At 43.0% G+C, this 57,671-nt stretch carries 48 protein-coding genes, 4 tRNA genes and 2 pseudogenes (1 of these 54 only partly in view); 26 read left to right on the forward strand and 28 right to left on the reverse strand.

The window, feature by feature from the left end:
- Positions 1-78 precede the first annotated feature (78 nt).
- The 8 genes and pseudogenes from EAE90_RS13410 to EAE90_RS13445 form a co-directional block, all read left to right on the forward strand.
- Positions 79-1,047 carry a hypothetical protein gene (locus EAE90_RS13410; protein WP_214053913.1) on the forward strand — a complete coding sequence of 323 codons (969 nt, stop codon included), beginning with the start codon at positions 79-81 and terminating at the stop codon, positions 1,045-1,047.
- A complete protein-coding gene (locus EAE90_RS13415; protein ID WP_214053914.1) occupies positions 1,044-2,012 on the forward strand; it encodes a hypothetical protein in 969 nt (322 codons plus the stop codon). Before EAE90_RS13410 ends, EAE90_RS13415 begins: the two co-directional genes overlap by 4 nt.
- Positions 2,009-2,977, forward strand: coding sequence for a hypothetical protein (locus tag EAE90_RS13420; protein WP_214053915.1), 969 nt, complete (start codon positions 2,009-2,011; stop codon positions 2,975-2,977). Before EAE90_RS13415 ends, EAE90_RS13420 begins: the two co-directional genes overlap by 4 nt.
- Positions 2,974-3,942 (forward strand): hypothetical protein, encoded by a 969-nt coding sequence (locus tag EAE90_RS13425; protein WP_214053916.1) that lies wholly within the window; start codon positions 2,974-2,976, stop codon positions 3,940-3,942. Before EAE90_RS13420 ends, EAE90_RS13425 begins: the two co-directional genes overlap by 4 nt.
- Entirely contained in the window at positions 3,939-4,907 is a 969-nt protein-coding gene (locus EAE90_RS13430; protein ID WP_214053917.1) for a hypothetical protein, read from the forward strand. Before EAE90_RS13425 ends, EAE90_RS13430 begins: the two co-directional genes overlap by 4 nt.
- A complete protein-coding gene (locus EAE90_RS13435) occupies positions 4,904-5,872 on the forward strand; it encodes a hypothetical protein (protein WP_214053918.1) in 969 nt (322 codons plus the stop codon). The genes EAE90_RS13430 and EAE90_RS13435 overlap by 4 nt, the downstream gene beginning before the upstream one ends.
- Positions 5,869-6,060, forward strand: coding sequence for a hypothetical protein (locus EAE90_RS13440; RefSeq protein ID WP_214053919.1), 192 nt, complete (start codon positions 5,869-5,871; stop codon positions 6,058-6,060). The genes EAE90_RS13435 and EAE90_RS13440 overlap by 4 nt, the downstream gene beginning before the upstream one ends.
- Positions 6,047-6,753: pseudogene (locus tag EAE90_RS13445) on the forward strand (mechanosensitive ion channel domain-containing protein); the annotation flags it as partial. The gene EAE90_RS13440 and the pseudogene EAE90_RS13445, both read left to right, overlap by 14 nt.
- A gap of 147 nt (positions 6,754-6,900) precedes the next feature.
- Here EAE90_RS13445 and EAE90_RS13450 read toward each other — a convergent pair.
- The 5 genes from EAE90_RS13450 to recQ all read right to left on the reverse strand — a co-directional run bounded on the left by EAE90_RS13450 (position 6,901) and on the right by recQ (position 13,127).
- Positions 6,901-8,214: a sodium-dependent transporter gene (locus tag EAE90_RS13450; protein WP_214053920.1), complete on the reverse strand. Its 1,314-nt coding sequence runs from the start codon at positions 8,212-8,214 to the stop codon at positions 6,901-6,903.
- Between the two features lies 1 nt (position 8,215).
- On the reverse strand, positions 8,216-8,368 hold the full coding sequence (locus EAE90_RS24705; protein ID WP_214053921.1) for a branched-chain amino acid transport system II carrier protein: 153 nt from the start codon (positions 8,366-8,368) through the stop codon (positions 8,216-8,218).
- A gap of 1,096 nt (positions 8,369-9,464) precedes the next feature.
- Positions 9,465-10,265: a sugar/pyridoxal phosphate phosphatase YigL gene (gene yigL, locus EAE90_RS13460; protein WP_214053922.1), complete on the reverse strand. Its 801-nt coding sequence runs from the start codon at positions 10,263-10,265 to the stop codon at positions 9,465-9,467.
- Positions 10,266-10,287: 22 nt separating this feature from the next.
- On the reverse strand, positions 10,288-11,286 hold the full coding sequence (gene pldB / locus EAE90_RS13465) for a lysophospholipase L2 (protein ID WP_214053923.1): 999 nt from the start codon (positions 11,284-11,286) through the stop codon (positions 10,288-10,290).
- Positions 11,287-11,300: 14 nt separating this feature from the next.
- Positions 11,301-13,127: an ATP-dependent DNA helicase RecQ gene (gene recQ / locus EAE90_RS13470; protein WP_214053924.1), complete on the reverse strand. Its 1,827-nt coding sequence runs from the start codon at positions 13,125-13,127 to the stop codon at positions 11,301-11,303.
- A 447-nt stretch (positions 13,128-13,574) separates the two neighbouring features.
- On the opposite strand from recQ, the pseudogene EAE90_RS13475 reads away from it, so the two are divergent.
- From EAE90_RS13475 to EAE90_RS13535, 13 genes and pseudogenes are all read left to right on the forward strand, one after another.
- Positions 13,575-15,399 (forward strand): annotated as a pseudogene (locus tag EAE90_RS13475) (IucA/IucC family protein).
- Between the two features lie 50 nt (positions 15,400-15,449).
- Positions 15,450-17,687, forward strand: a complete 2,238-nt coding sequence (locus EAE90_RS13480) for a TonB-dependent siderophore receptor (protein WP_422615996.1) — start codon at positions 15,450-15,452, stop codon at positions 17,685-17,687.
- 68 nt (positions 17,688-17,755) lie between these two features.
- Complete coding sequence (locus EAE90_RS13485) at positions 17,756-18,772, forward strand: iron-siderophore ABC transporter substrate-binding protein (protein WP_214053925.1); 1,017 nt, start codon at positions 17,756-17,758, stop codon at positions 18,770-18,772.
- The gene (locus tag EAE90_RS13490; RefSeq protein WP_214053926.1) at positions 18,769-19,782 is read left to right on the forward strand and encodes a FecCD family ABC transporter permease; all 1,014 of its coding nucleotides are present in this window, start codon (positions 18,769-18,771) and stop codon (positions 19,780-19,782) included. The genes EAE90_RS13485 and EAE90_RS13490 overlap by 4 nt, the downstream gene beginning before the upstream one ends.
- Complete coding sequence (locus EAE90_RS13495; RefSeq protein WP_214053927.1) at positions 19,769-20,812, forward strand: FecCD family ABC transporter permease; 1,044 nt, start codon at positions 19,769-19,771, stop codon at positions 20,810-20,812. Before EAE90_RS13490 ends, EAE90_RS13495 begins: the two co-directional genes overlap by 14 nt.
- Positions 20,812-21,624 (forward strand): ABC transporter ATP-binding protein, encoded by an 813-nt coding sequence (locus EAE90_RS13500; RefSeq protein WP_214053928.1) that lies wholly within the window; start codon positions 20,812-20,814, stop codon positions 21,622-21,624. The genes EAE90_RS13495 and EAE90_RS13500 overlap by 1 nt, the downstream gene beginning before the upstream one ends.
- Positions 21,625-21,803: 179 nt before the next feature.
- A complete protein-coding gene (gene fhuF / locus EAE90_RS13505; protein ID WP_214053929.1) occupies positions 21,804-22,580 on the forward strand; it encodes a siderophore-iron reductase FhuF in 777 nt (258 codons plus the stop codon).
- Positions 22,581-22,756: 176 nt separating this feature from the next.
- Entirely contained in the window at positions 22,757-24,301 is a 1,545-nt protein-coding gene (locus tag EAE90_RS13510; RefSeq protein WP_214053930.1) for a pyridoxal phosphate-dependent decarboxylase family protein, read from the forward strand.
- Between the two features lie 30 nt (positions 24,302-24,331).
- Complete coding sequence (locus tag EAE90_RS13515) at positions 24,332-25,633, forward strand: lysine N(6)-hydroxylase/L-ornithine N(5)-oxygenase family protein (RefSeq protein WP_214053931.1); 1,302 nt, start codon at positions 24,332-24,334, stop codon at positions 25,631-25,633.
- Positions 25,633-28,035 (forward strand): GNAT family N-acetyltransferase, encoded by a 2,403-nt coding sequence (locus EAE90_RS13520; RefSeq protein WP_214053932.1) that lies wholly within the window; start codon positions 25,633-25,635, stop codon positions 28,033-28,035. The genes EAE90_RS13515 and EAE90_RS13520 overlap by 1 nt, the downstream gene beginning before the upstream one ends.
- Positions 28,036-28,360: 325 nt before the next feature.
- Positions 28,361-28,831, forward strand: coding sequence for a thioesterase family protein (locus tag EAE90_RS13525; protein WP_214053933.1), 471 nt, complete (start codon positions 28,361-28,363; stop codon positions 28,829-28,831).
- 111 nt (positions 28,832-28,942) lie between these two features.
- Entirely contained in the window at positions 28,943-29,833 is an 891-nt protein-coding gene (gene rarD, locus EAE90_RS13530) for an EamA family transporter RarD (protein WP_214053934.1), read from the forward strand.
- Between the two features lie 7 nt (positions 29,834-29,840).
- Positions 29,841-30,293, forward strand: coding sequence for a GNAT family N-acetyltransferase (locus EAE90_RS13535; RefSeq protein WP_214053935.1), 453 nt, complete (start codon positions 29,841-29,843; stop codon positions 30,291-30,293).
- Between the two features lie 315 nt (positions 30,294-30,608).
- Here EAE90_RS13535 and corA read toward each other — a convergent pair whose 3' ends face one another.
- The 7 genes from corA to lptM all read right to left on the reverse strand — a co-directional run bounded on the left by corA (position 30,609) and on the right by lptM (position 37,303).
- Positions 30,609-31,559: a magnesium/cobalt transporter CorA gene (gene corA, locus EAE90_RS13540; protein ID WP_049585403.1), complete on the reverse strand. Its 951-nt coding sequence runs from the start codon at positions 31,557-31,559 to the stop codon at positions 30,609-30,611.
- A 95-nt stretch (positions 31,560-31,654) separates the two neighbouring features.
- Positions 31,655-33,817: a DNA helicase II gene (uvrD, locus tag EAE90_RS13545; protein ID WP_479687643.1), complete on the reverse strand. Its 2,163-nt coding sequence runs from the start codon at positions 33,815-33,817 to the stop codon at positions 31,655-31,657.
- Between the two features lie 66 nt (positions 33,818-33,883).
- Entirely contained in the window at positions 33,884-34,600 is a 717-nt protein-coding gene (gene yigB, locus EAE90_RS13550; RefSeq protein ID WP_214053936.1) for a 5-amino-6-(5-phospho-D-ribitylamino)uracil phosphatase YigB, read from the reverse strand.
- Positions 34,600-35,511, reverse strand: a complete 912-nt coding sequence (xerC, locus tag EAE90_RS13555) for a tyrosine recombinase XerC (protein ID WP_214053937.1) — start codon at positions 35,509-35,511, stop codon at positions 34,600-34,602. The genes yigB and xerC overlap by 1 nt, the downstream gene beginning before the upstream one ends.
- Positions 35,508-36,212 (reverse strand): DUF484 domain-containing protein, encoded by a 705-nt coding sequence (locus EAE90_RS13560; protein ID WP_214053938.1) that lies wholly within the window; start codon positions 36,210-36,212, stop codon positions 35,508-35,510. The genes xerC and EAE90_RS13560 overlap by 4 nt, the downstream gene beginning before the upstream one ends.
- 32 nt (positions 36,213-36,244) lie before the next feature.
- Positions 36,245-37,069, reverse strand: a complete 825-nt coding sequence (gene dapF, locus EAE90_RS13565) for a diaminopimelate epimerase (RefSeq protein ID WP_214053939.1) — start codon at positions 37,067-37,069, stop codon at positions 36,245-36,247.
- Between the two features lie 48 nt (positions 37,070-37,117).
- The gene (gene lptM / locus EAE90_RS13570; RefSeq protein WP_214053940.1) at positions 37,118-37,303 is read right to left on the reverse strand and encodes an LPS translocon maturation chaperone LptM; all 186 of its coding nucleotides are present in this window, start codon (positions 37,301-37,303) and stop codon (positions 37,118-37,120) included.
- Between the two features lie 78 nt (positions 37,304-37,381).
- On the opposite strand from lptM, the gene cyaY reads away from it, so the two are divergent.
- Entirely contained in the window at positions 37,382-37,702 is a 321-nt protein-coding gene (gene cyaY, locus EAE90_RS13575) for an iron donor protein CyaY (protein ID WP_214053941.1), read from the forward strand.
- 28 nt (positions 37,703-37,730) lie between these two features.
- Here cyaY and EAE90_RS13580 read toward each other — a convergent pair whose 3' ends face one another.
- On the reverse strand, positions 37,731-40,307 hold the full coding sequence (locus EAE90_RS13580) for a class I adenylate cyclase (RefSeq protein ID WP_214053942.1): 2,577 nt from the start codon (positions 40,305-40,307) through the stop codon (positions 37,731-37,733).
- A 599-nt stretch (positions 40,308-40,906) separates the two neighbouring features.
- On the opposite strand from EAE90_RS13580, the gene hemC reads away from it, so the two are divergent.
- From hemC to hemY, 4 genes are read left to right on the forward strand one after another with little or no spacing between them, the layout of a single operon-like run.
- On the forward strand, positions 40,907-41,848 hold the full coding sequence (gene hemC / locus EAE90_RS13585; protein WP_214053943.1) for a hydroxymethylbilane synthase: 942 nt from the start codon (positions 40,907-40,909) through the stop codon (positions 41,846-41,848).
- Positions 41,845-42,585, forward strand: a complete 741-nt coding sequence (gene hemD, locus EAE90_RS13590; protein ID WP_214053944.1) for a uroporphyrinogen-III synthase — start codon at positions 41,845-41,847, stop codon at positions 42,583-42,585. Before hemC ends, hemD begins: the two co-directional genes overlap by 4 nt.
- A 20-nt stretch (positions 42,586-42,605) precedes the next feature.
- Complete coding sequence (hemX, locus tag EAE90_RS13595) at positions 42,606-43,730, forward strand: uroporphyrinogen-III C-methyltransferase (RefSeq protein ID WP_214053945.1); 1,125 nt, start codon at positions 42,606-42,608, stop codon at positions 43,728-43,730.
- Between the two features lie 3 nt (positions 43,731-43,733).
- Positions 43,734-44,966, forward strand: a complete 1,233-nt coding sequence (hemY, locus tag EAE90_RS13600; RefSeq protein ID WP_214053946.1) for a protoheme IX biogenesis protein HemY — start codon at positions 43,734-43,736, stop codon at positions 44,964-44,966.
- A 91-nt stretch (positions 44,967-45,057) separates the two neighbouring features.
- Here the strand turns inward: hemY and EAE90_RS13605 are convergent, their stop codons facing one another.
- From EAE90_RS13605 to wecC, 15 genes are all read right to left on the reverse strand, one after another.
- Positions 45,058-45,360 carry a TM2 domain-containing protein gene (locus tag EAE90_RS13605; protein ID WP_036779700.1) on the reverse strand — a complete coding sequence of 101 codons (303 nt, stop codon included), beginning with the start codon at positions 45,358-45,360 and terminating at the stop codon, positions 45,058-45,060.
- A gap of 770 nt (positions 45,361-46,130) precedes the next feature.
- A tRNA-Pro gene (locus tag EAE90_RS13610) sits at positions 46,131-46,207 on the reverse strand.
- Positions 46,208-46,236: 29 nt separating this feature from the next.
- Positions 46,237-46,323 (reverse strand) — tRNA-Leu (locus EAE90_RS13615).
- Between the two features lie 15 nt (positions 46,324-46,338).
- A tRNA-His gene (locus tag EAE90_RS13620) sits at positions 46,339-46,414 on the reverse strand.
- Positions 46,415-46,489: 75 nt separating this feature from the next.
- Positions 46,490-46,566 (reverse strand) — tRNA-Arg (locus EAE90_RS13625).
- Positions 46,567-46,723: 157 nt separating this feature from the next.
- Complete coding sequence (gene thrP / locus EAE90_RS13630; protein ID WP_214053947.1) at positions 46,724-48,100, reverse strand: bifunctional threonine/serine APC transporter ThrP; 1,377 nt, start codon at positions 48,098-48,100, stop codon at positions 46,724-46,726.
- A gap of 259 nt (positions 48,101-48,359) precedes the next feature.
- A complete protein-coding gene (wecG, locus tag EAE90_RS13635; RefSeq protein WP_214053948.1) occupies positions 48,360-49,097 on the reverse strand; it encodes a lipopolysaccharide N-acetylmannosaminouronosyltransferase in 738 nt (245 codons plus the stop codon).
- A complete protein-coding gene (gene wzyE / locus EAE90_RS13640) occupies positions 49,088-50,467 on the reverse strand; it encodes an ECA oligosaccharide polymerase (protein WP_214053949.1) in 1,380 nt (459 codons plus the stop codon). The genes wecG and wzyE overlap by 10 nt, the downstream gene beginning before the upstream one ends.
- Positions 50,467-51,549, reverse strand: coding sequence for a TDP-N-acetylfucosamine:lipid II N-acetylfucosaminyltransferase (locus EAE90_RS13645; protein ID WP_214053950.1), 1,083 nt, complete (start codon positions 51,547-51,549; stop codon positions 50,467-50,469). The genes wzyE and EAE90_RS13645 overlap by 1 nt, the downstream gene beginning before the upstream one ends.
- Entirely contained in the window at positions 51,546-52,796 is a 1,251-nt protein-coding gene (gene wzxE, locus EAE90_RS13650) for a lipid III flippase WzxE (protein WP_214053951.1), read from the reverse strand. Before wzxE ends, EAE90_RS13645 begins: the two co-directional genes overlap by 4 nt.
- Position 52,797: 1 nt before the next feature.
- Positions 52,798-53,928 (reverse strand): dTDP-4-amino-4,6-dideoxygalactose transaminase, encoded by a 1,131-nt coding sequence (rffA, locus tag EAE90_RS13655; RefSeq protein WP_214053952.1) that lies wholly within the window; start codon positions 53,926-53,928, stop codon positions 52,798-52,800.
- A 1-nt stretch (position 53,929) separates the two neighbouring features.
- A complete protein-coding gene (gene rffC / locus EAE90_RS13660) occupies positions 53,930-54,640 on the reverse strand; it encodes a dTDP-4-amino-4,6-dideoxy-D-galactose acyltransferase (RefSeq protein WP_214053953.1) in 711 nt (236 codons plus the stop codon).
- Complete coding sequence (rfbA, locus tag EAE90_RS13665; protein WP_214053954.1) at positions 54,618-55,499, reverse strand: glucose-1-phosphate thymidylyltransferase RfbA; 882 nt, start codon at positions 55,497-55,499, stop codon at positions 54,618-54,620. The genes rffC and rfbA overlap by 23 nt, the downstream gene beginning before the upstream one ends.
- A gap of 21 nt (positions 55,500-55,520) precedes the next feature.
- Positions 55,521-56,591 carry a dTDP-glucose 4,6-dehydratase gene (gene rffG, locus EAE90_RS13670; protein ID WP_214053955.1) on the reverse strand — a complete coding sequence of 357 codons (1,071 nt, stop codon included), beginning with the start codon at positions 56,589-56,591 and terminating at the stop codon, positions 55,521-55,523.
- A protein-coding gene (gene wecC, locus EAE90_RS13675; RefSeq protein WP_214053982.1) for a UDP-N-acetyl-D-mannosamine dehydrogenase crosses the window boundary here: on the reverse strand, positions 56,588-57,671 show its 3' portion. Its footprint extends 179 nt past the window's final position; the window shows 1,084 of its 1,263 coding nt (coding positions 180-1,263); its start codon lies beyond the right edge, outside the window; the stop codon is at positions 56,588-56,590. Before wecC ends, rffG begins: the two co-directional genes overlap by 4 nt.

Raw genomic sequence — 57,671 nt, forward strand, 5'->3', positions numbered from 1 at the left:
TGCCGATTTAGAAGCTCAAATTCCTTTGATTTTGGCAGAATTGGATCGCCTAGGTCCCCCTGATGAAGATCTTTCCAAATGAAACAACGATTAAAAAACTTACTCAAAAAATGGTTTCCTACTATTCATCCACTGCCAACCAAACGGCTAGCTCGCTGGGAAAAAGAACTTCTGTCAGCACCACCAGATATTAAGGATGAGGAAACAATTAAGCATGTAGAAATATTGGACTACCTTGATAATAAGGAATGCCATATCCGTAACACTCAACGCCGCGCCCGGAGTATTACCCTAATCCCGGTTACATTAGGGATCATTAGTAGCCTTATTCTAAATATTAATGGATTTATCAAAGATCGTAAAAATGATGAGAGGGGTATTCATCAGTGGGTCAATTTAGTAAAAGAGGAATATGGTGACGAATTTTATCTACGCAATGATCTACCCAGCTATATGGAAAATGCCCGTTATATTGGTAACGATAAAGAGATATCTCTGAGAAAATATCTTCACTATCGCTATACCTTTTATCCTAGTAGTTCAAGGATTATCAAAATTGATATAGGTTTCCTGCTTCTTTACCTAATAATTATTCCACCGTTTGTTTGGGGAGTATTCTTTTCCCAGAGACAAGCTCCATTAATTATCGACCGTGAACGGCAAATTTTTTACACCTGGTACAAAGGTAAAGCTTATGCCGCTCGTTATCCACAAGTAGGCATGGCAGAAAAAACTAACATTCTTTTCCTCAAAGTCTACGGCCTGGACGAGAACAATCAACTTATCGGGCGTGGTTTTATCCCTAACGTCAGCAGTTATACTTTTGCCTTCTTAAGTAGTGGCAATGATAAAGGTTTGGCGCTGGCTTTTATGGTGAAATTTTTATTAAACGGTAAAGAGGTGGTCAGTAAAGTAGATTATAAACGCCGTGAGCCGCTTATTTGGTGGAGTAAAGATAAAAGACCTGCCAATTTAGACGCTCAAATTCCATTGATTCTGGCAGAATTGGATCGCTTAGGTCCCCCTGATGAAGATCTTTCCGAATGAAACAACGATTAAAAAACTTACTCAAAAAATGGTTTCCCACTATTCATCCATTGCCAGCCCAACGGCTGGCACGCTGGGAAAAAGAAATTCTGTCAGTACCTCCAGATATTAAGGATGCAGAAACCATCAAACATGTGGAAATATTGGACTATCTTGATAATAAAGAATGTCATATTCGCAATACCCAACGCCGTGCTCGGAGTATTGCCTTGATCCCGGTCACACTGGGGATTATTAGTAGCCTAGTGTTAAACGTTAACGATTTTATGGAATCGCGAAAAAAGAATGAAGCGTGGATACATAGTTGGGTAAATTTAGCTAAAAAAAAATATGGTGAAGAATTTTATCTGCGCAATGATTTGCCTGATTATATGGAAGATGCTCGTTATATTGGTAACGATAAAAAGATCTCCCTGAAAAAATATCTGTACTACCGCTATACCTTTTACCCAAGTAGTTCCCGGCTTCTCAAAATTGATATAAGTTTCCTATTGCTCTATCTACTGATTATTCCACCTTTCTTATGGGCCATATTTTTTTTACGCCGTCAAGCACCATTAATTATCGATCGCGAACGACAAATCTTTTACACCTGGTACAAAGGTAAAGCTTATGCAGCTCGTTATCCACAAGTCGGCATGGGGGAAAAAACTAATATTCTGTTCCTCAAAGTCTACGGCCTGGATGAGAACAATCAACTTATCGGGCGTGGCTTTATCCCTAACGTCAGCAGTTATTCTTTTGCTTTTTTAAGCAGTGGCAATGATAAAGCTCTGGCAGTCGCTTTTATGGTGAAATTCTTATTAAACGGTAAAGAGGCGGTCAGTAAAGTGGATTATAAACGCCGCGAGCCGCTTATCTGGTGGAGTAAAGATAAAAGACCCGCCGATTTAGAAGCTCAAATTCCTTTGATTTTGGCAGAATTGGATCGCCTAGGTCCCCCTGATGAAGATCTTTCCAAATGAAACAACGATTAAAAAACTTACTCAAAAAATGGTTTCCTACTATTCATCCTTTGCCAGCCCAACGGCTGGCCCGTTGGGAAAAAGAAATTCTGTCAGTACCGCCAGATATTAAGGATGCAGAAACCATCAAACATGTGGAAATATTGGACTATCTTGATGATAAGGAGTGCTATATTCGCAACACCCAACGTCGCGCCCGGAGTATTACTTTGATCCCTGTAACACTGGGATTAATTACCAGTATGTTATTAACAGTAAATGATTTCATAGAAGAACGAAAGAGTAATGAATCAGAAATTTATCATTGGGTTGATGTAGCTAAAAAAGAATATGGGGATAAGTTCTACCTACGTGATGACCTACCTGACTATTTAAACGGTATGAACTATATTGGTGATGATAAAAATCTGTCCCTGAAAAAGTACTTACATTATCGATATAATTATTATCGATATAGCGACTACCTTTTTAAAGTCGATATAGGTTTTCTTCTACTCTATTTGTTGATTATTCCTCCTTTTGTCTGGACCATCTTTTTCTTACGCCGCCAGGCACCATTAATTATCGATCGCGAAAGGCAGATCTTTTATACTTGGTATAAAGGCAAAGCTTATGCCGCCCGCTATCCACAAATAGGCATGGCAGAAAAAACTAATATTCTGTTCCTCAAAGTCTACGGTCTGGACGAGAACAATCAACTTATCGGGCGTGGTTTTATCCCTAACGTCAGCAGTTATTCTTTTGCTTTTTTAAGCAGTGGCAATGATAAAGGTTTGGCGCTGGCTTTTATGGTGAAATTCTTATTAAACGGCAAAGAGGCGGTCAGTAAGGTGGATTATAAACGCCGTGAACCGCTTATCTGGTGGAGTAAAGATAAAAGACCCACCGATTTAGATGCTCAAATTCCATTGATTTTGGCAGAATTGGATCGCTTAGGTCCCCCTGATGAAGATCTTTCCGAATGAAACAACGATTAAAAAACTTACTCAAAAAATGGTTTCCCACTATCCATCCATTGCCAGCCCAACGGCTGGCACGCTGGGAAAAAGAAATTCTGTCAGTACCGCCAGATATTAAGGATGCAGAAACCATCAAACATGTGGAAATATTGGACTATCTTGATGATAAAGAGTGTCATATCCGCAATCCTCAACGCCGTTTTAGGAGTATTAATCTAATCCCAGTTACATTAGGGATTATTAGTAGTCTTATTTTGAATATTAACGGATTTATCGAAGACCGTAAAAATGATGAAAAAGCTATCCATCGATGGGTTAATTTAGTAAAAAAAGAATATGGTGATGCGTTTTATCTACGTAATGATCTGCCAGATTACATGGAAAATGCCCGTTATATTGGTAATGATAAAGAAATCTCTCTGAAAAAATATTTACACTATCGTTATACTTTTTACCCAAGCAGCACCCGATTGCTCATAATTGATATAAGTTTCCTTCTGCTCTATCTATTGATTATTCCACCCTTTGTATATTGTATATTTTTTTGGCAGAGTCAGGCACCATTAATTATCGACCGTGAACGACAGATTTTCTATACCTGGTACAAAGGTAAAGCCTATGCCGCCCGTTATCCACAATTAGGCATGGTGGAAAAAGCTAATATTTTATATTTCAAAGTCTACGGCCTAGATGAAAATAATCAACTTATCGGACGCGGCTTTATTCCTAATGTCAGTAGTTATACTTTTGCTTTCTTAAGTAGTGGCAATGATAAAGCGCTGGCAGTCGCCTTTATGGTGAAATTCTTATTAAACGGCAAAGAGGCAGTCAGTAAGGTGGATTATAAACGCCGTGAGTCGCTTATCTGGTGGAGTAAAGATAAAAGACCCGCCGATTTAGAAGCTCAAATTCCTTTAATTTTGGCCGAATTGGATCGCTTAGGTCCCCCTGATGAAGATCTTTCCGAATGAAACAACGATTAAAAAACTTACTCAAAAAATGGTTTCCCACTATCCATCCACTGCCAGCCCAACGGCTGGTTCGTTGGGAAAAAGAAATTCTGGCGGCACCACCGGATATTAAGGATGCAGAAACCATCAAACATGTGGAAATATTGGACTATCTTGATGATAAGGAGTGTCATATCCGCAATCCTCAACGCCGTTTTAGGAGTATTAATCTAATCCCTGTTACATTAGGGATTATTAGTAGTCTTATTCTGAATATTAACGGATTTATCGAAGACCGTAAAAATGATGAAGCAGGGATCCATCAGTGGGTAGCATTGGTAAAGAAGAAATATGGTGAAGAATTTTATCTGCGTAACGATTTACCAGACTATATGGAAGATGCCCGTTATATTGGTAATGATAAAGAAATTTCACTAAGAAAATATTTACATTACCGTTATAATTATTATCTGCATAGCGACTCTTTTTTGAAGATTGATATAGGCTTCCTACTACTCTATCTACTGGTTATTCCACCTTTTGTTTATTGCATATTTTTCTGGAGCCGTCAGGCACCATTAATTATCGACCGTGAACGACAGATTTTCTACACCTGGCATAAAGGTAAAGCCTATGCTGCCCGTTATCCACAATTAGGTATGCTGGAAAAAACCAATATTCTGTATCTCAAAGTCTACGGATTGGATGAAAATAATAACCTTATCGAACGTGTCTTTATCCCTAATGTCAGCAGTTATACTTTTGCTTTTTTAAGCAGTGGCAATGATAAAGCGCTGGCAGTCGCCTTTATGGTGAAGTTTTTATTAAACGGAAAAGAAGCAGTCAGTAAGGTGGATTATAAACGCCGTGAACCGCTTATTTGGTGGAGTAAAGATAAAAGACCCGCCGATTTAGACGCTCAAATTCCGTTGATTCTGGCAGAATTGGATCGCTTAGGTCCCCCTGATGAAGATCTTTCCGAATGAAGCAACGATTAAAAAACTTACTCAAAAAATGGTTTCCTACTATTCATCCCTTGCCAGCCCAACGGCTGGTTCGTTGGGAAAAAGAGATTCTGGCGGCACCACCAGATATTAGGGATGCAGAAACCATCAAACATGTGGAAATACTGGACTATCTTGATGATAAGGAGTGCTGTATTCGCAACACCCAACGTCGCGCCCGGAGTATTACTTTGATCCCTGTAACACTGGGATTAATTACCAGTATGTTATTAACAGTAAATGATTTCATAGAAGAACGAAAGAGTAATGAATCAGAAATTTATCATTGGGTTGATGTAGCTAAAAAAGAATATGGGGATAAGTTCTACCTACGTGATGACCTACCTGACTATTTGAACGGTATGAACTATATTGGTAATGATAAAGATCTGTCCCTGAGAAAATACTTGTATTACCGCTATAATTATTATGAATATAGTGACTATTATTTTAAAGTTGATATAGGTTTCCTGCTGCTCTACCTACTGATTATTCCACCTTTCGTATGGGCTGTGTTTTTTTCACGGCGACAAGCACCATTAATTATCAATCGTGAACGACAGATCTTTTACACCTGGTATAAAGGCAAAGCTTATGCCGCTCGTTATCCACAAGTAGGCATGGCAGAAAAAACTAATATTCTGTTCCTCAAAGTCTACGGCCTGGACGAGAACAATCAACTTATCGGACGTGGTTTTATCCCTAACGTCAGCAGTTATTCTTTTGCCTTCTTAAGTAGTGGCAATGATAAAGGTTTGGCGCTGGCTTTTATGGTGAAGTTTTTATTAAACGGCAAAGAGGCAGTCAGTAAAGTGGATTATAAACGCCGTGAGCCGCTTATCTGGTGGAGTAAAGATAAAAGACCCGCTGATCTAGAGGCACAAATTCCGTTGATTCTGGCCGAATTGGATCGCCTGGGTCCCCCTGATGAAGATCTTTCCGAATGAAACAACGATTAAAAAACTTACTCAAAAAATGGTTTCCCACTATCCATCCATTGCCAGCCCAACGGCTGGCACGCTGGGAAAAAGAGATTCTGGCACCACCGGATATTAAGGATGCAGAAACCATCAAACATGTGGAGATATTGGACTATCTTGATGATAAGGAATGCCATGTTCATAATACTGATTGATGGTCTGGTAGGTTTCTCTCTGATTGGTATTGAATAGCCAAAATTACAATGGCTTGTTGCTGCGTTAGGGGCTGGATTAGGTTTTGGCTTACAGGAAATCTTCGCCAATATTGTTTCTGGCCTGATGATACTGTTTGAAAAACCGATCCGTATCGGCAATACCGTAACTATCCGTAACCTGACCGGCAACATTACCAAGATCAATACACGAGCAACCCCCCTTTCAGACTGGAACAGAAAAGAGATCATTGTTCCAAACAAAGCCTTTATTATTGAACAGCTTATTAACTGGTCATTATCTGACACCATCACTCGTGTTGTACTGACAATTCCTGCACCGCAGAAGCTAACAGTGAAGAGGTCACGCAAATCCTGTTAACTGCCGCTAAACACAGCGCTATGATCCTTGATAACCCAGCACCTGAAGCTTATCTGGTTGATCTTCAACATAGTATTCAGATATTTGAATGACGTATTTATGCCGCTGAAATGGGGCATCGCATGCCTGTCCGCCATGAAGTCCACCAGCTTATTCCGCAAGAATTTCATAAGCATGGCATTTCACTGCCATTCCCTCCATTTCGAATATGGGACTCTAAGCCGGACAATAGCATTCGGTTAAGCCCTCATAACTGGGAAACGCATTCATGGTCGCCAAGCAGCACCAACCATCATGGAGCCGAAGTAGAGTAAGAGACAGAGTGTAGTCATTTCTCTGCCTCTCCTCCCCGAACCGAACTGCGCCTTGCAGCGTATCCGGCTCTCCATTTATACATGGCTCATGGCCATTGCAACGTCATGATCAGAGTAACAGGCTTGTGATCTTATACCACTACATCATCAAATTAGCCCGTGCACCAAAATCACGCCGATACATAACGGCCCGACGTATCTCCATATAAACAGTAAATACCGATGGTTACGCGATGACAAATTATCCGGTATGAGTGCATTGACCTTACTTGACCAACCAAAGACGAGGCAAATGATAATACCGAACAATGGCATTAGCACATTAGACGTAATGAAATCCAATATGTCGAAGATAGATTTTCCACCTAAAGTAACGTAGCTAAGAGGACCAAACGATAAGGAAACAGGAATCCCCATTAACATAATCGATGCCGTGACTATTAAGCTGGCTTTACTACGTGACCAGTGAAAGCTCGTCTGAACATAAGCAACAATGTGCTCAAGTAGCGAAATTGCTGAGGTCAGTGCGGCCATTAATAACAATAAAAAGAAAGTAACCGCCAGAATTGAGCCACCGGGCAGGCTGGCAAAATAAATTGGCATCGTCATAAAGGTTAACCCAGGCCCCACATTTGGCTTTAAGCCAGCGGCTGCCAAGGCAGGGAAAATCATCAGGCCAGCCAAGACACAAACCAGACAGGAGAGGATAACAACCCAGATACTCGATCGACCTATCCCTTTGTTATTAGGTAAATAGGAGCTGTATGTAATGTGAATGCCCAAACCGATAGACAATGAAAAAAATGCCAGCCCTAGCGCATCTAAAATGCCTTTTCCGGTCAAACTGTCGAAATCCGGGTATAAGAATAATTTTAGCCCTTCTGATGAACCAGGCAGACGGATGCCGACAATAATTAACACGATCATGATCAAGAATAACAGCGGCATCATGACCTTAACTGACTTTTCCAGACCTTTTTGCACACCCGATAACACAACGAAACAAGTTAGCCCTGAAAATACCAGATGTGCAATAATCGGCCACCACGGGTTGCTGATGAAATTGGTGAAAATAGAGGTCAATTGAGAAATATCGGTAATATTCAACTTCCCTGTGCTCGCCATCACTGTGTAACCGATGGTCCAGCCACCAACAACGCTATAGAAACTATAAATACACCATGAACTAAATATCCCTATAAAGCCAACCCATCCCCAATGTTTGCCCAGTGCTTTTTTAAACGCATTGACGGCAACTTCGTTCGTACTACTTCCCAATATATTTTCAGCTAACAGGACCGCTAACCCAATCACAAAACTGAACAATAAAAAGACAACCAAAAATGCACCACCACCATTTGTTGCCGAAACATACGAAAATTTCCAGATGGCGCCAATACCAACGGCAGAACCGGTTGCTGCTAATATATGCCCCAGACGGGATGTCCATTGTTGACTCATTCTACCCCCGAATAGATACAGTATTAGCACATGTATCTAAACTCACAGTCGTAAGCAAAAAACCAGCAGGTGAGTTCCAAACACAGCTCGCCTGCTGGTCAAACATAGGTGAGAAAATGATATTTCCTTCCCCGACGAATAGGGCAAAGCCCATACGACCCTATACCCAAATATTTTTAGATGATAAATGGTATGTCATAGGGCGTTAAAACTACCAAAGGTGGACTAAAACCTAAACATTTTTTTCCTGATTTATTCAAAGTTCATTAACTCCAAAGAACCAGCTCTTCATTATCACTTGAGTATCCAATAAACGTAGAAACTGTTAACCGCTGAGTCCCATAGGACGGGGCAGCAGCATGTACATTTCTTGGGTTAAACAGAAGTATCACGCCCTTATTAGGTTTGTATACTATATCCAGATTGCGTATTTTATCCCTATCCATTCCATAAGCAAGATCGAGGTTTTTATTTTGAAAATTATGGAATTCTTGACCGGTAACTTTCCAGCTCCATAATTCTATCTCACCACCTTATTCTGGAGCTATATCTAATTCAGAGACCAAATGGCCTATTGGTGATAAATATGGAAAGCATGCATCTCTTAGATCAAAATTCTACTTCTTTGCATTCTGATAATAAAACTCTCTTTTTCCTATGCTGTTTATGGATTCAAAAAAATCACGCTTACCCATCCAATTCCAGGAGCATTTTCGTAGTAGCCAATCTTCATTTAATTAAGAACTTGACTAGCTATTTTTAGCATATTTCATTGTCATAACATGAGGTAATTGATACTATTTTTTCACCACCATATAATAAGTCTTTAAATACATCATGGTTTAATCTTTTAACGAGAATAACACTTGTCATTTTTTCCATCGATATAATCCCTCAAAATGCATTTATCACCTTCCCAAAAGCACAGGCCAATAATAATCGCTGTCTTTTTATGGCAGCTGGTATCTTGAAAAACTACAGCATAATAAATATTAAAATTTCAACTTATTGTTTTGATTTTATTGAATCAACAAAAACTCAGGGATTGCGCGTGAGTTAATTATCTGTTAAACATCAATAAATTATCGATGTTATAATCTCTTTATTATTAGTTATCATGGCGATAGAATCAAATAAAACTCACCATGTAGAGTTGGCTCTCGAATTCATAGAGAGGATTAAAAGGGCAAGAAACCGTAAATAAATGAAAAAACAGCGCCAATAGCGCTGCAATTACAGTGGATAATAAATTAAACCTGATACATTTTGCACAAATAATGGGAAACCGCATCATCGGCGTTTGAGCCAATTACTTCCATATCTGGCAGGATATCTTTCAAGCGCTGGTGAGCATCCTGCATAATACAGCCCTTACCTGCTACCGTCAGCATTTCAAAGTCATTCATGCCATCGCCAAAAGCAATACAATCACTCAGTTTATAACCCATAGCTTGAGCTACCTGCTCAAGTGCATGACCTTTCGAAACACCACCCGCCATAACTTCCAAACAATTGCGCAACGAGAAACTGACATTGACTCTATCACCCCAACGCGCTTTGATTTTCTCTTCCAACGTCACTAATAGATCATGATCGCCGCAGGTAAAATAAACTTTACATACATCATCGATTTTAAAGTTGTCACGCTCAAAAAGTTGATAATGGAACACTGATTCCTGAAAAAATTCTTTCTGCTCAGGGCATTCACGATTCATATACCAGTGATCATGACAATAATAATTCGTCAGAATATCAGTGTTATCAAACTCCATTAGGCACAAATCATGCACAATCTCAGGATCAACATTGTGACTGAAAACCAATTCACCCATAGCATTGTGTACCCGAGCGCCATTGGAAGTAATCATATAGGCATCAATACCAAGAACATCTCGGATTTGCGCAACATCTACATGATGACGACCAGTAGCAAAAATAAAATGAATGCCTTTATTGGTCAGTAAATTAAGGGTTTCCTTGGTGTAAGACGTTAATTTGTGATCAGGAGACAGCAAAGTGCCATCTAAATCTGAAGCAACAATGTGATACATAGTTATCATTCCTATAATTGAATTAATTCTGGTCAAAAAAATCACAAATGGCGTTGAGTGCCTGGCTACGTAATTTATCTTTTTCAAACAGGATCTCATGACGCGCCCCTTGAATAATCAAAGGTGAATGTTCTTTGATGAAAGCCCTCACTTTATTACGTGATTCACAAAAAGCCCGTAATCGGCAATTATTAACAACCTTATCTTCACTGGCTTTTAAAATTATCAATGGCGTCTCAATTTCCCCAGCTTTTTCTATCAGCATATTGCCAATCCAAATACTTTCCCGCACCCAGTGATATGTCGGTCCCCCGATACGTAATTCCGGATAATCCGCGTAATAACGGAGGTAACGGCCATAACGCTCATAACTGTGTGTCAGAAGGTTTATTAAATAAGGCAACGGACGCCATTTCCCAGTTAGCACCGCATAATGGTTGCGCATATCTGACCGCTTTTCAGCCCGGTTCACCAGGAAAGTCGCCAACCAACGTGGCATAGGAAAGTTAATACCAAACATAGGAGCACAAAGGGCTGCTGCATCAAATATCTGGCTGCGACGTAATAAAAACCCCCCTAATATTGCCGCCCCCATTGAATGAGCTAATGCATAACAGTGAGAATAATGACGAGGAAGAATTTCTCTTTCTATTAATATTTCAACGTCATCAATATAATCATCAAATTTTTCTACATGCCCTTTTTGTGGATCTGCAAGCATCCTGCTGGATCGCCCCTGTCCACGATGATCAATAATAAAAATGTCGTAGCCAAGGTGATAAAAATCAAATGCTACTTCCGAGTATTTAACATAACTTTCACTACGGCCAGGAAAGATAACAACCGCTCTATCATTTTTTACCGTTGCACAAAAACGGACATAACGTATCAGTACATTATCGACACCGATAAATTCACACTCTTCCCTGCCTTGCCAAAAATCTAATAAAGGCCCGTTGGCAAAAGTAGAAAACTGCATCTCACGATTGAGCCAACTTTCTTTCAACATTTCCGGCGTCATAAGCTGTCCTCAGACTATTCAAACTCCTCTAGGTGTTCACAAATTAAAGCCATAAAGGCGTTACCAAAACGTTCCAATTTCCGTTGCCCTACCCCATTGATTAATAACAATTCATCATCCGTAACCGGGCATTGCTCCGCCATTTCAATTAGCGTGACATCGTTAAATACAACAAAAGGCGGGATATTTTCTTCGTCAGCAATAGATTTCCGCAATTTACGTAACTTGGCAAATAGTTTGCGATCGTAATTACCACTATACGATTTACTTTGCTGACTACGCCCTTTCAGATTCTGTATTCGTGGAACAGCCAGTTTTAGCGAAACTTCACCACGCAATATTGGACGTGCAGCTTCCGTTAATTGTAATGCAGAATAATTGGCAATGTTTTGACTGATAAAGCCTAAATGAATAAGTTGCCGCAATACACTCATCCAATGTTCCTGACTCTGGTCTTTACCGATACCGTAAACCGGCAAATGATCATGTCTCATATCACGGATACGCTGATTATTCGCGCCTCTGAGCACTTCAACAATATAGCCGACGCCAAAGCGCTGCCCAACCCGGTAAATACAAGAAAGCGCTTTTTGGGCATCCACCAAGCCATCATAATTTTTCGGCGGATCAAGGCAGATGTCACAGTTGCCACAAGGGGTTTGTTTGCTTTCACCAAAGTAGTTCAATAACACCAGACGGCGGCAAGTTTGTGCTTCGGCAAAAGCCCCCATCGCATTGAGCTTATGCCGCTCAATATCCTGCTGTGTACCCGCCTCTTTCTCTTCCAGACAACGGCGAAGCCATACCATATCCGCGGGATCATAAAACAGCACCGCTTCCGCCGGCAGACCATCACGCCCAGCACGTCCCGTTTCTTGGTAATAGGATTCGATATTACGTGGAATATTAAAATGCACCACAAACCGAACATTGGGTTTATTAATTCCCATACCAAATGCCACGGTTGCCACCACCACCTGCAAATCATCACGTTGAAATGCATCCTGCACTCGCGCACGTTGACTGTTATCCAACCCGGCATGGTATGGCGCAACACTCAAGCCACGTTTTTGTAAGCGTTCTGATATTTCTTCAACTTTGTTCCGACTGTTGCAGTAAACAATGCCGCTTTTACCTTTTTGACCGCGAATAAATAGCCACAGTTGATCTAATGGTTTGTATTTTTCTATCAAGGTATAACGGATATTGGGGCGGTCAAAACTGCTGATATGGATAAGTGGATTATTAAGATTCAGTAGTCGGACAATATCATTACGAGTAGTTTCATCAGCGGTGGCCGTCAACGCAATGACGGGTAATGTCGGAAAGCGTTGCCTGAGTTGCCCCAACGCCCGGTATTCCGGTCGGAAATCATGGCCCCATTGTGAAATACAGTGAGCTTCATCCACAGCCAACATTGCTGGTTGCCATTCCAGAAGTTGTTCAAGGAAGTTATCCATCATCAAACGCTCAGGGGCGATATACAGCAATTTAACCATTCCCTGACGGCAACGCCGGATCACATCAATCTGCTGTTCACGGGCCTGAGTTGAATTCAGGCAATCTGCCGCAACGCCATTTGCCCGCAGTTGATCCACCTGATCTTTCATTAAAGATATCAACGGGGAAACAACCAAAGTTAACCCTTCCTGTACCAGCGCCGGAATTTGGTAACACAATGATTTACCGCCACCAGTCGGCATAATGACCAGACAGTCACGCCCTTCAAGAATGGTATCGATAACTTGTTGCTGACCAGGCCGGAATTGCAAATAACCAAAGGTTTTCCGCAATACCTGCTCCGTCAGTGATATCGTATTAATGACCTCTGCGGTAGACACGCTTTCCCTCAACCATATTAAAAAATCACAGACGCCATTCAAAACGCCTGAGCATTATGCTATCTCACTCTCGAAATAATTACAGCATGTCATTGAACATCATCTCGGTATAAAAGCAGGTTTTGTTAAAGGTTATAGCCGATCAAAAATTCTCCCCCAATTCATCTTACTCATCCCAATGCAGCGCCATAACGCCACATTTTCGTCTGCTATTTAAACAAAACCACAGAAAATCCTTACACTTACACAGTTGTTAATGATAATAATTTGTATTAATGTTATCAAAATTGAATATCCAAAAGTCACCTGTCTAAGAGAACCGGAATGAATACCTGGAAAAGGATGCTTATATTCGAAAATTTTAGAATTAAGCGTACCGATTTGTTTCCAGTGTATAGCGATTATGTTGGATACGATTTTTGATTATGAATAGGGATTGTTATCACCATGAGTTCACTACATATTAACTCTGATAATCACACTCTGCACCTCAACGCAGAGAACTGGCTCCATGCCAATCGCCATTTGGTGACAAAAATATTACGTGAGCTATGTCACGAAAAATTGATTAATCCTACCTATCATGGACAGCAACAGTATTCTCTGGCAATAGGTGACTACCAATACCATTTTCAAGCGGAGGCTTATCAGCTGGATCATATTGATATTGATGCCGCTTCCGTAACCAAATTCAAGGAGAATCAATCTCAGCCGCTTGATGCCATTCAACTGATTAATTGAGTTGTATCCGCTATTGGAAATCCCTGAAAAAATGCTACCGATTTATCTCGACGAGATATCTAGCACCCTCTACGGTCACGCTTTTAAATATCAGTACAACCGACTTACAGCCCAAGATTTAGCTCATGCTGATTATCAAGTCGTTGAAACGGCCATGAGTGAAGGCCATCCAGTCTTTATTGCGAATAATGGCCGCATTGGTTTTGATGCCGATGATTATCAGCGCTATGCACCTGAAAGCGCCAGCCCGGTGACTTTAATCTGGATTGCGGTACACAGGAATAAAGCTATTTTCTCTGCCTTATCCGATCTTTCATACCAACAATTAATAGAAGAAGAATTGGGGAAATATCTGCCAGCCCAATTTGAACGCCACCTTAATATGTTGGGACTATGCCCGTCAGATTATTATTTGATGCCTCTCCATCCCTGGCAATGGCAGCACCGTATCGCCATCAGCTTTGCGGCAGATATTGCCAATAATAATATTGTTTATCTTGGAGAAGGTCATGATCGCTACCTCGCACAGCAATCTATCCGTACTTTCTTCAACATTACTCAACCAAAGAAGAACTACGTTAAAACCGCCCTATCCGTGCTGAATATGGGCTTTATGCGTGGGCTCGATCCACACAGCATGGTCACAACCCCATCAGTCAATGAGTGGCTTAGCAACTTAGTCCGTAATGACAGTTTCTTCCAACAGAAGGGTTTTAACGTATTACGGGAACGTGCTGCTCTCGGTTATTTCAATAACTACTTTGAATCAGCCATTAAGAAGGACAGCCCACACAAGAAAATGTTGTCAGCACTGTGGCGCGAAAGCCCAATGACGCTGTTGCAGGATAACCAACGCTTGATGACAATGGCTTCGTTGCTGCATGTTGACCATCAGGGTAATTCCGTTATCGCTGCTTTAGTAAAGGATTCAGGTTTATATGCAGAAGATTGGGTATCACGCTATCTCGATGCTTACCTCTCTCCATTACTGCGCTCTTTCTTCACCTATGATCTGGTGTTTATGCCACATGGCGAAAACCTGATGTTGGTATTGGATAATAACAGCCCGACAAACATGTTGATGAAAGATATTGGTGAAGAAATTGCTATTTTGAATGGCGATCTCCAATTGCCTGAAGAGATTAATTTCCTGCACGTCACTATCGAAGACGACATGAAGATTAACTATATCTTCCTTGATATTTTCGATTGTTTCTTCCGCTATCTGATTCCACTGTTGCAAAAAGATCTCAATCTGCCAGAAGAGCGTTTCTGGTTACTGGTTGCACGCTGTGTCCATAATTATCAATCACAACATCTGCATCAGATTGAAAAATTCCGCAAGTTCGATCTGTTTAAGCAGGAATTTGTTCGTACCTGCCTGAATCGTCTGCAAATGGCGAACAATCAACAGATGATCGATCTTGACGACCGTGAAAAGAATCTCAAATTCGCCGGAACCTTAGTTAACCCGCTATACGCTTTACGCCATGAATACTCGGTTACTCTTCATCAAGCCGAGCAGCAATAAATAAAAATATCAACATAGATAAATACCAAAAGATTTAATTTGGGGATGAAATGAATAATAAAAAAGTGATGTATCCGTTTTTGCAAAAGGATTCTATGATTAAAAAAACAACTCTTGCAATGACTATACAGTTAGTACTGATGGGAAATAGTTATGCAATCACAGCAAATGCGCAAAATACCAGCGATAAAACCGCTGCCCAAAATGACAAGATACTCGTTACCGCTTCACAACCAGAACATGAAGGAGTGACCGAAGACACCGGCATGTACAATACCACGTCGATGATTACCGCCACCGGTCTAAACCTCTCGGCGCGTGAAACGCCACAGACCGTCAGTGTCGTGACTAAACAACGCATGCTTGACGAAAATCTGGACAGTGTTAATAGCGTCATCGATAGCACAACCGGTATGAGCATACGCCAGCTTGATAGCGATCGTTTCGGGTTTACTTCTCGTGGCATGTCTATCAATAACATCCTGCGTGATGGGGTTGCAACCTACTACGATACCCGCTTTAACTATGGTGACAATCTTTTGGATACTGACCTGCTTGATCGTATCGAAGTGGTACGTGGAGCAGCCGGTTTGATGGTTGGCCCAGGTAATCCTTCGGCAGCCGTTAACCTGATTCGTAAACGTCCAACCCGTGATTTCCGTGGCGAATTCTCTGCCGGTGCGGGTTCTTGGGATAAATGGCGCACTGGCTTGGATCTCTCTGGCCCGTTAAATGACAGCGGCAACCTACGCGGGCGTTTCGTTACAGCCTATCAAGCGGCCAACTCCTTTATTGATCGCAATAACAGTGAAAGATACCCGTTCTATGGCATCCTTGAAGCGGATTTGACAGAAAATACCTTACTGACTATAGGCGTTGATCATCAACGCAATCACACCCGTGGCGGTATGTTTGGTGGTTTGCCGATCTATTTTGCAGACGGCAGCAAAACAAACTATAAACGCAGCGACAGCTATGCTCCTGATTGGGCTTTTTCAAAAGTTCGGACCTTCTCCACTTTTACCAGCCTGCAACATAACTTTGACAACGGCTGGAGTGTAAAGGGCACCTTTACTTATGATAATAACGCTCTAGACCAAAAAGTCCTGTGGGCGACAAGTTTTCCTGACCGTAACACCAATATTGGTATGGTACCAGGTAACATGACACTTATTGATGGCAGTCGCCGCCAGAAGAACTACGATCTACAGGTGAACGGTGACTACCGGTTGTTTAACCGTACACATCATGTCAGCTTCGGCTTAAACCATCAGCAACAGGATTTCCAAAACGATTACTTCAACGCAACCTGTATGCTCAAGCGCAACTGCGCCGGACTGGGCGACTTCACCTCTCCTGGCTGGCAATATCCTGAACCAGAGTGGAGTAATACGCGAACTTATGGCTCGAAAGGCCGTAATGAACAGACCGCAGGTTATGCAGTCACTCAGATTTCTCTGGCAGATCCATTGACCTTGATCCTTGGTGGTCGAGTAACCAGTTGGCAAACACGTGGTGATAATTTCAATACTCCACAAAATGCCAGCTACAGTGACGAATTTGTTCCTTACGGTGGACTGATCTACAACATTACTCAAGACTTGTCGGTTTACACCAGTTATACCGAAATATTCAATCCAGAAAACCACCGTGACCGCAATAATAAATTACTTGCCCCAGTGTCTGGACAAAACTATGAAGTGGGCCTAAAAGGCGTCGCCTTCGATAACAGTCTTGATTACTCACTGGCAGTCTTTGAAATCCGTCAAGATAACCTGCCATTAGTAGATAACAATGCACCGAGACTACCGGATCTCTCCATTCCTCGTTATACAGTGGATGGTACCAAAACTCGCGGGTTCGAAGCAGAAATCAGTGGTCAACTGACAGATAACTGGCGTCTTTATACTGGTTACACACAATTCCGGGCAACAGATCCTAATGGTGTACGAATCAATTCCAATATGCCAAATAAGTTGTTTAAACTGTTTACCACCTACACCTTGCCAGGTGCGATGAGCAATCTGACCATTGGTGGTGGTGTTAACTGGCAGGATAAAACCTGGTTGACCGTTGATGGGCCTGGAAAAACATCAATGCAAGCGGAACAAAACAGCTTTGCTGTGGTTAACCTGATGAGCCGTTATCAATTCACACCGGATCTCTCTTTGACGGTTAACCTGAATAACGTCTTTGATAAGACCTACTACACTCAGTTTGGTCAATATTCTCAGTATTACTATGGCGCACCTCGCAACATTGAGGCGATCTTGCGTTATAAGTTCTGAGTTTAAAGTCATAATGACACTGCGGGCGGCAAACCTTATGTTTCTATTTATTTGAAGGAAAGCAAACAATGAAATTGAAGCGTTGCAAAGGGTTTGCCGTACTGCTGATGCTGTTGGTCAGTTTGTTGGCTGGCTGTGATAAGTCAGCCAGCACAAACAATGCACCGTCAGATAAGCCCGGCTATCCTAAAGAAATTACTACCGCATTGGGTACCGCGGTGATTACACATCAACCTCAACGTGTTGTCGCACTGGGTGCGGGGGCGGAAGATATCGTACTGGATCTTGGTATTGTACCTGTCGGGATTGAATCCCATCGTTGGGGCGGAGATGAACGAGGTTATCTCCCGTGGTTTAAACAAGCGGTGCAACAGCGTGGCGGAACTCTACCCACCGTAATAGACATGTATCCTGAGTTGGACATTGAGAAGGTCATTAATCTTAAGCCTGATCTGATCGTGGCAACCCAATCAGGCATCACCCAACAGATTTATGACCATTTATCACACTTCGCCCCAGTGATCGCTTACCCATCTGCTCCCTGGCTTACGGCACCACAACAACAAATTGAATTAATTGCTCGTGCGCTAGATAAACAGTCGCAAGGAGAAAAGCTCATCACCGAGCTGAATGCCATATTACGCGAGGCAAGCGATACCATCCCACATATCAACAGCTACACTTTCGCCTATATTAAAGCGGGCCTTAGCAGTAATATGCTATCGGTATATGTCAAAGGCGATCCGCGCGTCGATACTTTAGTCCATCTTGGTTTGACGCTACTGCCATCAGTCAGCACACTGTCCGATCCCTTCGGCAGTTTCGCCGCCAATATTGGACTGGAAAATGCGGATTATCTTAATAGCGCTGATATCTTAATAACTTGGTTCAATAATGAGCAAGAACGTAAGGCAGTGGAAGCACAGCCATTATTTCAATCCATCCGTGCTGTTCATCAGGGTGGCTATATCCCGCTAACCGACCAATCATTGGTTGTTGCCATGTCTTACGGTACACCGCTCAGCTTGCGCTGGGGTTTATCACAATTTATACCAATTCTAGCAGAGGCAATTAAATCATCATGACAAATCCTAAACGCCGATTTCTACTGCTGCTAGGCTTAGGTCTTATGATACTGCTGACCTTGATTTGTATTACTGCCAGTCTGAGCCTGGGCGCCAAAACGTTGCCACTCTCAACCATATGGCATCACTATTGGTTAGGCGACAGTGGCAGCTATAGCGATCTAGTCATCAATGCCCGCAAACCACGCACGTTAATCGGCATCATGGCTGGCGCAGCATTAGCGCTTTCCGGCGCCGTAACACAGGGATTGCTGCGTAATCCGTTAGCCGAGCCGGGTTTACTGGGAGTTAACGCCGGTGCTGCTGCGGTGGTTGTCAGTTTCTCTTTCATCCCCATGCTGGATGAACTTCCGCGCTTCTGGACAGCATTTATTGGCGCAGGTCTGGCCACATTGCTGTTCTACCTACTCAGTGGCGGACAACGTAATAGCAATCCAGCACGTATGGTATTAACCGGTGCCGCCATTAACGCCTGCTTATTTGCTTTTGTGCAAGGCGTTGTATTAATGAATGCCCATGTATTGGATAACTACCGCTTCTGGACCATTGGTTCGCTCAGTGCGATGTCTCTGGCAGAAGCAAGTTCGCTGATACCCTATCTGTTATTTGCCTTAATATTGACCCTTTCACTCAGCTCCTCCCTTAATGTGATGGTGTTTGGTGAAAGTATCGCCAGCTCCCTTGGCGCTAATGTTGCCCGCACCCGCGTGTTATCGCTTATTACTGCCACTATGCTGGCGGCAGTGGCTACCGCTATGGCAGGCCCTATTGCCTTTATTGGCTTGGCGGCCCCTCACTTGATGCGGGCTTTAGTTGGCAGCGATTTCCGCTGGCTACTGCCCTATTGCCTGTTCGCCGGGCCTTGCCTCTTGCTAACTTCCGATATACTGGCACGACTGATAATAGCCCCCGGGGAGATCATGGTGGGAATTATCACCGCGGGAATCGGCGGACCGTTGCTCTATCTGGTTATTAAAACCCATCGTGGAGTCAATTATGTCGCGGATTAACCTATCTAGACCGACAAAAACTCGAACCTTTATGTTGGGAACCGCCGTTTTTCTTGTACCTCCACAACGGACTCAAAGAGCAATCTTATTGATATTGTTACTACTTGCAGTGCTGTTTTATCTCTCTCTGGCACTAGGTAAGCAAGGTATCGATAACCCGTGGCTAGCAACCTCAACGCCTTATCAGGAATTTATTCTCACACAACTACGCTTACCCCGCGCATTAGTGGCTATCGGCGCAGGTGCAACTCTGGCTCTCTCAGGTTCACTTTTTCAACTGACAACCCGCAACGCACTCGGTAGCCCAGATATTATCGGCGTTAACGCCGGTGCTGCTGCTGGCATAGTCGCCACCCTGATCATCTGGCCTGGCGCGCTGCCGATTCCTTTAGGTGCGCTGCTAGGGGCCAGCTTCGCAGTACTGTTGGTATACACCGGGAACATTAGTCGTTCTGGACAGATGCAGACAACCAAGATTGTTATCTCCGGGATTGCTATCGCCGCCCTCTGTATGGCATTTGTTAATTACGCCATCTCGAATGTACGTCTTGAGCAAGCACAGCAACTCGCTTCGCTGCTGCACGGCAGCCTCGCTAACCGAGGTTGGCAAGATGTTGGGTTAATTTATGGAACGACTCTGTTCATCCCCTTTCTACTCTGGTTAGGACGGCAATTAAACTACATCAATCTTGGCTATGAAGTTGCTAATACGCTCGGTGTGCCAGTCCGTATCATTCAGCTCATGAGCTTGTTACTGGCGGTACTCCTGGCCTCAATGGCAGTACTGGTTGTCGGACCTGTGGCGTTTATCGCGCTTTCTGCGCCGCAAATTGCCCGCCGCTTGATTCGGGCAAAAGGTGCCGCTCTGTTCTGCTCCGCACTGGTGGGAGCATTATTACTGCTCGCTTCCGACTTAATTACTTTGCTACTCCCTACTTCGGCACGTTTACCAGTAGGCGTTATCACCGCAGGGGTAGGCGGTATCTATTTGATGTATTTACTGTACGCTGAATTACGGAGAACCAAGTAATGTCACTTGATATGAATTCCCCAACTAGCGCTTCACGATTGACAGCCCAAGATCTTTCGCTGGCATACGGAAAAAAGACGATCGTTGAGTGCTTGAATATTACGATACGTGATGGTGAATTCAGCGTCATCATTGGCCCGAATGGTTGTGGAAAATCGACCCTGCTACGCGCCATTAGCCGAGGCATCACCCCACAACACGGTGAAATCCTGCTTGATGGGCGCAATATTCGACATTACAAACCAAAAGCGGTAGCACGTGAGCTATCTCTGCTGACCCAAGGGGCAATCATCACCGAAGCGTTGACCGTATACGATTTGGTTTCACGTGGACGTTACGCTCACCAATCCTTTTTACGGCAGTGGTCCGCAGAAGATGAACAAGTCGTTAACGACGCTTTATATGCGGTTGAACTTCAAGACATGTCACAACGGTTAGTCAGTGAACTTTCCGGCGGTCAGCGTCAGCGCGCCTGGTTTGCGATGACACTGGCACAACAAACGCCGATTGTACTGTTAGATGAACCAACCACTTATCTGGATATCACCCATCAGATTGAAATGCTCGATCTCTGTCAGCGTCTACATTTACAGGGCAAAACGTTGGTGATGGTACTGCACGATATTAACTTGGCATTACGTTACGCTTCACATTTAATTATGATGAAGAGTGGTAAAATTTATGCCGAAGGGGTACCAGAAGAGATTATCAATGAACAGAGTATCGCCGATGTGTTTGGTCTCCCTTGCCGTATTATTTGTGATCCAGAATCAGGTAAGCCATTGATTATTCCGAAATATAATCCCGTCTAAGCCGGGAATGAGCTGCCTATAGTTTTGCTGTATTAACACGCAATATAGGCACCCAAAAGATTCACTACTTGATAATAACAATGATAATAATTATTATTATCATAATTATATTTACAATGATTAGCTATATGTAAGATACTACAATCAAGTAGTATGAACATGTAAACAGGGAGTTAGTGGTGTCAAATACAAACGATTCGATTACCCCTTTAACTAGCGTGGTAATTGAAGATATCATCCAGTTATTTGAACAAACGTTTAGCCATTTTACTGCCACCATGAGAGTAAATGCAGACAATATCCCTGCTGCCAGCATGAGTTTCCCTCAATGGTCAGATACAAAGGAGTTTCCGGTATTAATTCAGCGCTATCAGGATGAATATTACGGTGACAATGATATAAAGCCTAACCAAAAAGCCCTGTATTCCTTATGGACACAATGGTATTTTGGCTTGGTTATTCCCCCGATGATGTTAATGCTGCTGGAATATCCACAAGCAGTGGATACTCATTACAATCTTTTTCGGGTTGAATTCCATGACAGTGGCAGGCCAGATATTTTCTACTATAATTTAACCTGGCTAAATGAGGCACCTTTATCATTACTCCATCGTCATTATTCTCTGTTGGATCGTCATATTATTCCCGTATGTGAAAAAATTGAATCATATCAAGGGATAAATAAACGGTTACTATGGAATAATATCGGTTATCTTATGTATTGGTATCTTGTCGAATTCAGTACAAGAATAAACAGCCAGTTATATCAAGAAATTATAAATGGTCTGTTCATGGAACCACAATTACCTGACGGTAGAGATAACCCACTTTATCGTACTGTTATTTTACGGCATAACAATATGCAACGTCGCAGTTGTTGCCAAAGAAATAAACTACCTGGCGTTGGTAATTGCCATGATTGTCCTTTGGAATCTAAGGTAGAAAGCAAACACTAACATTCTATTCTATAGTTTTTAATTCATATCTGTTCCGATAGGAAGAGATTATTATGATTTAATTGCGCTATTATTCAACAGTTATTTAATTCTAACCAAATACTACACATAATAAAATCAACTATGTTGGGCAATAACCAAATCACAACCTATACATGAAATAACAAGGATATATAATGTACGGAGACGCTCTGCTATTAGACCACTCACTCACAAAAGAGTGTCATATAACGGACGAAGATTTTTCTAGATATTTCTTAAATATGCATAGTGCTGGAGACTATCTTGATGACGCTTATAATGTCATTACCAGAATAAAGAAAATATTACAGCAGGTGGATAAGCCTTTCAGTGGGATATTACCCAATGAGTTATCTCCACTATTTTCTAAAGTGAATTTAGATCTTCCGCTTACCTCTTTAAACCGGGCTTTAGATGAGTTGCAGCAACTTTATCTTAAAGATGCTGTTTATTTTCATCATCCAAAGTATGTCGCCCATCTTAATTGTCCACTGGTATTACCCGCTGTTCTGGCTGAAACCATTATTGGCGCGATTAATTCTTCATTGGATACTTGGGATCAGAGCGCTGGCGGGACACTAATAGAGCAAAAAGTTCTCGACTGGACACGAGATAAAATGGCATTAGGTACAAATGCCGATGGTGTCTTTACTAGCGGCGGCACCCAATCAAATCTGATGGCAATGCTGCTAGCGCGGGACCATTTTTGTCATCAACGCGATCCTGAACATAAAAATCAGCTACATGGCCTGCCGGCAGATTTCCATAAACTGCGTATTTTTACCTCGACAGTCAGCCATTTCAGTACACAAAAGGCCGCCGCTATCCTTGGTTTGGGGTACAACGCCGTCGTATCTGTTCCTCACGACAGTGTGTTCCGTATGGACCCTGAAGCATTGGAACAAAACATTAATCAGTGTATCGCACAAGGCAACATTCCTTTTGCCATTGTCGCGACAACCGGTACCACAGATTTCGGCAGTATTGATCCACTTCACCCTATCGCGGCTATCGCCAAACAGTATGGCATCTGGCTACATGTAGATGCTGCATACGGATGCGGCTTACTGGTTTCGCCTCGTCGCGCTCATCTACTGGAAGGCATCAATTTAGCCGATTCTGTCACTGTGGATTACCATAAGTCATTTTTCCAGCCGGTCAGTTGCGGTGCTTTCTTTGTCAAAAATAAGAAACATTTATCCCATCTGACTTATCATGCCGAATATTTGAATCCGCTAAGTGCGTTACAAGAAGGCACACCCAATCTGGTTAATAAAAGTATCCAGACAACTCGTCGTTTTGATGCATTGAAAATGTGGCTGACATTACGAATTATGGGCGCAAAACGACTTGGGCAAGCTTTTGATAAAGTTGTCGATACGGCTCAGGATGCCTATCGATTAATGGCGCAGAATCCCTATTTTGAACTGATTCATTATCCAGAGTTGAGTACTTTGGTTTTCCGTTTTATTCCTAAACAAAAATTACCCGATGCAGATATTGACGCTATCAATGCAGCTATTCGTAAAGCACTATTCCGTGAAGGCAATACGGTCATTGCGGGTACCAAAGTCAATGGCAAACAGTATCTGAAATTCACTTTCCTTAACCCGGCAACAAACCAACAACATCTACAAGAAATTGTGCATAGCATCGTAATGCACGGAAACGATTTTCTGGCAACACATAATAAAAACTAATGATATTGATATTTTTCACCAGGAGAAATTATGACAACTCGCCCTTATGATTTTATCGCTATTGGAATAGGTCCGTTTAATCTCGGACTGGCTTGTTTAATTCAGCCACTAAAAGATGTTCATAGCCTGTTTATCGATCAGAAACCGGGCTTTGATTGGCATCCGGGAATGATGCTGGAAAATTCCACCATGCAGACCCCTTTTATGTCAGATCTAGTGACTCTGGTATCACCTACGCACCCACTCAGCTTCCTTAATTACATTAAACAAAAAGGAAGAATATATTCCTTTTATATCCGGGAAAGTTTTTTCCTGATGCGTAAAGAATATAACCAATATTGTCAGTGGGCGGCGGAACAGTTATCTAATTTACGCTTTAACACACACGTTGACAGCATTAGCTATGATGAACATGCCTCGCTATATACACTACATTGTTCAGATACGTTAACTGGGCAACAACACCAATTTGTTTGTAAAAAGTTGGTATTGGGTACCGGGCCTGCACCTTATATTCCAAAGTGTTGCCAACCCTTCGCTGATCAAATGGTGACATCGAGTAATTACTTGAAGAGCAAAGCTGCTTTACAAGAAAAGAAATCTATTACCGTTCTGGGTAGTGGACAAAGTGCTGCGGAGATTTTCTACGATTTGCTCGGTGATATTGATAAATTCAATTATCAACTTAATTGGCTTACTCGCTCGCCCCGTTTTTTCCCGCTGGAATATACCAAGCTGACACTAGAAATGACTTCTCCAGAATATGTAGATTATTTCTATAACCTCCCGGCAGAAAAGCGTGATGCATTAAATCTGTCGCACAAGCAGCTTTATAAAGGTATCAATAGTTCATTAATCAATGATATTTTCGATTTAATGTACACCAAACGATTAAACGGTGAATTAAACGTTAATTTATATACTAATAGTGCGTTACAACAAGTTAGCCATGCTAAAAATGAGCGCGACCTGACATTAACACTATTCCAACACGAGCAGGAGCAAACATTTTCTCTCGACACAGAAGGGCTCGTTCTGGCAACCGGCTATCAATACCAAACTCCAGCTTTTATTGAAGGTATACGTCATCTTATTCGTTGGGATGAAAAAGGGCGTTATGGTGTACAGCGTAATTACAGCATTGATCGCAACAATACTATTTTCATACAGAATGTAGAATTACATACCCACGGTTTCGTCACACCAGATCTGGGGATGGCCTGTTATCGCAACTCCTGCCTGATTTATGAAATTACCGGTATTGAACATTATCCGATTGAGAAAAGTATCGCTTTCCAGCAGTTCAGCGTCGACACCGAAGGAGCATGCTAATGTCCGTCTTTAATCCTATGCTGTTTGAAAAATTCTTGCCTGAAATAGGCAGCTTTGCATTACGTCCACTGGATCTGGAACGGGATATTCCCATATTAACTGACTGGGTTAACCGGGATTATGCTCACTATTGGGGAATGCAAAATAATACCGAACAACAAGTATGGGAATTTTATCATGATTTAGAATCACGCCATCCGGGCAGTGTATTTATTGGCATCTATCGGGATCAACCCGCTTTCCTATTAGAGTGTTATCGTGCGCAAGATGATCTGATTAGCAAATATTATCCAGTACACCCGGATGATATGGGGATGCATATTCTGGTTGCTCCACCACAAGAAAAAATAAGGCATTTCACTTGGGGAATTTTCCAAACCATCATGGCCTTTATTTTTAGTGATCCTACTGTGGCTCGAATTGTGGTTGAACCCGATATACGCAATGAGAAAATTCACAAGCTTAATCTACGGGCGGGTTTTGTTTATCAGAAGGCATTGGTATTACCGAATAAAACAGCCAAATTAGCCTTTTGTACCAGAGAACAGCACCAGATTGCGTTACAGCGGGAACGCCAAGCGACAACATCAACCCCTTCAAGCTCCTTGGTGACAAATGCCACACATTTGCAACCGGCCGTTTGGCAGAAAGTTAATCGTCTACACTTGTGTAAAGCTATTTCTGAATTTTCACATGAATGTTTACTCACGCCTCAACAATTAACTGAAAAAGCGGATAGCGATGGATATCACCATTACCGTTTGAATAGCGCTGACCATCTGGTCAACTATACTTTCCGGGCGCGGCGTATGGCACTGGATCACTGGCTGATTGATGCCGATTCGTTACAGAAACATGCCAACGGGGAAGCTGTAGAACTCGATTCCTTGCTATTCATTATTGAATTTAAACAACAGCTTGGCATCAGCGATTTCGTAATGCCTACCTATCTGGAAGAAATTACCAGTACTCTTTATAGCAGTGCTTTTAAGCATAACAGAATCGGTATCAGTGCAATGGATCTCGTGAACACCGATTTTCAGGCGTTGGAAGGGGAGATGATGGAAGGGCATCCCTCTTTCGTCGCCAACAATGGCCGGATTGGTTTTGATATTGGCGATTTCCAGAACTTTAGTCCCGAAGCCGCCTCTGCTATGCATTTAGTATGGCTGGCCGCACATAAGAGCAAAGCGCATTTTGCTTGTATAGAGCAACTCAATTATCAACAGTTGCTGGAACAGGAACTAGGCGCCACCACAATGGCTGAATTTGATCAGCGGTTGATCGCGCTTAACCTTAATCCAGAGGATTACATACTGATGCCTGTTCACCCTTGGCAATGGCAGAATAAGTTGGCATCCGTGTTTGCGCCCGATATTGCTAATCAGAAATTGGTCTACCTTGGTATTGGTGCTGATACCTATCAAGCACAACAGTCAATCCGTACCTTATTCAATCGCACTCATCCTCAGCGATATTACGTGAAAATGGCGTTATCCATTCTGAACATGGGATTTATGCGCGGTTTATCACCTTATTACATGGCGACAACGCCGGGCATTAACGACTGGCTATTCGATTTAGTAACACAAGATCCTATCTTGCAACATTATCGTTTTAAAATTTTACGAGAAGTTGCCAGTGTTGGTTTCAAAAACAGCTATTACGAGCAAGCAATCAGTAGTGATACGCCTTACAAAAAAATGATGGCGGCACTATGGCGAGAAAACCCTCTGCAACTCATTGAATCTGGGCAGCAAGTGATGACGATGGCGGCGTTACTGCACCGTGATCAGCACGGGAATGCCCTATTGCCCGCGTTAATTTCAGCATCCGGCCTGTCTACTCAGGAATGGTTACGCCGCTATTTAGAGAGTTATCTTGCGCCACTGTTACACTGTTTGTACGCTTATGATCTGATGTTTATGCCACACGGCGAAAACATCATCATGGTATTGGAAAACCATATTCCACAGCACATCTTCATGAAAGATTTAGCGGAAGAGATTCTGGTCATGAATCCCGACGCTGATTTACCGGAAAAAGCGAGTCGAGTCAAAGTAGACATGCCAGAAGATATGAAAACACTGACCATCTTATCTGATGTGTTTGACGGTATATTCCGCTATCTGGCTGCAATACTGGATGAACAGGGTGACTATTCACAGGATCTTTTCTGGCAAGCTGTAGCAGATTGTATTTTAAGCTATCAGCACAACCATCCCGAATTACGTGAACAATTTGTGCGTTACGATCTGTTTACACCGGAGATTAAACGCTGCTGTTTAAACCGCCTGCAAATAGCAAATAACCGCCAGATGCTTGATTTAGCTGATCCGGCTCAAAGTTTACAGTTTGCTGATAATCTGATTAACCCAATTGCCAAATTTGGTCATTCTTAAAATAGAGCGATCAATGAGCATGGAAAGCGATGTCACATCGGTAACATGCTAACGATTCTATATAAGGCGGCGCTGCTACAGTACCGCCTTCTTTATTTACATAATTTACCTATACACGTAATTTCAGCAGATTAAATTCCAGCACCGATATTATTTTCCGTTTCAACTTATCTATAGTTGTATTCAACAATGTTATCCAGATTATTGCCAGACTTTCCTTAACGCTGGCAAGATTAGCAATAAAAGCATAATATTAACAAGCTATTAACCATATAAAGTCATATTGGAAACATATACCTTTATTTAGATTTAGGAATAAAATTAAATGTCTACAACGCAATTAACCCTGGAAGAAGCCCGGAAAGTGGTTGGCCATGCTTTTGTTCACGATATGCCTTTTAATCAATTATTAGGACTTGAACTGATTCGGTTTGAACAAGATTACGTAGAAATACAATTCCGTAACCAAAGTAAATTAGTAGGTAATATCGCACAGAAAATTTTACATGGTGGCGTAATTGCCTCAGTGCTGGACGTATGCGGTGGATTGGTTTGTATCGGTAACGCCTTGACTCGTCTGGTACCGGCATCATTAGAAGAATTAGAAAAACGACTATCAATAATGGGAACGATTGATTTGCGGGTGGATTATCTACGCCCCGGTCGTGGTGAATTATTTACTGCCACCAGTAGCATCATCCGCAATGGCAACAAAGTTTCTGTCGCCAGAGCAGAACTACACAATGAGCAGAGAGCCCATATCGCCAGTGTAACGGCAACCTATCTGGTAGGATGACAATATAATTTTAATCGCTTGCGTAATATTCAGCCCGGTGACATATTATTTTCATGTTAACGGGCTAAAAACCCATGACACTCTTTCCACCTTTATTAACATCAGGACAATATGAACAAGCCACAAACTACCAAAGGAGTACTGTACGCCTTCGGTGCCTGTTTTATCTGGGGAATCGCGCCAGTTTATTTTAAACATATCCAGCAAGTACCTGCTGACGAAATCTTGACCCATCGAATTATCTGGTCATTTTTCTTTATGTTGCTGCTACTAACATTAACTCGTCACTGGTCACAGGCAGCCAAGATTTTCCGTCAACCTAAAAAAGTATTATTTCTGGCGGTAACGGCCACTGTCGTAGCCTGCAACTGGCTGATTTACATCTGGGCGGTGAACCACGGCCATATGCTGGAAGCTAGCTTGGGTTATTTTATTAGCCCACTCGTTAACGTTTTGTTCGGCATGCTGTTTCTCAGTGAGCGTTTCCGCCGCATGCAATGGGCTGCGGTTATTCTGGCCTTCACCGGCGTATTAATCCAGCTATGGCAATTTGGTTCTATACCGGTCATTGGATTAAGTTTGGCCGTCACTTTTGCCCTATATGCCCTGCTGCGTAAGAAGATGAATGTTGATGCTCAAACAGGCATGACGATTGAAACACTGTGGTTACTGCCGGTTGCCGCCATTTACCTATTTGGTTTTGCCAACACCCCAACCAGTGATTTAACTGCTAACCCAATGACACTGAATCTATGGCTGATTGCTGCGGGTATTATCACTACTGTACCATTGCTGTTATACACGGAAGCCGCAGCCCATCTACGTTTATCCACACTCGGATTCTTTCAGTATGTCGGCCCAACGCTGATGTTTTTGCTAGCAACTTTGGTTTATGGTGAACAAATAGGCATTGACCGTCTGATTACTTTCGGCTTTATCTGGGCTGCATTAGTGCTGTTTACATTGGATGCAGTGTATACACAGCGTAGATCGCAGAGATAACAAAATAATGAAAATAACCATCAGATTGGCCAATACCACCGAACAGCTTGCCCTTGAAGCTCTGCAATTACGTGCGTCTCTTATGTGGGAAGAAGATAGGGAATCCTTACTAGCAAATCCCCATATGATAGAACTGCCTATAGAGCATATTGAAGCAGGGTATGTTTATGTTGCAGAACAAGCTAGCGTAATTCCAGGGTTTAGTGTTGTATTGCCTCAATCTGATGGAAATGCTGAACTTGATGGATTATTTGTTGAACCAACCTTTTGGCATCAAGGCATTGGCAAGCAATTGGTGCAAATCGCATTGAATGACCTTTATATAAAAGGTAAAGCATCATTACAAGTGATGGCTAATCCGCAAGCAGAAGGGTTTTATATTGCCCTTGGCTTTAAATGTTTGGGAAAAGAATATACTCAATTAGGGACAGCGATTCGTATGATTAAATACAGCCTGTAAAATAAGCTAATTCTATTTTATATATTAATGCCTTTTATCGTCACATCTTTAATAATCAAATACTGTTTTTAAAATATTTTAATTTAACTCATCCTGTTTTCACATTTAATATAAAACTGTATAATTAAGGTTAATAATATTTCAATTAAACAAATTAAAACTTAGATTATATTAAATGTGGAAAACAATAATAAAAACTTCTTTTAAAAGAATAATAAAACCCAATGCCGCACAAAAAGATGACTAAACCATTATCGTATTATTTTTATATCTTTATTATAGCCGCCATAATACAATTATTATAGCGGCTATATATTAAAGCCAATTCTTCCGCTTAAAATAGAGATACGGCGCAAGACCGGCTGCAATCATTAAACCAATTGCGCCCGGATAACCAAATGTCCAGTGCAACTCCGGCATAAATTCAAAGTTCATACCATAACTGGACGCCACCAGCGTTGGCGGCAGGAATACCACAGAAACAACCGAGAAGATTTTGATAATCCGGCTCTGTTCAATATTGATAAAACCCATTGCCGCCTGCATCAAGAAATTAACTTTCTGAAACAGAGATTCATTATGTGGCAATAGCGATTCAATATCCCGCAAGATTTCACGAGCCTGCTCCAGTTGATCCCCCGGCAATCGAGCTCGTCGCACCAAGAAGTTAAGCGCACGCTGAGTATCCATAAGACACAAGCGAACCTTCCAGCCAATATCTTCCTGTTCAGCTAGACTGGACAAGGCAATATCAAACTCATCACCCTGTTTCCCTTCCATAATGACCCGGCTCAGGGATTCCAGCACGCTGTAAATATTTTCGATAACATCAGCCAACTGTTCGATCTTGGTTTCAAACAGATCCATCAGCACTTCATAAGCATTACCATCAACTAATGTCTGATTACGAGCACGCATACGGTACAATCGAAACGCAGGGAGCTCCCGCTCTCGCAATGTATAGAGACGACCATCACGAATAGTAAATGCAACTGTTGCGTTGCCAGCATGGTCTTCCGCGTCTTCAAAGTAGAAAAATGAGTGGACGTGTATCCCGTCTTCATCTTCAAAAAAACGCGCCGACGCCTCAATGTCATCCAATTCTGGTCGGGTTGCCAAGATTTGGCCTAATTCATTTTGAACTTGCAGCCTATCTTGCTCTCCCGGTTCAACCAAATCGACCCATAAGGAATCAGATAACTTTTCTCCCTCTTCAAACTCAAGACGGAGCAGGCGATTATTCTCTAACTTAAATGCGCTCAGCATGTATCATAAGTCTCCGTTACTCCCTACGTGATCGTAAGGCGCGAATGTTACGCTTAGAAGAAAAAGCCTGTCAACATTCAACCTGGATATTATTTTTAGACCATTTCAAGTCTGGCATAAGCAGCAACCAGCCACTTAATCCCTTCCCCTTGAAACGCGATTTGCAATCGGCTATGTTCTCCACTCCCCTCCATATTGACAATGGTTCCTTCACCAAATTTAGGGTGACGAACACGTTGTCCAAGAGCATAACCGCTATCATTGGCACTGATAGGCGTGCCCAACCGACTATGGCTAACCGGGCGAGATACTGTCGCACGTAACCGAACTTCTTCAATACATTCCGACGGCAATTCCCCAATAAAACGAGATGGTCGATGATACACCTCTTTGCCATATAAACGACGACTTTCGGCATAAGTGATGGTCAGCTTTTCCATCGCACGTGTCAGACCCACATAAGCCAAGCGACGCTCTTCTTCCAAGCGTCCACCTTCTTCAATCGACATCTGGCTTGGGAACATACCTTCTTCCATGCCAACAATAAATACCTGTGGGAACTCCAGCCCCTTAGCCGAATGTAATGTCATCAGTTGCACTGAATCCTGGTAAGCATCGGCTTGCCCTTCTCCCGATTCCAGCGCAGCATGGGAAAGAAACGCCTGCAATGGCGTCAAATCTTCATCTTCTTCCTGATAGCTAAACTGGCGAGTCGCGGTAACAAGTTCTTCAAGGTTTTCAATACGCGCCTGCGCTTTTTCACCTTTCTCCTGCTGATACATCGCTCGCAGGCCAGAATCACGGATAATCCTGTCAGTCTGAACATGCAATGGCATCTCTTCAGTTTCTGTCGATAATGCGTCAATCAGTTCAATAAAACGTTGCAAGGAAGCAGCAGCACGCCCGGCCAGCACTTTCTCTTGCAGCAATATTTGGCAACAGTCCCACAAGGTTTGCTGCCGCTCACGCGCCGCCTGACGCACAATATCTAACGTTCTATCACCAATACCACGGGTAGGCGTATTCACTACACGTTCAAACGCCGCGTCATCATGACGATTGGCGATCAGACGCAAGTAAGCCAGTGCATCTTTAATTTCCTGACGTTCAAAGAATCGTTGACCACCATAAATACGGTATGGCATTGATGCCTGTAACAGCGCCTCTTCCAGTACACGGGACTGCGCGTTGCTGCGGTAAAGTATGGCGCAATTTTTCAGAGCGCCACCATTTTCAAGCCAGTTTTTAATCCGGCTAACCACATAGCGAGCTTCATCCAGTTCATTGAATGCACAGTAAAGGGAGATGGGTTCACCCTCTACGCCATCAGTCCACAAATTTTTACCCAGACGATCACTGTTATTGGCAATCAATGTATTGGCAACTTTCAAAATATTACTGGTGGAACGGTAATTCTGCTCCAAACGGATAGTTTCAGCACCGGGAAAATCTTTCAGGAAACGCTGAATATTCTCAACCTGAGCACCACGCCAACCATAAATAGATTGATCATCATCCCCGACAATCATCACTTTGCCTGTTTCCCCTGCCAACAGATGAATCCAGGCATATTGAATACTGTTAGTGTCCTGAAACTCGTCCACCAGAATATTAGTAAAACGGCCACGGTAATGTTGCAGGATCTGAGGTTTATTCAGCCACAACTCATGCGCTCTCAGTAAAAGCTCAGCAAAATCCACTAACCCGGCTCGATCACAAGCCTCCTGATAAGCCTGATAAACTTTCTGCCATGTCGCCTCAACAGGATTGCCATAACTTTCAATATGCTGTGGCCGCAATCCTTCATCTTTTTTACCATTGATGTACCACATGCCTTGACGGGCCGGCCATTGTTTATCATCTAAATTCATCGCCTTAATAATGCGTTTAAGCAGACGATGTTGATCTTCGCTGTCAAGAATCTGAAAATCTTGTGGCAAATTAGCATCCAGATGATGCGCTCGCAACAAACGATGAGCCAAACCGTGGAACGTACCAATCCACATTCCACCCTGACTGGTACCAATCAAGTTTTCAATCCGATGGCGCATCTCCGCAGCCGCTTTATTGGTGAAGGTTACAGCCATAATGGAAAACGGCGAAGCCTTCTCCACCGACAACAACCAAGCAATTCGGTGTACCAGCACCCGGGTTTTACCACTCCCTGCGCCAGCTAATACCAACATATTGGTTCGCGGAGCCGCTACAGCTTCCCGTTGTTTGTCATTCAGACTTTCGAGCAGATAGGAGACGTCCATAGTTACCATCAATTGATTAGACAGCGACCAGAGGCTGCTGTGTTTTTATACAGAATAATTTCTTGATTATATCAATGCTGTCAAAGAAGCCAAATCGTAAATCTCAATGTGAGGCAGTAGGCGGCTTTCCATCGTCTGCAATAATTTTTTATTCTTGGTATTTATCCAGCAAGCCTGCATACCACTAGCCAGCGCCCCTGCCACATCGGTATTCAAATCATCACCGACATGTAAAATTTGCCCAAGCGGTAAACCCAAGCGATCCGCGGCCAAATAGTACATATCGCTGCAAGGTTTTGAGCGCCCATCAGGGCCAGCTTGCAGCACAAATTTAAAATAAGGAGCAAGACCACAAGCAGCAGGTTCTGCATTGCCATTAGTAATGGCGACTAGTGGCATCTGTTTAGCAAGTGCCGCCAGAGTTTTATGTGTTGTTTCAGGAATATCAATTCGATTACGCCAAAGCGTGAAATGCGCCATAACATCATCTGCCCCCCGATCAGCATCTTCACGGCTAAAACCGTAATGGCAAAACATCAACCTTGAGGAGTGCCAGCGCCATAAAGTCATGTCATGATAAATTTCAGGATGCTGCTTAAGTGTCAATTCACGGAAAGCATATAGATCCTGATGATTAAGGTGACTGAACCTGGGATCATACTGCCGTACAAAATTCAGTACTTCCTCTTCTGCCTTATCCATGACTGGATGATTATCATACAGCGTATCATCCAGATCAAATGTCATCGCTAACACTGGCGCAAGAGGCCGGTAAAAACGCATTACGATTTCCCCCGTTTGGCTCTGGGATGGGCTACATCATACACTTTTGTCAAATGCTGGAAATCCAAATGAGTATAGATTTGTGTAGAGGATAGGCTGGCATGGCCCAGTAATTCCTGAACCGCGCGCAAATCACCACTGGATTCCAGAATATGAGTAGCAAAAGAGTGGCGCAATTTATGAGGGTGAATATGGCTGCTTATTCCCTGGCGTATTCCCCACTGCGAAAATCGTTTTTGTACATTACGAGTTGATATCCGCCGCCCACTCTTTGAGACAAAAACAGCACTATTCTCCGGCTCGAATAGTTCCCGCATCGCCAACCAACGATTAAGCCATTCAACCGCGATACGTCCCAAAGGTACCTTCCGCTCTTTACTGCCTTTACCTGAAACCCATACTTCTCCACTTTCAAGATCCAGATGCTGGCAATCAAGGCCCACCAACTCCGACAAACGTAATCCAGCACCATACATCACTTCCAACATCGTTCGATCACGAACTGATAATGGATCATTAAAATCGATATTCAGCAGTTGGTTCACTTCATCCACATCGATATTTTTCGGCAAATGACGCTTAGTTCCCGGCGTACTGACGGTTTTACTCGGATTAACAGAAATTTCGCCTTGAATCACCTGCCAGTCAAGGAAACTGCGCAAGGAAGATAAACGCAACGCCAAGTTAGCTGACTGCAAACCAGCCCGACGGTTACGTGTTACCAACATTCTTACTTTCGCAGGATCAAGATCTTTCCATTGGCTGACACCCATTTCTAAAGCCATCTCAGCCAATGCAGCAAGATGGCGACGGTAATTGGTGATAGTCACTGGACTTAACCGACGCTCTACCCTGAGGTAGCGCAAAAATGCCTCAATCGGCCCCAGTAACTGGTCAATCTCCTGCATCATATGCGTTTAATCCAACGAGACAGTATATCCGGCAATAATTTAGCTAGATGCTCAAGCATGTCAGTTCCCATACCTTGTTGATAATGTTGATGGTTCCGACTGTTAAATATCACCATACCCAGTTCGCCCCTCGTTCCCAGTAGAGAAACGGCAACCGAACCTACCTGCCGAACTTGCGGCAATAACAATAAAATTTCCGGCCCATTTAGCATACCGAGATAGTGATTTTTATTACCAAAACGCTGAATACGAATTGGCTCAAAAGCATTGCGGGAAAGCGCTAAATTAGGTGCATCAAGTGGTGCGCCAATATGCCATTTATCATTGAAAAGACGGATGCTGGCACTATTTAGCCCCATATTCTTAGCCCATGAACTTAACCGACTAAGCATATCCTGCAAACTCTCTGCCGCAACCAAATCAACAAGTAATTTAAGCAACTGCTCAAACAGTTGTTCATTCACTCTAGCCTGTTCCATAAGCAGAGTTATATCTTCTTCCAGATAAGCAATCCGCGTTCTCTGGCGGTTCATATACCATTCAACCAAAGAAACCGTTTCTCTTACCGGGTGAGGAACCCGCATCTGTTCAACGACACATGCATTACGGATAAAGAAATTGGGGTTTTCCAATAAATAATCCACAACAGTCTGATCATCAAGTATACCATTGATGTTTAACTGCTCTTCTTTTTTCTCCATCTTCGATGCTCCGCAGCTCAAAACAGAATCGATTACAGATGAATTGTGCCATCATAAACATGCGTCGCCGGCCCCGTCATATAGAGCGGTTTTCCCGGCCCGTCCCAACAGATAAACAGTGAACCTCCTGGCAAATCTACCCGAACATGGTTGTCGAGCAGTTGCTGTTGAATGCCTACTGCCACCGCTGCGCAAGCGCCACTGCCACAAGCTTGGGTTTCCCCAACGCCACGTTCGTAAACCCGTAAGCGGATATGACCACGGCTTAAAATCTGCATGAAACCAATATTCGCCCGTTCAGGAAATCTTTCGTGGCTTTCCAAAGCTGGCCCCAAAATTTCGACTTCGGCCGTTTCTACATCTGGCACTTGAATCACACAATGAGGATTCCCCATAGAGACAACGCCACAAAGCACGGTTCTCTCTACTGCCCGTAAAATATAGGTTTTTTCTGCCCTTAACGCACGAAATGGCACATGATTCGGCTCAAATTCAGGCTCCCCCATATTAACGCAAACCTGATCATCATTGGTGATGCTCAACATCATCCGTCCCGATTGCGTGCTGACTTTAATATCACGCTTATTAATTAATCCTTTAAGACGGACAAAACGGGCAAAACAACGCGCTCCATTGCCACACTGTGCAACTTCACTACCGTCAGCATTAAAAATGCGATAGTGAAAATCCATATCTGGATCATAAGGCGCTTCAACAATTAACAACTGATCGAAGCCCACACCGGTATGCCTATCCGCCAAACGGCAAATCAGCTCTGGTGAGAAATAAACATTTTGGGTCACAGCATCAACGACCATAAAGTCATTACCCAGACCATGCATTTTGGAGAACTGCATATAATGCTCCACCGGAAGCCGTAGTCACTGACTATCGGCTTATCTCGCTTATTTCTGAGAGGTGCTATCCACTTTCTGCCCTTGCTGCTCAGTATTCACGGGAATCTGAGATGCAGTTGTCGCCTTCTCGGTCGATGGTTGTTCTGGAGGAAAATAGAGAGGACCTTTTAGTCCACAGCCGGAAAGTATAAATAAGGTTATGATAGCCAGAAATCCGCGTAATTTTTTCTTCATTGCATTAATGCCTGTAATTCATACGTCAATATTCTCTATAATCGCAGTTAGACCTCGAAAAGCAAATAGGAAATGAAGATGAACGACAGTGAATTTCACCAGTTAGCTGACCAACTGATGGTTTATATCGAAGGGCAGTTGGATAATTATGATGGCAATGCCGATATCGACTGTGAAACCAATGGCGGTGTCATGACCCTGAGTTTTGATAATGACAGCAAAATTATTATCAATCGCCAGGAACCGTTTCATCAAATCTGGCTGGCAACCAAAAGCGGGGGTTATCATTTTGACTATAAAGAAGGTCAGTGGGTTTGTGACCGCAGCGGCAACAATTTTTTAACCATGCTAGCCCACGCCATCACCGAGCAAAGTGGCGAACAGTTCAGTTTTTCGTAATTGAACCTACCCCGCGCCGCGGGGTAAATCAGTAATGAGATACAGAACGATAAAATTCTGACCGCTCTTCTCTACCATTTTCCCCATCATGAGTTACACACAAATGTGAAAGGGATGATCCACTAAACGGAATAACCTGAATCTGCCCTTCCATTTGGACGATCTGATAAAACTGCGGCAAGTTAAAGTTGATAAAACTTGATCCGTAGGTAAACCGATCATGAGATGAAGAATAAAACCGACTGACGTCGCGTACCAATTCTTCCTTACTTCCTTCACAGTGAGAATAGATTTCTACCCGGTTGGTTTCATCCAGGATATAGATATTAAAACTTTTACTATCTTGCGTATTTTCGAAGAAAAATTGAATAATGCCTTCGCTGGCAAAACCATCAACCACCGCAGGTAAATGTGTCTCTTTGGTATTAATTTTCACCGGCAACCCATGCAATTTGTTATTAGAAATTGCACCATAGAATTCCACGGCGTTTTCCAATTTCTGCACAGATACATTAAGACGTTCAAAGAACAGCCCCCAAGTCTGACCGGCAATGCGCAATGCTTTAAAACGACCTGGGTCCTGACGATTACTGGATAAACGTAATTCAATGCATTCAGATACCAGTTGCTGAATTCGAGTTCGGATAAGACCTCGTAAATGTTCGCTGTAACAGAATACTTCAACCGCCGCTGGCGGCGCAGCATCTTGATGCATCTTGCCCAGTATGGTCTTCAACGCTTCCAGTACAGATTGTTCACCACTAAAGTGTAAGGTCCGAACTTCATTCCATGAATTACGGTAAAGTAAGTCAATACTTTCCACCAAACACTGTTGCGATTCACCAAAACTGAATACATCAAGCTTACGGAAATCAAAATGTACAACCTGATTAGAGAACTCAGCCGTCGGATCTTTCTCCAGATTGACAATAATTGCCAAATGGCGAATTTCACACGGACTATAAAGCGCCTTCGGTGTCGGCGCTGGCAGACGGATGGGGAAATGAGCAGAAATATCATTAATCAATTCATGTAGTTTCAGCTCATCACATTGGGTTTCACCATGATGAATATGGACACACGATTTTTCTGTTAACAAGCCGTTAAAATAGGTCCACGACACTAATTTATTGAGATAACGATTATATTCCAGCGGTTGATGACCAATAATCGATCCAATCGTCGGCGCCTGATTGTAAAGATACCAACCGCTACGGTTTGCACGTCCTTGAGGAACGTAGATAAATGTTAAATTTTTCTCTGATAGGTCTGGCGAAATTTGCGGATTAACCAGAGTTACCTTCCCAGGCAATGCTTCAAATGCAGCATAAAGTTTACGTGTCAGCACACCAATATCCTGTGGACTGGCACTGACACTCAGATTATTACGGCGGGCAAAACGGATAAGATTACGATAGCTCTGCATCATGGTATCAAGCAGTTCATTATGCGCATCACGAACTTGTTCAATTTTCCATGAGTTGCGATTATCCAAAATTTTCAACCGCTCTGGCTCCCACTTCCACTCATAGACCAGTTGGGTCAGAACCTGGCGTCGCCAGCCAATACAACCTTTATCGTCTTGATCAAGAGAGAGCTTTTCACAAACTTTTAAATAAAAACATCGACGTATTAGATCTAAACGGGTCGTATCATTAATTTCCGTCAGATAACGGGTAACACGCTCAAGCATCATACTGTATGCATCAAGGCCAAAGGAGACTATTTCACCAGCATGCAGGCGCTGTTTCATCTCCATTGCCAGTAACTTACCGTTGGGATATTCCCAGGAATAGGCTTCCAGTAATAAGCTTTTTAATACGGCTTTATAAGGGGAATCGATACTTTTGTAGAGTTGCCATAAGCTAGCGCCAAAGTACTCTTCAGCGGACAGTTCACCCAATCCACCGAGATCAAGCCATTCATTTGGCGTCAAAACACCTTGCGCATAAAGAGATAAAACATATTCATCATAATGACGTTCTTCTTCTACGGGCACCATTTCCCATAACAAACGTTTACCCGCCATACGTACAGCAGTACGGTAAAATTCATCAAGTAATAGAATATGCTGAGTAGAACCGCAGTCTTCACCACCGAGGCTACCACTTGCATTATGGCGAAAGCGGTTTTCATCAATAAGAAAAAAATTGACTTCAATACCCAGCGCTGCCGCCCACTGTTCAATCAGCGTACACTTACGTTGCAGTAAAAGGCGCTCATCATTATCAAGCCATGACTGATGACATACCCAGATATCTAAATCAGAACAACCGCTCTGCCCAATTGATGAGGTACTGCCCATTGAGTAAATACCGGTAATAGGCAACTCACCATTAGCAGGCTGTTCTATGAAGTGATCTAATTTACTTTCTAAATCATTAAGATAGGATTTTTGTGCTTCATCATGCACGAAAAAACATACGCCATAGGGAACATTACCGTTAATGTAGCCTGGCATCATCGGATGATGATAATGCAGTAATACTGGCAGTAAACTGTATACCTGCTTAAATTCCGCACTCATGGCGGTAGAGGCGCGTTCTAACCTGAGTTGGTTTATCGCATCCAGTCTCTGCTTCAGTGTTTCGATATAAAGGTACAAGACGTCTCGCCCAATTGAGTTCCAGTGCCCAGATAAATCCCCCGTTTCCGGTTGTTATAGCTTGATGGAATTATTTAGAATGATTTTTACCAATTTATTACCGGAAACGTGATCAATTTAACACCTTGTCGATAAACCGTAAAGTCAGTAAAGCAATTGAATTGCGATGTCCTATCGTACGAAAAATCAAATAATATATTGTTATATATGGAAATAATCAAAAAAACCATACCATTTGTACTTTCTTATACGAAAGAAATTTTCTCCGTCCATTTTTTCAAGCTAATACGCATAATACCTTGTTATCATCAACCCGATGAAAGTAACTCCGTTGGCTATATTTTAATTAACGATTCTTTTCATTCAGGATTCCTTAATTACAGAAATAATTTACTGAAAGGGTTAATTCATAGTTAAATCAATCTATTTTTCATTGCCATAAAAATAATTTAAAAATTAAAATTTATTTTACACTTTAACATAACCGACATCTCTTCTTCTTAGCCCCTCGCTGGAAAAAAAACGGCTGAAGTGTTAAAACGAGTGCTATGTTTTTCATTTATATGACGGCTGAAAGGGCCTGAGAAATACCAACATCTATGTCAACTAAAACCATCCGTATCGCAACGCGGCAAAGCCCTCTAGCTATGTGGCAGGCCCTGTACGTTCAGCAAAAACTACAACAATGTCACCCTGATCTGGAAGTCCAACTGGTTCCGATGATAACCAAGGGCGATGTTATTCTGGACACGCCTCTGGCAAAAATCGGAGGAAAAGGTCTGTTTGTCAAAGAGTTAGAATTAGCTCTGCTTGAAGGCCGAGCCGACATCGCGGTCCATTCAATGAAAGATGTCCCGGTATCTTTTCCAGAAGGGCTAGGTCTGGTCACGATTTGTGAACGTGATGATCCTCATGATGCTTTCGTCTCTGTCAAATATCCTTCTCTTGATGAATTGCCAACCGGCAGCATTGTTGGCACATCAAGTTTGCGCCGTCAATGTCAACTCCGTGAATTACGTCCTGATCTGATCATCCGTGATCTTCGGGGCAATGTTGGAACCCGCCTGAGCAAGTTGGATAATGGTCACTATGATGCCATCATCCTCGCCGTCGCAGGATTGAAAAGGTTAAAACTGCACGAGCGTATCCGTACGCCATTGACAGCAGAACAATCATTACCTGCCGTTGGTCAAGGAGCAATAGGAATTGAATGCCGCCTTGACGACCAACAAACACAAACGCTGCTAGCGCCATTAAATCACTATGATACAGAAATCTGTGTTCTTGCCGAACGCGCAATGAATACCCGGCTAGAAGGGGGCTGCCAAGTACCAATAGGTAGCTATGCCGTTTGGCAGGATGGGAAAATCTGGTTACGGGCATTGGTTGGCGCACCTGATGGTAGTGTTATTATTCGCGGTGAGAGAACGGCTTTACCAAAAGATGCTTGCCAGGCAGGCGTTGAATTGGCAGAAGAGTTGTTAGAGCGGGGCGCACGGAAAATTCTCACCGAAGTTTATCGAGGAAATCCCCCTACATGAGCATTCTGGTGACTCGCCCTGCTCCTGCCGGAGAGGAACTCGTCAGAAAGTTACAGGCTGCGGGAAAAACAGCTTTCAGTGCGCCTTTAATCAATATTCACCCTGGTTCAGAGCTGCCACAGCTAGCTGAGAAGCTTAGCCATTTAAATACCGGTGATATGGTATTTCTGTTGTCAAAAAATGCAGTTTATTATGCAAACTCGCAGTTAAATAAAATTAATCTGTCATGGCCCGACAAGCTGATTTATTATGCTATTGGCAGATCAACTGCTCTGGCTTTTCATCAACTAACGGGTATGAATGTTATCTGGTCATCAGAGGGTGAGACCAGCGAAATCCTGCTAACACTACCCTCACTACATCAGGTTGAAAATAAACAGGCTTTGCTGCTTAGGGGAAATGGCGGACGTGAACTTATTGCCCGAACGCTGACAGAAAGAGGCGCCACAGTTAATTATTGTGAATGTTATTTCCGTCAGCCAGTAGACTACCCGGCAGCAGAATTCAGTGCCCACTGGCAAAAGTATGAAGTACAAACTTTAGTTGTAACCAGTGGCGAAATACTGCAACTGTTATATAACTTAATACCCGAAAGTGATCGAAACAGGTGGTTATTGCATTGCCGCCTGATTGTGGTAAGCGAGCGTCTTGCACATACCGCCCGGAACTTGGGCTGGCAGGATGTTAAAGTTGCAAAAAGTGCAGATAACGACGCCTTAATTCAGGCACTAGAATAAACTGACATGGGATGCCCACTATGACGGAGCAAAAACAGTCCTCCGAGACAATTGAACAAACAAAAACTACGGTTGAAAACTCGCAACAGCCCGAAACAGCGCCTCAAAAGCAAGAACGTTCTGGCACGCTAAAAAACATTATTGCTATTGCAATCATGCTGGCAATCGGTGGCGGTCTTTATTACTACGGACAGCAACAAAGCCATTTACTGAGTACCGAGAACCACGAGCTACGCCAACAACTGGAATCACTGAAACAACAACAATCACAGGATAAACAGCATATTGAAGCGCTGTTTAAAGAACAATCACAGACTTTAAGCCATTTCGCCGCACAAAATAAGCAACTGGGTAATAGTCTACAAGAGTTACAGGCCAAAATCTCCGCGTTATCCAGTTCTGATGTAAAAAGCTGGCTACTGGCACAAGCTGATTTTCTGGTCAGAATGGCAGGCCGGAAATTATGGAATGATCAAGATATAGTCACTGCTGCTGCTCTGTTGAAAAATGCAGATGCCAGTCTCGCTGAAATGAATGATCCAAGCTTGATTGAAATTCGTCGGGCAATTACACAAGACATCGGTACATTATCCGCCATTAGTCAGATTGATTTTGACGGCATTATCCTGCGAGTTAATCAGCTTTCTAACCAAGTAGATAACCTGCGTCTGGCTGACAATACAACCGATGGTTCGCCAATGGACGAAGATAATGATGAATTAACCGGTACGTTATCTGAATGGCGCCAGAATCTGAGCAAAAGCTGGAAGAGTTTCATGGATAATTTCATTACCATCCGTCGCCGGGATACCGCAGCAGAACCATTACTGGCGCCAAATCAAGATATCTATCTACGAGAGAATATTCGCGCCCGACTGTTGATTGCCGCCCAGGCAATACCGCGTCATCAAGGTGAAGTTTTTAAACAGTCATTAGAAACGGTTTCAACTTGGGTTAGAGCTTACTTTGATATCAACGATCCCAATACCAAAGCATTCCTGGACGAAATTGATTCATTAAGCCAGCAGCCTGTTTCCATCACTGTGCCGGACCAACTTTCAAGCCAGCCTTTACTGGAAAAACTGATGCAAACCCGAGTTCGCAGCTTGCTTTCCCAATCTTCTGAAACTAATCAGGGAGGTTAAGCTATGCTGAAAGTTCTATTACTGTTTGTGGTACTCATTATTGGTATTGTGCTTGGTCCAATCGTTGCCGGTCATCAAGGATATGTGCTGATTCAAACTGACAATTACAACATTGAAACCAGTGTCACCGGCCTGTTCATTATATTTGTTCTTTTACAACTGGTACTCTGCCTCCTTGGCTGGTGCTACCGTAGAGTTATACGCACAGGCTCACGTACCCGTGGCTGGTTCCTTGGACGCAAACGCAGCCGTGCCCATGCTCAAACAAAAGCAGCGCTGATCAAATTGGCAGAAGGCGATTTCAAACAAGTTGAGCAATTACTGACCCGTAACGCTGACCATGCAGAACAACCTGTGGTCAATTACTTACTGGCGGCTGAAGCAGCTCAACAACGCGGGGATGAATTTCGTACCAATCAATATTTACAACGCGCGGCAGAAGTCGCAGATAATAACCAGTTGCCCGTGGATATTACCCGTGTACGCATCCAACTTGCACAAGGTGAAATTCATGCCGCCCGTCATGGTGTAGACAAGCTATTAAATCAAGCTTCACGCCATCCAGAAGTATTACGCCTGGCTGAACAGGCTTATATGAAGTCAGGAGCTTATCAGTCACTGATTGATATACTACCGGTAATGGAAAAAATCCATCTACATGATGAGTTACAAATTCACAAATTGCGCCAGCAAGCCTATATCGGCCTGATGAATCAATACATGGCAGAACAAGGTAGCGAAGGCTTAAAACGTTGGTGGCATGATCAAAGCCGAAAAATTCGCCATGATGTAGCTTTGCAAGTAGCAATATCTGAACATTTAATTGAATGTGATGACCATGAAACTGCACAAAAGATCATCCTGGAAAGTTTAAAACGTCAATATGACGAACGTTTACTCTTATTGATCCCACGCTTAAAAAGTGAAGATCCAAAGCCAATACAAAACGCGCTGGATCATCAGTTAAAACAACATGGTTCAACTCCCCTGCTAAACAGTACGCTTGGACAAGTTGCTTTGCGCCACGGAGAATGGGAAAAAGCGGTAAAAGACTTTAAAACCGCATTAGCCCAACGTCCTGATGCACATGATTATGCCTGGTTAGCAGATGCATTGGATAAACTGCGTAAACCAGAAGAGGCCGCACAAGTTCGTCGCGAAGGATTAGTACTCACTCTAAAGCGTGAGAGTAATGTCGTGAAAAGTGATCTCGTTAATAGCAATAGTGTTAACTAACACTGTAACGCCGTGATCTTTCATCCATCGCCATCTTTATTAGCAAGTCTTCATTCCGCTGATTAAAAAATGCCCCGCACGGGGCATTTTTCTAACCATACTTCTTGGCAAAATCTTCATCGGAAGTGCAAAGATAAATAATAAATTCAATAAATGCGATAAGTGCAGGGATTAATGTCCAGCAAAATAGCAGATATAAAATCCCCATACCGATTTTGCCCAGATAAAATTTATGAGCGCCAATGTAACCAAGAAAAAACGCCAACAGTGCAGCAACAATTCGGTTTTTACTACCAGAAGAATAAGTCTTTATCATCGCGCCACAATGTGGACATGATTGTGCAGACTCATGCAATATTCGACCACAACCAAAGCATCCAATCATTTTTGACATCAATATCCCCCTTAAGATAAGTTTAGGAACGAAATAACTAAATTAATTTTATAGCAAAAAAACTAACCATCATATTTTCAGTTCTGTTTATATTAGATAGTCATATCTAAACAGTATATAAACCTACCAGATATATCTCTTAGGAATAAAAAAAACACCTACCTTAAAAACAAAGATAGGTGTACAAATACAATCAGGTCTACAGACGGATAGTGCCTCACTCAACGTTAAGTCCGGTCGGCGATGAAAAAATGGTTATATCTTACTCATCTGTGACATGGACAATAGGCACCGATAATCGGCTCTGCATCATCCCTGGGTTTATGAAGCGTATGCAATCATAAGAAATAGGATGAGCATCTACGTTTATAATAATGCATTTAGTGTGCCAACTTTTATGCAAACGAAAGCTGCCTCGCTTCATCAGCTATTTCCCTATTTATTACAACAACAAATCGAATCATCACAAAATTCATTTTATGCATTGTCTCTTATTTGAGACAAAACATAAGGTATTTAATATTTTCATTATAATTCAATTTGTTATAAGTCTCTTATTTGAGACAGCTAATATATCAATTGTCGTCAAAATACAAAAAATAAGAAATTTACATATAAAACAAATAGTTACTTTAAAAAAAACAATCCACTAAATTTGCATCAGCAGAGCGCAACTTGAAGGTAAATGGACAGGAAAGGAAACAAAAAGTCAGGGGGACAAAAAGGGATAAAACGCAAAAAACCCTGCATTGCAGGGTTCTTTTAGAATTTGGTCGGCGAGAGAGGATTCGAACCTCCGACCCACTGGTCCCAAACCAGTTGCGCTACCAAGCTGCGCTACTCGCCGAAATTTTTCATTCTTTACTCTCTTTTTTATGGTGCGAAAGGGGGGACTTGAACCCCCACGTCCGTAAGGACACTAACACCTGAAGCTAGCGCGTCTACCAATTCCGCCACCCTCGCGTGTCATAAAAAAGATGGGGTGGCTAATGGGACTCGAACCCACGACAACTGGAATCACAATCCAGGGCTCTACCAACTGAGCTATAGCCACCATAACAGCTATTTACTGCTAAACACTTAACTACCAACAGCGTAATGCATCACCGCAGCTCTTGCACGCAAATAATGGCGCGCCCGACAGGATTCGAACCTGAGACCTCTGCCTCCGGAGGGCAGCGCTCTATCCAGCTGAGCTACGGGCGCTTAACGCCGTTTCGGGTGGGGATAGTACGGATTTAATGATCTACTGTCCAGCGCTTTTTTAAAGAAATGATGCGTTTGATTACACCTTGTTCATTTCGTAGATAAAGCCAGCTCTGAATTTCCCTACTCACTACCACCGTGATAGTAAACCAGTCGATCAAGCTTTGAGTTTTTTACCGTTAAAAAGCTTCACCAACCAATAAATCAGCGACACCATCAACAAAAATCCCCCACCTACCAGCAATGAGAAACGGGTATCCGGGTTAATTGCCATACCTATCAACACACAACATAAAAATGCCAATGTCAGGTAATTTACATAGGGGAACAGGATAGATTTAAAACCATGTTGTTTCAGTGCTTGTTGATGATACTGACGAAAACGCAATTGGCTCATCAGAATAACAAACCACGGTACCATTCCTGGCAACACACTGGCACTATAAACATAAACAAAAACCGCCTGCGGATTTGGGATCAAGTAATTCAAACTAGAGCCCACAATCAAACACAAGATAGTGATAGCAATACCAATTACCGGTACCCCATTCTTTGACAATTTAGTCAGTGATGAAGGTAGCTGACGGTTTTGCGCCAACGCATAAAGCATCCGCCCACCACTGTACATACCACTGTTACAACCGGAAAGCGCAGCCGTCAATACAACAAAGTTAATCACGGCTGCCGCCGAGGTGATCCCGACTTTGGTAAATGTCATGACAAATGGGCTGCCCTGTGAACCCACTTCCGTCCACGGAAATAACGTCACTACAATAAAGATAGCACCCACGTAGAAAATCAGGATACGCCAGAGAATATTGTTAATCGCTTTTTTCAATGTCACCTGAGGGTTCTTCGCTTCCCCCGCAGTGATACCAACCAACTCCACACCCTGATAAGATGCAACCACAATACAGAGCGCAAACAAGAACCCTTGCCAATTACCCGCAAAGAAACCACCATGCGCAGTCAGATTATCCAATCCAATAGGCTGCCATTGATTACCAATACCGAAAAATATTAATCCCAAGCCAATCAGGATCATGACGATAATTGTAGTCACCTTAATCATCGCAAACCAAAATTCCAGCTCACCATAAAGACGTACCGCCGCAAGGTTAGCCAAGGCGACTAATGCCACCGCAATCAATGCCGATACCCACTGAGGAAGTTCAGGGAACCAAAACTCAGCATAAACCCCGATAGCCGTTATTTCTGATATGCCTACCGCCACCCACATAAACCAATAGCCCCAAGCGGTGAGGCATCCCCAGAATGGGCTGAGATATTTATGTCCAAAAGAGGCGAAAGAACCCGTGACAGGTTCAAGGAACAGCATTTCTCCCATTGATCGCATAATGAAAAAAACAAAAATTCCGGCAATAATATAAGCCAGCAAAACGGAAGGACCAGCCCACTTCAATGTGCTGGCCGAGCCCATAAACAGACCGACACCAATTGTGCCGCCTAATGCGATCAGCTCTATATGACGGGCTTCTAAACCCCGTTGCAAGCTATGTTGTTGATCTGCCATAAATTCCCTGTCCATTGTTATATTGTTGTAATGTGTAGTAATAAAAACATACAAGACTGATTTTAATCAGCCATAAAAAGGTCAGGGATCAAAACACGTTTTTCCACTGAGTGGAATAAAAAATTATCCAATAATTAACTACAAATAGTGAAAATCCGGCAGGATCAAACTGTTAGATAAATATTGTGGAATAAATTCATTGTACCGATTGACGAAAGTATCGCCTGACGAAAATTTACACGACAGACAAGAAGCAGATTTACAGACGACCACTGTAATAATATCCAATAAATTTCAATAGCTTAAACTGGCGACGAATACGACTTGGTTGTGATAACAGGCGATAAAGCCATTCAAGCCCCAAATTCTGCCATGCTTTTGGCGCACGTTTTACATGGCCGGTAAATACGTCATAAGTACCGCCAACCCCCATATACAACGCATCCGAATGAATTTTCCGACAGTCACGCATAAAAATTTCTTGTTTAGGCGATCCCATTGCAACTGTCACAATCGCCGCACCGCTGGCATGAATCCGTTCAAAAACAGTATTACGTTCTTCTGGCGTGAAATAACCGTTCTGGCTGCCAACAATATTGACGCCCCACTGAGCCCGCAGTTTACTTTCCGTCTGTTCCAATATCTCTGGTTTACCTCCAACCAGAAAAATAGGCGTGCCTTCTTTACCGGCACGCTCCATGATGGCTTCCCATAAATCAGCACCCGCTACACGAGAAACTTTAGCATCAGGGTATTTACGGCGAATAGCACGTACAATGCTGATACCATCAGCATACAGATATTCTGCATCACTCAGTAGTGTACTTAAAGCATGGTCTTCCTCCGCCGTCAGCACTTTTTCCGCATTAATCGCAACCAGAGTACCCGTCTTTACCTGTCCCCGTTGAAAAATATGGTCAAGAAAGTGCGCCATATCGCGGAAGCCCCAAATATTCAAACCACGAATACTGTATTTAGGAATATTGTTTAGCTCCATTTTCTTTCCTCACATTGCAGCGGACGTTTTTGTGATACAACCAGGTTACTAGCCAGATACCTTTTAATCAGCCCCGCGCTCTCAAATAACCAGTACAACAACTTAGCAATTACCAGACATAAGCCAAAAATAATACAGAAAAACACCACACGGGAAACAAATGAATCCACTCCTTCGCGAGCTAACACAATCATGTTGAAGATCGCGCCAAAGCAAAATGCCTGCAAGATAGCGGCCTTATAACGATTAGTCTCCTGTTTCCCTAATTCATAAATCCAGTCAAACCACTTAATTATCAATCCAACAACAATCGCACCAACCGGAATAAATAGCACGCCCCCCATCACAACTAGAGAACCTATCAGAGTTGGAGAAATTGCCAGACCAGAGTGGTTATCCAGTACTTCCCAAGTAAAATAATTCGCAGAATTCAACACAGCATCAGGGCGTCCTGGCCAAAGCCAGCTTGGAATAAAGACATAGAAATCACGGATAATAGGCGCTAACCCCTGAAACTCAATTTTGTCGTAATTATTCAGCAGTAACGCAAGATTTTCCCACGGTGAGAAAGTATCCCTTGTCAGGTAGAGAAAAGTATAAAACGCTTCTGCACCACTGACATCCAAACTATAACGTTTGAGTGCCAACCAAAACATGCCAACAATCCCTATTGCACCCGCCGTTACCAACATCCACAAGGTTATCCAGCCACGCACAATGCCAATAAACAGAAACAACGCGAACGCAATGATAATATTAGCCCGTGTTCCACCAACAATGACATAAGTCAGTATCCCAAAAGCCACTGTGCTCATCAGAAAAAACAGCCAGCGTAACTGGGTCGGCTTCAAGAAATAAACCACTAACATGGCAGGAATAAAGAAGTAAAAGAACCGCTTTAGGGCAACACCGGAAACCTGACTGGAAAAAATTTGACTGTACGACTGTAATTTAAACAGTAGAAAACCGTTTTGCATAAAGAACAGCCCCACTGTCACCACCGCAACTGATGCCAGTAGTAACCATGTAAAGTTAGTTTCTACCCGGTTCATGGTAAATACCGGTGCTTTAGGCTGCATAGACGGCTTTCTTAGCCGGGTTTTATAACTGACGTAATAAATACCATAAAAACAGGTCGAAGCCAGTAGAGCGTGTAGTAAGGCATCTACAGGCACCACTTCAACATCAAATTGGAAAACCAGCAAACACGTCAGTGGAAAGCCAAAATAGAATGTCAGCAGATAAAGCAATGAGAAGAATATATTAAAATTAAAACGTACACGCCGGAATTCCTGATAGGTCAACGTCAGGATGAAAACCAGCGATATCAGGTAAACAGCAAATAATCCGCCAACCTGCGTTAAAGTCATTACTGCTCTCCCGCCGCTTTTGCCAGCGCCTGCCGCCAGCCATCAATAAAGTTCGGGCTAAAGAAAGCTATCTTATTTCTATCCAAGGAGAGCATCTGCCGTTGTGCTTCCGCAATCAGTTGGCTATCTAAAGGATCTCCAGAGAAAAATACCGGCACTTGCTGTTCTGTCAAATCCTGCCAAAAAAGATTCTGACGACTGAGTACAAATGGCACACCAAATTGTATCAACAGACAAATTGTTCCAATTCCCTGCTGGCGATTAAACATGAAATACCCTAAATCACAACGGCGCAGTAATGCCAGATAATCATCAAACGCCATATTTTGCTTAATAATGTTCAAATGTTCTGGCCGGAACAGCGATAAAGCAGCCTGTTCAACCTGATTAATATAAACCTGATTGTTTTCAGGATAACCCATTGGGATAATGATTCGCACCTTATCGCCAAACTGCTGATGAATAGTTTTCAATGCCGTAATATGGCGGTTCGATCGATCACCAGAATTCCCCAACAAAATTGTCATCTTGCCATCTTTAACAGGCACTCTTTCTGCAATTGTCAAAGCAGGTTCCATTCTGGTTGGAAAATAGAGCAATGATGTCGGTACATTTGGATGACGCTGGGAATAAAAATAGAGATCTCCACGAACCGCAAACACATGCCCTACCCGGCGCTGTGCCAGGCGACGCAAGAAATAGAATAGACGGAATTTTAACTGACTGGAGTCTTCATACAGATCAGCTCCCCAGGCATGCCACCAAAACTGATTACGTTTGATTTTTCCTGACAACAGCGCCAACCACAAACTCACATTAAATTGGCCGTGAAAAAAAAACCGACAATCTCTATCTGAACAGGCTTGAGCAATAACAGCCTGCGCCAGAGATTTTTTACTGTCGAAGAATGCCATATCCAATGCCGGACAATCATCCAATAAAGCGCGATTCCTAGTCACCACCATAAATTTCGGTTTGGCTAAAAAACCAATTTCTTGTGCTAAGACGTCATTAAAAAAGCGCAATACTGTTCGATTGTGATGTGGAATATCAGATCCCAAAACGTGAATTAGGGTTGTCATGCTCGCCTACGATAAATAAGAAATGCACCACAACAAAAGGTGAAATAAATAATGTAAGTTGCCATATAGGCTTGCGCTGCACCTAACGCTCCGTTTACAGGGATAAGCCAGTGGGCAAAACCAGTAAGCAGTAAAAACTGACTAACTTCTGTCAACACATAAAAACGCAACGCAGCCTTGGCAATCACCAGATAGCCAAAAACATAAGCGCCCACTTTCAGAACATCACCCACCAACTGCCAGGCAAATAAATCACGCATAGCAGTAAATTTGTCAGAAAACAGTAACCAAATGGCAAAATCACGCAGCAGCCATACAGTAAAACTTACAACAGCCACCGCAGGCAAAACAAATTTCAGCGCCTTAATTATCTCATTTGATATTTCGCTCTTACCCTGCAATCGTGAAAGCGTTGGCAACAGATAAACAGTAAAAGATGCTGTGATAAATTGCAGGTAAGCATCGGAAATACTGCTTACACCTTGCCAGATACCCACATCGTGCCAACTATAATGCGCTGCCAGCAGATTTCGCATCATAATGTAGGCAACCGGTAAAGTAATAGAAGTCAGCAGAGCCATAAGGGTAAATTTGCCAAGCTGACCAGCCAGTACCTTATCCCACATGGGCTTAAAACTTGAAATAGATACCGCTTTGAGACGCCAAACCATCAATCCCGCGGGAAATATAATTAATGCAGGCACTAAAGCCAAACCCGCCAAAGCGCCTTCATACCCACCAAGGAAAAAACAGAGATAATAGGCCATCACGCCAATCACGCTACCTAAAATAATCGCCAACGCATTCCTCTGGGCATCTCGGTATCCTTTCAAAATAGCCAAGAAATAGTTGGCAAAAGCAATCCCCATTTGAATAAAGGCGAGTGCTTGCACAACGGGCTCATAATCTTGATGACCAAATAACCCAATACTGATAGCACCGCTAAACAGCAAAAAAATTACCGCCAACAGCGTGGAAAACCCAAGGATAATGGCAGAAGATGTTCCCAGTACCGCACGCAATCTTTCCGGCTGCTGTTGATATTCAGCTACATATTTAGTCACGCCATTAAAAATACCAGCGCCAGCCAACACCCCAAGCACAGTGATAAGTTGACGGAAATTACCCGCCTGCCCAACCCCACTGGGGCCAAAAGCAACCGCCAGTAATTTAACGATCAAAAGCCCCACACCGATTTTTATCAGCGTGGAGCCCGCAGTCCATATTGATGCTTTAGCTAACGACATATCAGGCGAAGTATTCCCGAATATGTTTGATGACAATCTGCTGTTCAGCGTCTGTTATGTTGTAAAACATCGGTAAACGCACCAGACGATCACTTTCGCAGGTAGTAAAATGATCTTCCCCTTGGAAGCGGCCAAATTTTTCACCACCGGGGCTGGTGTGCAGAGAAACATAATGGAATACCGTTAGCACACCAGCGTCTTTCATATAACTATTGAATGCTGAACGTTCTTCAACATCTTTCAGCTTGATATAGAACATATGAGCATTATGCTCCAACCCTTCCGGTATGACAGGCAATGTCAAGAGATCAGCATCAGCCAGCGGTTTTAATGCTTGATAATAGGTATTCCACAAGGCAAGGCGACGCTCATTGATTTTCTCAGCCTCTTCTAATTGTGCCCATAAATAAGCAGCCTGAAGCTCCGACATCAGATAACTCGAACCGATATCGCGCCAAGTATATTTATCAACTTGGCCACGGAAAAACTGGCTACGATTAGTCCCTTTTTCGCGAACAATTTCTGCACGGGAAATCAGTGATTGATCATTGATAAGCGCAGCACCACCTTCACCACCAGAAGAGTAGTTTTTTGTTTCGTGGAAACTATAGCAACCAATGTGTCCGATAGTTCCCAGTGCACGCCCTTTATAAGTAGACATTACCCCCTGCGCAGCATCTTCCACGACAAACAGGTTATATTTCTCTGCCAGAGCCATAATGGTATCCATTTCACAGGCCACACCGGCGTAATGCACCGGAACAATCACGCGTGTTTTAGCTGTAATTGCTGCTTCGATTTTGGTTTCATCAATATTCATGGTATCCGGGCGAATATCCACGAATACAATGGTTGCTCCACGCAGCACAAACGCGTTAGAACTGGAAACGAAAGTGAAGCTCGACATAATAACTTCATCACCGGGTTGGATATTCAGCAAAATAGCCGCCATTTCCAGTGCAGCGGTACAGGATGGTGTTAATAGAACTTTCGGACAATTGAAATGTTGTTCCATCCACTCTTCACAACGTTTGGTGAAACCACCATCCCCGCAAAGCTTACCGCTCTCCATTGCTTGCTTCATGTAATCTAATTCAGTGCCAACTACTGGTGGTTTGTTAAATGGAATCATTTCATCCCCTATATAACCAATACGCGGTGCTTTCAACAAACGCACCACTGCGTGTATAAAGGCGCAAAGCAGCGATGTTGCTGGTTTGTGTCGCAATCCTTAACTGCCGTATTTGGTGGCGTTGACACCACTGCTGCGCCGCCAACATCAATTTTGAGCCAATACCACAACCAATATTTTCTGGGAATACGGCCAACAAACCCATACGAGCCTCTCCAGCCCCAATATCTCGTAAAGTAACAAATCCTGCGGGTTGTCCACTATCTCCGTTTACCAGTAAACATTGATGATCAAATGTCCCCAATACCGCTTTTTCAACCCAAGTCGCGTAAAAACGACCACTATCCTGTGGTTGATACCACGGGGTTCGAAAACGACTTAAAGGAAATACGTTGGAAGCCACCTCTTTCAACATCGGGATATCCCGCCGCTCAGCCGAAAGTAGATTACTTTCAGAATTGTCTTTAGCATTTTCTATGCCAATCATTAAGGAAAAGTCGACTTCCCCTTCCACTAGCGAAAAGCCCAACGCGGATAAGCCATCAATAAGATCCAATCGCTGCGCAGGTACTTTAGCTTGCACTAAAGCATACTGATCTAACTGAGATGAGGTTAGCAGATCGGCATCAGGCGTGAAATCAAGGCGAGCGGTGGACAACCCAAAATAATGGCTATCCCACTCTAATGGTTCAATATTGGCGCGCACGGACATGGAGCAGATCCAGCAGATATTGGCCATAGCCAGTTTTTGACAAGGATTTTACTGTTTCTCTTAACTGTGCATCATCCAGCCAACCATTACGCCAGGCGATCTCTTCAAGACAGGCGATTTTAAAACCTTGACGCTTCTCAACGGTCTGCACAAAAGTACTGGCTTCAATCAAGCTGTCATGAGTGCCAGTATCCAACCAAGCAAAACCACGCCCTAACAACTCAATGTTTAGTTCGCCACGTTCCAAATACATCTGGTTAATACTGGTAATCTCTAGTTCACCTCTGGCAGAAGGCTTAACCTGCTTAGCAAAATCTACTACTTGATTATCGTAGAAATAGAGACCTGTTACCGCCCAGTTGGATTTTGGCTTTTCTGGTTTTTCCTCAATAGAAAGAACGCGGAACGCGTCATCAAATTCCACCACCCCAAATCGCTCAGGATCCATCACTTGATAACCAAAAACAGTCGCCCCTTTTCCACGAGAAACAACATTTCTCAGTTTTGGACTGAACCCTTGTCCAAAGTAAATATTGTCTCCCAATACCAAGCAGCAAGACCCGCCGTTGATGAACTCCTCACCAATCAAAAATGCCTGAGCTAAACCATCCGGTGATGGCTGTTCTTTATAGCTTAAGTGAATACCAAACCTGTCGCCATCACCTAACAGCCGACGGAAAGAAGGTAAATCTTCTGGTGTAGAAATAATCAGAACATCACGTATCCCTGCCAACATGAGTACTGACAAAGGATAGTAAATCATTGGTTTATCATAAATTGGCAGTAATTGTTTGGAAACACCCTGTGTTATCGGATGCAACCGGGTTCCTGATCCACCTGCCAGAATGATCCCTTTCATATTTACTGCCCCCATCGTCATTCAGTTTTTACCTAATCCAAGGCGTTCACCGGCATAAGAGCCGTCTTGAACTTTACGCCACCAGTTTTCATTTTCCAAATACCATTGAACTGTTTTACGAATACCTGATTCAAATGTCTCTTGAGGTCTCCAGCCTAGCTCACGCTCAACTTTAGCTGCATCAATGGCATAACGCATATCATGGCCGGGGCGATCCGCAACATAAGTAATCAAGTCTCGATAATACGCAATGCCTGCGGGTTTCTCAGGACAAAATTCTTCCAGAAGTTCACAAATTGCACAAACCACATCAATATTTTTGCGTTCATTATGACCGCCAATATTGTAGGTTTTGCCCGGTTCAGCTTTTGTCACAACCAAATAGAGCGCTCTGGCATGGTCTTCCACATACAGCCAATCGCGAATTTGTTTCCCTTCACCATATACCGGTAAAGATTTTCCTGCTAATGCATTTAAGATCATCAGTGGGATCAGTTTTTCCGGGAAATGGTAAGGACCATAGTTATTTGAACAATTGGTGATAATGACCGGTAAACCATAAGTCCGATGCCATGCTCTTACCAAATGATCGCTGGATGCTTTAGACGCCGAATATGGGCTACTTGGCGCATAAGGTGTTGTTTCGGTAAAGAAGCCCTCTTCACCATGTAAATCACCATACACTTCATCTGTTGAAATGTGGTGAAAACGGAAAACAGCCTGTTTCTCTTCACTGAGTTTCTGCCAGAAAGCACGCGCAGTTTCCAACAAAGTATAAGTACCCACAATGTTGGTTTCGATAAATGCCGCAGGGCCATCAATAGAGCGATCCACATGGCTTTCTGCCGCCAAATGCATCACACAATCCGGCTGATATTGTTCAAAGACTCGATCCAGCGCTCCACGTTGACAGATATCAACCTGTTCAAACGCATAACGAGGGCTATCAGCAGCCGGGGCAAGAGACGCCAGATTACCGGCATAAGTCAGGCTATCAACCACAACCACGCTGTCTTCTGTATTGTTAATGATATGCCGCACAACCGCGGAGCCAATAAAACCTGCACCACCTGTGATTAGAATACGTCTCAACGCCAGACTCCTTTTGTATCCACAATCCACTTCTGTTTAATTTCATGACTGTTTACAGCTTTAAACTGATGATGATCCACCAGCATCAACAGGATATCTGCTTCTTCCAGCGCCTTTTCCAGATTAACTAATCGAGTTATTTCCTTCAAGGAAGCAGGTAATTCATGAACATGAGGTTCCACCGCCAGCGTTTCACCTGCATGCCATTGCGCAATCATACCGGTGATATGTGCCGCTGGACTCTCACGCAAATCGTCAATATTTGGTTTAAATGCCAAACCAAAACAGGCAATTTTCACTTCGCTTGCGCGTTTTCCACTTTCAGCCAAACAATCCGCAACAGCCGCTTTTACTTGATCCACAACCCACAATGGTTTGTCATCATTAACCATACGTGCTGTATGAATAAGACGTGATTGTTTTGGGTTTTGAGAAACAATGAACCACGGATCAACAGCAATACAATGACCACCCACACCAGGGCCGGGTTGGAGAATATTTACGCGCGGGTGACGATTTGCCAAACTGATCAGTTCCCACACGTTGATACCTTGATCAGCACAAATCAAGGAAAGTTCGTTGGCGAATGCAATGTTTACATCTCGGAAACTGTTTTCTGTCAGCTTACACATTTCTGCCGTTCTTGCATTAGTGACAACACATTCACCTTCAAGGAAAATTTTATACAGCTCGCTAGCTCTGGCCGAAGATTTTGACGTCATACCGCCAACAACGCGGTCATTCTTAATTAATTCAACCATAACTTGTCCTGGCAGCACACGTTCAGGACAGTAAGCGATATCAATATCGGACTCTTCTCCAACCTGTTGTGGAAAAGTTAAATCAGGACGCGCTGCTGCCAGCCATTCTGCCATCTGCTCCGTCGCGCCTACTGGCGAGGTAGATTCCAAAATAACCAGATCACCTTTTTTCAGCACCGGCGCCACCGATTCGGCTGCGGAACGGACGTATGTCATATCCGGCTCATGATCGTCTTTAAAAGGCGTCGGAACAGCTATCAAAAAAGCATCTGCTGGCAACGGAGCAGTCACAGCTTTCAGGTAACTGCCTTCTACGGCA

This window comes from Photorhabdus caribbeanensis (assembly GCF_018448885.1).
Classification (GTDB): domain Bacteria; phylum Pseudomonadota; class Gammaproteobacteria; order Enterobacterales; family Enterobacteriaceae; genus Photorhabdus; species Photorhabdus caribbeanensis.

Coding starts and splice junctions, on each gene's coding strand:
- EAE90_RS13410 (WP_214053913.1), top strand. CDS start 79: ATGAAACAACGATTAAAAAACTTACTCAAAAAATGGTTTCCTACTATT.
- EAE90_RS13415 (WP_214053914.1), top strand. CDS start 1,044: ATGAAACAACGATTAAAAAACTTACTCAAAAAATGGTTTCCCACTATT.
- EAE90_RS13420 (WP_214053915.1), top strand. CDS start 2,009: ATGAAACAACGATTAAAAAACTTACTCAAAAAATGGTTTCCTACTATT.
- EAE90_RS13425 (WP_214053916.1), top strand. CDS start 2,974: ATGAAACAACGATTAAAAAACTTACTCAAAAAATGGTTTCCCACTATC.
- EAE90_RS13430 (WP_214053917.1), top strand. CDS start 3,939: ATGAAACAACGATTAAAAAACTTACTCAAAAAATGGTTTCCCACTATC.
- EAE90_RS13435 (WP_214053918.1), top strand. CDS start 4,904: ATGAAGCAACGATTAAAAAACTTACTCAAAAAATGGTTTCCTACTATT.
- EAE90_RS13440 (WP_214053919.1), top strand. CDS start 5,869: ATGAAACAACGATTAAAAAACTTACTCAAAAAATGGTTTCCCACTATC.
- EAE90_RS13450 (WP_214053920.1), bottom strand. CDS start 8,214: ATGAGTCAACAATGGACATCCCGTCTGGGGCATATATTAGCAGCAACC.
- EAE90_RS24705 (WP_214053921.1), bottom strand. CDS start 8,368: ATGGGCTTTGCCCTATTCGTCGGGGAAGGAAATATCATTTTCTCACCT.
- yigL (WP_214053922.1), bottom strand. CDS start 10,265: ATGTATCACATTGTTGCTTCAGATTTAGATGGCACTTTGCTGTCTCCT.
- pldB (WP_214053923.1), bottom strand. CDS start 11,286: ATGACGCCGGAAATGTTGAAAGAAAGTTGGCTCAATCGTGAGATGCAG.
- EAE90_RS13480 (WP_422615996.1), top strand. CDS start 15,450: ATGAATAATAAAAAAGTGATGTATCCGTTTTTGCAAAAGGATTCTATG.
- EAE90_RS13485 (WP_214053925.1), top strand. CDS start 17,756: ATGAAATTGAAGCGTTGCAAAGGGTTTGCCGTACTGCTGATGCTGTTG.
- EAE90_RS13490 (WP_214053926.1), top strand. CDS start 18,769: ATGACAAATCCTAAACGCCGATTTCTACTGCTGCTAGGCTTAGGTCTT.
- EAE90_RS13495 (WP_214053927.1), top strand. CDS start 19,769: ATGTCGCGGATTAACCTATCTAGACCGACAAAAACTCGAACCTTTATG.
- EAE90_RS13500 (WP_214053928.1), top strand. CDS start 20,812: ATGTCACTTGATATGAATTCCCCAACTAGCGCTTCACGATTGACAGCC.
- EAE90_RS13510 (WP_214053930.1), top strand. CDS start 22,757: ATGTACGGAGACGCTCTGCTATTAGACCACTCACTCACAAAAGAGTGT.
- EAE90_RS13515 (WP_214053931.1), top strand. CDS start 24,332: ATGACAACTCGCCCTTATGATTTTATCGCTATTGGAATAGGTCCGTTT.
- EAE90_RS13520 (WP_214053932.1), top strand. CDS start 25,633: ATGTCCGTCTTTAATCCTATGCTGTTTGAAAAATTCTTGCCTGAAATA.
- EAE90_RS13525 (WP_214053933.1), top strand. CDS start 28,361: ATGTCTACAACGCAATTAACCCTGGAAGAAGCCCGGAAAGTGGTTGGC.
- rarD (WP_214053934.1), top strand. CDS start 28,943: ATGAACAAGCCACAAACTACCAAAGGAGTACTGTACGCCTTCGGTGCC.
- EAE90_RS13535 (WP_214053935.1), top strand. CDS start 29,841: ATGAAAATAACCATCAGATTGGCCAATACCACCGAACAGCTTGCCCTT.
- corA (WP_049585403.1), bottom strand. CDS start 31,559: ATGCTGAGCGCATTTAAGTTAGAGAATAATCGCCTGCTCCGTCTTGAG.
- uvrD (WP_479687643.1), bottom strand. CDS start 33,817: ATGGACGTCTCCTATCTGCTCGAAAGTCTGAATGACAAACAACGGGAA.
- yigB (WP_214053936.1), bottom strand. CDS start 34,600: ATGCGTTTTTACCGGCCTCTTGCGCCAGTGTTAGCGATGACATTTGAT.
- xerC (WP_214053937.1), bottom strand. CDS start 35,511: ATGATGCAGGAGATTGACCAGTTACTGGGGCCGATTGAGGCATTTTTG.
- EAE90_RS13560 (WP_214053938.1), bottom strand. CDS start 36,212: ATGGAGAAAAAAGAAGAGCAGTTAAACATCAATGGTATACTTGATGAT.
- dapF (WP_214053939.1), bottom strand. CDS start 37,069: ATGCAGTTCTCCAAAATGCATGGTCTGGGTAATGACTTTATGGTCGTT.
- lptM (WP_214053940.1), bottom strand. CDS start 37,303: ATGAAGAAAAAATTACGCGGATTTCTGGCTATCATAACCTTATTTATA.
- cyaY (WP_214053941.1), top strand. CDS start 37,382: ATGAACGACAGTGAATTTCACCAGTTAGCTGACCAACTGATGGTTTAT.
- hemC (WP_214053943.1), top strand. CDS start 40,907: ATGTCAACTAAAACCATCCGTATCGCAACGCGGCAAAGCCCTCTAGCT.
- hemD (WP_214053944.1), top strand. CDS start 41,845: ATGAGCATTCTGGTGACTCGCCCTGCTCCTGCCGGAGAGGAACTCGTC.
- hemX (WP_214053945.1), top strand. CDS start 42,606: ATGACGGAGCAAAAACAGTCCTCCGAGACAATTGAACAAACAAAAACT.
- hemY (WP_214053946.1), top strand. CDS start 43,734: ATGCTGAAAGTTCTATTACTGTTTGTGGTACTCATTATTGGTATTGTG.
- EAE90_RS13605 (WP_036779700.1), bottom strand. CDS start 45,360: ATGTCAAAAATGATTGGATGCTTTGGTTGTGGTCGAATATTGCATGAG.
- thrP (WP_214053947.1), bottom strand. CDS start 48,100: ATGGCAGATCAACAACATAGCTTGCAACGGGGTTTAGAAGCCCGTCAT.
- wecG (WP_214053948.1), bottom strand. CDS start 49,097: ATGGAGCTAAACAATATTCCTAAATACAGTATTCGTGGTTTGAATATT.
- wzyE (WP_214053949.1), bottom strand. CDS start 50,467: ATGACTTTAACGCAGGTTGGCGGATTATTTGCTGTTTACCTGATATCG.
- EAE90_RS13645 (WP_214053950.1), bottom strand. CDS start 51,549: ATGACAACCCTAATTCACGTTTTGGGATCTGATATTCCACATCACAAT.
- wzxE (WP_214053951.1), bottom strand. CDS start 52,796: ATGTCGTTAGCTAAAGCATCAATATGGACTGCGGGCTCCACGCTGATA.
- rffA (WP_214053952.1), bottom strand. CDS start 53,928: ATGATTCCATTTAACAAACCACCAGTAGTTGGCACTGAATTAGATTAC.
- rffC (WP_214053953.1), bottom strand. CDS start 54,640: ATGTCCGTGCGCGCCAATATTGAACCATTAGAGTGGGATAGCCATTAT.
- rfbA (WP_214053954.1), bottom strand. CDS start 55,499: ATGAAAGGGATCATTCTGGCAGGTGGATCAGGAACCCGGTTGCATCCG.